Consider the following 53,890-nt stretch of genomic DNA (forward strand, 5'->3'; position numbering starts at 1 on the left):
CAGCACGGCGATCCCGCAGCCCTCGCGCTCGGCGACCTCGCGCAGGCGCTGCGAGTTCGACGAATTGGGGGCGCCGACCACGATCAGCGCGTCGACCACCGGCGCCACCTTCTTCACCGCGAGCTGGCGGTTGGTGGTGGCGTAGCAGATGTCTTCCTTGTGCGGACCGTTGATGTTCGGGAAGCGCTCCTTGAGCAGCGCAACGATCTCGGCGGTGTCGTCGATCGACAGCGTGGTCTGGGTCACGAAGGCGATGTTGTCGGGGTTCTTCGGGACGATTGTCTTGGCGTCCTCGGCGGTCTCGATCAGGGTCACGGCGCCGACCGGAAGCTGGCCGAGCGTGCCGACCACTTCGGGGTGGTGGGAGTGGCCGATCAGGAAGATCTCGCGGCCGCGCTTGAAGTGGATCGCGGCCTCGCGGTGCACCTTGGTCACCAGCGGGCAGGTCGCATCCAGCGAGAACAGGTTGCGCGACGTGGCGTCGGCCGGAACCGATTTCGGCACGCCATGGGCCGAGAACACCACCGGCGCGGTGGTGTTTTCCGGGATTTCGGCGAGCTCTTCGACGAAGATGGCGCCCTTCTTCTTCAACCCGTCGACGACGTATTTGTTGTGTACAATCTCGTGGCGAACATAGACGGGGGCGCCGTATTTATCGAGCGCCCGTTCCACGGTGTCGATCGCCCGGACCACCCCGGCGCAGAAGCCGCGGGGAGAACAAAGCACGATCTTAAGGTCTGGTTTGGCTGACATTGAGCGATCTCGGGACCGAATCACCCGTTTCGCCTTCTGGCGGGGGCGGTCAATGGATGGAATTGGGCTTAAAAGGGTCTGCTAGGACTTTACAGGCGCTTCCAAGGGAATTGGGCCCCCTTTAGGCCGCTGTCAAGGCACTATCTATAGCAGAACCATTGCGTGGTTAGCCCCTCCGGGCTTATATAGCGCGAATTCCCTGTCATCGCTGATGACCACCGGTTTCGCCTCCAGAGGGGTGGGCGAAGCACAAAGGAGATTTGCCATGAGCAACGCACCTCTGATGCCCAAGGCGACCGCCGTTTGGCTGCTCGACAACACCGCGCTGACCTTCGACCAGGTCGCCGATTTCACCAAGATGCATCCCCTCGAGGTGCGCGCGATCGCCGACGGCGACGCCGCCCAGGGCATCAAGGGCATGGATCCCCTCTCCAACGGCCAGTTGACCCGTGAGGAGATCGAGAAGGGCGAGAACAACCCGGACTACCGGCTCCGCCTCCAGGAGAGCAAGGTCGTGCTGCCGCCGCAGCCGAAGCGCAAGGGCCCGCGCTACACGCCGGTCTCCCGCCGCCACGAGCGCCCGAGCGCCATCCTCTGGCTGCTGCGCAGCCATCCGGAGCTCAAGGACGCCCAGATCATGCGCCTGGTCGGCACCACCAAGAGCACCATCGCCAGCGTTCGCGACCGCACCCACTGGAACACCTCCCAGCTGACCCCGATCGACCCGGTGACCCTCGGCCTCTGCTCGCAGATCGAGCTCGATTTCGAAGTGGCGCGCGCGGCGAAGGAAAAGCCGATCGATGCAGCCTATGGCGGCGCCACGCTGCTGCCGGCCTCCGAAACCACCAAGAAGGACGAGTACGAACCCGCGGAGCGATCGAGCGACGACCTCAACGTCGACGCCGTGTTCGCCAAGCTGAAGACGCTCGGCGGCAAGAAGCAGGACGAGGAGGAGGAGTAAGTCCCTCCTCTCAACTCTTCATCGAATGCAAACGCGGCGGGATGACCCGCCGCGTTTTTGTTTGCGGCTTACGATGAAGATCGCACCCATCGTCGGCGCGGGAGCCGTCAACGTGCGGCTCGCGCGATCGGCAAGTCAGCCCAGCGCGATCGTGTCGTTGACCTCATGGACGAGTCCGACGCTATCGATCGTCAGCACCATCTTCGCGGTGAGCTTCTCATGGCCCTTGATCTGGCCCGCCGCGATCGCGTCGCGCACGGCCTTCTCGATCTCGCGCTGCGAGGTGACACCGACTTGCTTCAGGAATTTGCGCAGGCTGGTGTTAAACTGGTCTTCGTCCATGACGGCCTCCGTAGACGACGGCGGCTTACGGCCGCTCGGGATGGTTCAGCATGTATTCGCCGAGATCGCGCTGGCGGCGGTCGGAACGGGCGATCGCGGCATTGCGCTGGACGTCGCGGTCCTTGCGGCAGGCAACGTATTCCGGCGAGCCCTGCGCATAGCCGCGGCTCTGGCACACCGCGTCGTCATCGTCACCGCCCATCGCCACCGGCGTCTGGTAGCGCGCGGAGCAGGCAGAGAGCATGAGGCCCGCAAACACAATCGCAAGAAACGGCTTCGAATTCATAACAGCTCTCTCATCTTCATGGTGAGGAACGCGCGCAAGGGGCGCTCCTCAGAATGAGGGTTGAGCCGAAAAATACGGCCTATTCAAGCCCCATCTGACCCTCACACCCTCCCCTTCAGCGCCTCGCCGATCTCGTCCAGCACCTTGGGGTCCTCGATCGTGGCCGGCATGGTCCAGGCTTCGCCGTCGGCGATCTTCTTGATGGTGCCGCGCAGGATCTTTCCCGAGCGCGTCTTGGGCAGGCGGCCGACGGTGATGGCGAGCTTGAAGGCGGCGACGGGGCCGAGCCGGTCGCGCACCAGCGCGACGATCTCCTTCTCGATCTCCGCGGGCGGCCGCTTCACGCCGGCCTTGAGCACCAGGAAGCCGCAGGGCACCTCGCCCTTGATCGCATCCTTGACGCCGAGCACCGCGCATTCGGCGACGTCGGGATGCGAGGCCAGGATCTCCTCCATGCCGCCGGTGGAGAGACGATGGCCGGCGACGTTGATGATGTCGTCGGTGCGGCCCATGACGAAGACATAGCCGTCCTCGTCCTTGTAGCCGGCATCCGAGGTTTTGTAGTAGCCGGGGAATTCGGTGAGATAGGCTTCCTTGAACCGGTCGTCCTGATTCCACAGCGTCGGCAGGCAGCCCGGCGGCATCGGCAGCTTGATGACGATCGAGCCCATGGTGTTCGGGCCGACGGGCTTGGCGGCTTCGTCCACGACATCGACCTGGTAGCCAGGCATCGGCACCGTCGGCGAGCCATGCTTCACCGGCAGCATGCCGAGACCGACGGGATTGCCGGCGATGCACCAGCCCGTCTCAGTCTGCCACCAATGATCGATCACCGGCACCTTCAACTGCTGCTCGGCCCATTCCACCGTCGGCGGGTCGGCGCGCTCGCCGGCGAGAAACAGTGTGCGGAATTTGGAGAGATCGTATTGCCGGATGAACTTGCCTTCCGGATCCTCCTTGCGGATCGCGCGGAATGCGGTCGGCGCGGTGAAGAAGGCGACCGCCTTGTGCTCGCTGATGACGCGCCAGAACGCGCCGGCATCGGGCGTGCCGATCGGCTTGCCCTCATACATGATCGAGGTCGCGCCGTGCAGCAGCGGGCCGTAGATGATGTAGCTGTGGCCGACCACCCAGCCGATGTCGGAGCCGCACCACCAGACCTCGCCCGGCTTGACGCCATAGAGGTTGAACATCGACCATTTCACCGCGACCAGATGGCCGCCATTGTCGCGCACGACGCCCTTGGGAATGCCGGTCGTTCCTGACGTGTAGAGGATGTAGAGCGGATCGGTGGCGGCGACAGGCACGCAAGGAGCTTTCTTGCCGTCGTTGATCGCCTTGCGGCGCAGGCTCGCCCAATCGTAGTCCCGGCCGGGCGCGAGGTCGCAGACGAGCTGAGGACGCTGCAGCACGATGCAGGCCTTGGGCTTCGTGCCGGCAAGCTTGATCGCCTCGTCGAGCAGCGGCTTGTACTGCACGATGCGGCCGGGCTCGATGCCGCAGCTGGCGGAGAGAATGAGCTTCGGCTGCGCATCATCGATGCGGGTGGCGAGCTCCTTGGCGGCGAAACCTCCGAACACCACCGAGTGCACCGCACCGATGCGCGCGCAGGCCAGCATCGCGACCACCGCCTCCGGCACCATCGGCATATAGAGGATGACGCGATCGCCCTTGGCGACGCCAAAATCCTGCATGACGGCGCCGAGCGCCTGCACCTCGGCCAAGAGCTCGGCATAGGTGAATTTGGTGACCGCGCTCGTCAGCGGCGAATCATGGATCAGCGCGACCTGGTCGGCGCGGCCGCGTTCGACATGGCGGTCGAGCGCGTTGTAGCAGGTGTTGACGACGCCGCCCGTGAACCAACGGCCATAGACGCCCTGCGCGCCGTCGAAGATCGTCTTCGGCGGCTCGATCCAGTCGATCTCCGTGGCCGCCTCGGCCCAAAAGCCCTGGGGATCAGCCAGCGAGCGCGCGTGGACCTCGTGATAGAGACTTTTCCCCTGGGCATTCATTCCCGCGCTCCCGTTCCCTTTATCCGCCTGGCCTCGACCTTGCGGCAGGACAGACGTCCCGCCATGACAGGGATCAAACACTGGCGTTGTTTGAGGGCTATTTTCCCGGGAACGGGCCGCGGTTCAAGCTGAAAAGAACTGGAAATGGCGTCCCTCTCCCCGTTCTTACGGAGCCGCGACGAGCTTCGCTCGCGCGGAGAGGGTTGCGGTGACGGCTAGCTCTCCATCGCATTCAGCCGCTGCAGGCGATCCTGCATGACCTTCCGCAGATCATAGCCGGGCCGACCGAAGCTGGCGTTGCGCATGCTGAGAAAATCGCGCTGGGTCTTGCGCAGGTCGCCAGCCGAGCGCTTGCTCGCGGACTTGAGCACGCGCTCATAGGTCTCGGCAATCTGGCGGTCGAGCACGCCCAGTTGCGGATCGGCGCAGATCACCTTCTCGACCTCGCGCCTGGCCGTGGCGCAGTCGAACGACGGACCATTGCCGGAATTCGCTGCGAGAGGGCGCGGCGGCTCGGCACCGAATTTGGCGATCTCGGAGATCATGGTGCGGCGGCCGGCGGCGGCATTCTCGTTGCCGGGATCGAGCTTCAGCGCGGTCTCGTAATCGGCCAGCGCCTTCTTGCGCTCGCCCATCTTCTTGTAGAGCACCGCGCGGTTGTTATAGGTCTGCGCAAAATTCGGATCGATCTTCAGCGCGGCCTCGTAGTCGCTCAGCGCCGTGCCAAGCTCGCCCTTGAGCTGGTAGGAATCGCCGCGATTGGTGAAGAAGTTCGGCCGCGGCGCCAGCCGCAGCGCCTGGTCGTAATCGGCGATCGCCTTGTCGTATTCCTTCATTGCAGCATAGGTGAGCCCGCGGTTGTCAAAATATTCGGGCACCTTTGGATCGAGCCTGATCGCCTCGCCGTCGTCCGCGACCGCCTTGTCGAGCTGGCCGAGCTTCTTGTAGGCCGCGCCGCGGTTGGTGTAGCTGCGCGGCCGGTTCGGATCGAGCCGCAGCGCCTCGCTGAGATCCTTGATCGCTTTCTCATTGTCGCCGCCGAGATAATAGTTCACGCCGCGATCGGACCAGGCCTGCGCATCATCCGGCTTCAGCTTGATCGCCTGGTCGTAATCGGCGAGCGCGCGGTCGAGCCTGCGCTGGGTGGTGTAGACCACGCCGCGCAGCTCATAGGCCTCCGCATCCTGCGGATCGAGCTCGATCGCCTTGCTGAGGTCCGAAGCGGCGCGATTGAGATCGCCGCCGGCCTCGCGCAGGAGATCGCCGCGCAGGCGCCAGGCTTTTGCATTCTTGCCGTCGAGCGCGATGGCGCGGTCGATATCCCGCAGCGCCTGCGTGAGGCCGCCCGAGGTCCGCGCATGGGCGTCAGCGCGAACCAGCAGAGCCGTGGCGCGCTCGGAGGATGAATTTGAAGCCTGGTCGATGATGGCGCTGCAAGCCGGAACAAGTTCGGCCGGCGCGGCCTTGCTGCCCGTCACGCAATCGGTGCCGGCCGAGGCCGGGGCTGCCAGGATCAGGCTCACCGCAGCGCCGAGGAGGAAGGTGCGCAGCGAGATTTTGGCAAACGGCGACGTTTGCGCGGAAGGGGGCATGCCGCACATCGGAAGGCTCCGTGACATCAGGTTTTCACCATTGTCGCGGCGGGGAAGCGATGGGTTCAATTCGGGGCGGGTCTGGGGCGCGCCGGCGCCCGCGCTCCCTCTCCCCACACGCGGGGAGAGGCGAAGATTCCCTCAATACCCGTCGACCCCGTTGATCCGTTGCAGCCGCTCCTGCATCGCCTTCTTCAAATCGTATCCCGGCCGGCCGAACCCCGCATTGCGGCGGGCAATGAAATCGTCCTGCTCGCGCTGGAGCGCCTTGGCTTCCGCGGGACTGCGCGCCTCCCGGATCACCCGCGCATTCGATCCAAAAATCTCCCGATCGAGGTCGGCGAGCTCGCGATTTCCACAGATCGCCTTTTCCACCGCACGGCGCGCGCTCCGGCAATTGAAGCTGGGCTTGCCGGCGACGGCCATCTGAGCACCGATCCGCTCGAGCTCGCGCGCCATCGCCTTGTGATTGGCCTTGGCCTTCTCGTGGTTCGGATCGATCTTCAGCGCCGCGCCGAAATCCTGCACCGCCTTGGGCTTGTCGCCCTTCTTCAGCCAGAGCTCGCCACGGGCGTTGAAGAGGTCAGCGAGGGTGGGATCGAGCAGCAGCGCGCGGCTGTCGTCGGCGATCGCACGGTCGATCTGGTCGTGCCGCGCCAGAATCGCGCCGCGTGCGATCAGCGCCTTGACCAGGTCCGCCTTCGCCGTCTTCTCGTTGTCGATGACCGCCGCGCAGGCGGGACCGGCCTTGTCCATGTCGTCGGCCGCGGCCGCGGCAAGGCACGGGGCGATATCGACCTGCGTGACGGCAGCCGGCTCGCCGCCGGTCGCGGCGTGGGACGCGCTGAGCGACAGCACTGAGAGCGCGACGGCCCCTGACAGTTGAACAAGTTTTTGAAAACGCATGCTTGTTGCAGTCGGAAAGTCTTGCCTTGGGGCCGTACTATCCACCATACGGCCGGATTGGTGCTAGCTTGTAGCGCCGCTCAAATCGGTTTCGGGGACGATCGTGTCGACATTCGAATGGGTCATCGCGCTTCTGCTCGGCGCCGTTGCATTATCGGCGCTGGCGCGGCGGATCAAGGTCCCCTACCCGACCTTTCTCGCCATCGGCGGCGCGCTAATCGCCTTCGTGCCGAACAGCCCGTCCTGGACGCTCGAACCCGACCTCGCCTTGGCACTTTTTGTCGCACCGGTGCTGATGGACGCCGCCTTCGACACCTCGCTGCGGGACTTGCGCAACAACTGGGTTCCGGTCTCCACCCTGGTGGTGGCCGCGGTCGGCCTGACCACAATCGGCGTGGCCTTCGTCGCGCACCGGCTGATGCCTGACATGCCCTGGGCCGCCGCCGTTGCGCTCGGCGCCATCGTCGCGCCGCCGGACGCCGCGGCCGCGGTTGCGATCCTGAGCCAGGTCAAGCTGCCCTATCGTATGGTGAAGGTGCTGGAGGGCGAGAGCCTGCTCAACGACGCCAGCGCGCTGCTGATCTATCGCATCGCAGTCGGCGCAGTCGTCATGGAGCACCTGAAATGGAGCGAGGTCGCGCCGACGATTGCGCTCGGGCTGGTCGGCAGCGTCCTGGCCGGTCTTCTGGCGGGGCGCATCATCCCGCTGTTCCTGGAACGCGTGACGGAAGCACCGAGCGCGATCATCGTGCAGTTCGCCACCACCTTCATGGTCTGGATCGCGGCCGAGCATCTCGGCCTCTCCGGCATCCTCACCATCGTCGTCTATGCCATCACCGTCGCGCGCACGGCGGGGGCACGCATGCCGGCACGGCTGCGGGTGCCGTCCTATGCCGTGTGGGAGACGATCGTGTTCGTCCTCAACGTGCTCGCCTTCATGCTGATCGGCATGCAGATGCGCCCGATCTGGACACGGCTGGACGCGGAAGTGCGCTGGGAATATTGCGTGGCCGCCGCCTGGATCCTGCTCACGGTGGTGCTGGTGCGGCTTGCCTGGATCACGTTCTACCGCACGACGCTGCGCGTGCTGATCGCACGCGGGCTCTATCATCCGAAGGATCCCAAGCAGGTCGCCTCGCCGAAGGGCGGCCTCATCATCTCCTGGTGCGGCATGCGCGGCCTCGTCACGCTCGCCACCGCTTTTGCTTTGCCGGAGAATTTTCCCTATCGCGACTTCATCGTCTTCATCGCCTTTGCGGTTGTGCTGGGCTCGCTGATCATCCAGGGCCTGACGCTGCGGCCGCTGATCCTGGCCTTCGGCCTCAAGGACGACGATCCCGTCGGCATCGAGGTCGCGCGCGCCCGCGCGGTCGCCTATCGCGCCGCGCTCGATGCGATCGAGGACGATCCGTCGGAGGAAGCGGAAATCCTGCGGCTCGAATACCGCGCCATCCTGATGCAGGCAGACGACGATCCGCACGGCGGCATCGCCAGCGGCGAATTGCCCGCCGATCCCCTGCGCCGCCGCGCCATCGAAGCCGCGCGCAAATCGATCTTCGACCTCCGCGCCACTGAAGTGATCGGCGACGACGCGTTTCACAAGATCGAGGAAGAGCTCGATCGCGCAGAATTGAGCGCGGGGGGATAAAGCTTGTTTACCTCGCCCCGCTTGCGGGGAGAGGTCGACGCGCGCAGCGCGGCGGGTGAGGGGGTACAGGTCAGTCGGCAGACTCGCATGCGGAGAGAGCCCCTCACCCCGACCCTCTCCCCGTAAGGACGGGGAGAGGGAGAGCATTGAACCAAACACCGCCGCTCCAGACTCACTCCTGATGACGACCCTGATCGACGACCGTCGTGTACGCGCGCGTGATGCGTCGCCTGCACGATATTTTTATCTCAATATGGCACTGGCCTGCGCCGCCACCGCGTTTCTCGGCTTCGCACCGACCTATTTCGTTCCGCTCGCGCAGCGGACGTTTTCCGCGAGCCCGGTGATTCATTTTCACGCGCTCCTGTTCTTCACCTGGTCTCTCTATTTCGTGATCCAGACCTGGCTCGCGGCGTCGGGCCGCGTGGTCAATCACCGCGCGCTCGGGATTGCCGGCGTGTCGCTTGCGACCGCGATGACGATCTTCGGCTTCCTCGCCTCCGTGCACGTGATGCAGCACGCAGCCGCGCTCGGGCAGAAAGACGCCGGCATCGGCTTCTCGATCGTGCCGATGAGCGGCATCGCGTTCTTCGCGGTGGTGTTCATGCTCGCGATCGTGAACACGCGCAAACCCGAGATTCACAAGCGCCTGATGCTGCTGGCCGCGGTCTCGATCCTCGATGCCGCGATCGCGCGCTGGTTCCTGACGTTTCTCGCGCCTCCCGGACCGCCCGGCCCGCCGCCGGTGCCCGTGACGATCGCCCCGGCTGTGGTCGCCTCGCTCCTGCTCGTCGTCGCCATGGTGCGCGACTGGCGCAGCGATGGCCGCGTCCATCCGGTCTACATCTACGGCACGCTCGCGCTGCTGGCGGTGAAGGTTTTGAACTGGCCGATCAGCGAGACCGCCGCGTGGCATTCATTTGCCGGCGGGATTCTGGCGCTGGCGCAGTAAATCACCACTGTCGTCCCGGACAAGCGCAGCGAAGATCCGGGACGACAGCGGAGATTGGAATTACGCCCCCGCCTTGCACGTGATGCCGCCGTCCACCACGAGCTCGATCCCCGTCACATATTTGGATTCGTCCGACGCCAGAAACAGCGCGGCATTCGCGACGTCCCAGGCCTCGCCCATGTGGCCCATCGGCACCTGCGCATCGCGGGCGCGCCACATCGCCTCGACATCGCCCTTGGCGTAGCTGTTGGCGAGACCTGCCGAATGCTCCACCATCGGCGTCTTCATCAGGCCGGGCAGGATCGCATTCACCCGCACATGGTTCTTCGCGAACTCGATCGCGGTGGAGCGCGTCAACTGGTTCATCGCCGCCTTGCTGGCGTTGTAGCTGACATAGGAAATCCCGACATGGCGGATCGAGGCGATCGAGGAGATGTTGATGATGGAGCCGCCGCCCTGCTTCACCATGACCGGAATGACGTGCTTCATGGCGAGATAGGCGCTCTTGAGGTTGACGGTGAAGACGCGGTCCCAGCTCTCCTCGGCCACCTCGACCACACTGCCCATCTCGGCGATGCCGACATTGTTGTCGAGTACGTCGATGCGGCCATAGGCCTTCAGGCACGCCGCAACCATCGCCTCAATCTCGCTCGCGCGGGAGACGTCCGCGGTGAAGGCGGTCGCATTGCCGCCTTCGCCCGTGATGATCTTCGCGGTCTCCTCGGCGGCGGCGCCGTTGCGATCGACGCAAAACACCTGCGCGCCCTCGCGCGCAAAGGTCACCGCAGTGGCCTTGCCGTTGCCCCAGCCGGGTCCGATCGAGCCGGCCCCCACCACCATCGCAACCTTGCCCTTGAGCCGATCCATCGCGTGTCTCCCGTGTTGTTGTTCTTGTAGCCCGGATGAGCGAAGCGATATCCGGGGCCACCGTTCCCGGATATCGCTTCGCTCATCCGGGCTACGGATCGTTACAGATCTTCATCGTGGTGACGTTAGCACCGATGGGATGCCCGACAATCTCCGATAGCGTCCGGCACTTCCCATCATGGCATAACCGCCATTCGCCGGCCGCACCGGAATTGCCGAGCACGACCTCCGGCATCGGCGCGCGCTCAGGCCTCCATTGAAACCAGCCGTCCACGAGCCGCGCCTCGGGCGGCGGCTCCATGCCGGGGCCGGTGCCCTTGACGCGGGCCTGCACCAGCTCGAGGCCGGCGGGCGTGACGCGCCAATCCTCCTGCCAGTCGACCTTGGCGATCGAATGCGTCCACACCAGCGTGAAGGCGGAGAGCGCGAGCGCCTTCACGCCTCCGGCTGTTGCGAAGCAGAGGCTCACGCGGCTTCGGCGACGGTTGGCGGACGCTGCCGCCACTGCCACAGCACGAGCGCAGCGGAGAGCACGAAGCCCGCGGTGTCACTGAACGCGAAGTCGCCGAGCAGGCACATCGCGGCGCCGAGCGCGACGACACGTTCAAGCAGTGTCAGCCGCGTGAACAGGAAGCCGATCGCGACCATGCCGAACAGCGCGATCGCCACCAGCGCCTTGAAGCTCGCCAGCGCCACCGCCCCGTAGAAACCGAGTTTTGCGGCCATGGGATCGCCGGCCTGCAACATCAAGGCGGGCGAATAGACGAAGATGAACGGGATGACGTAGCCCGCGAGCGCGATGCGCATCGCCTCCCAGCCGATCTTGTCCGGATTCTCCTTCGCGATCGGCGCCGCCGCGAGCGCCGCCAGCGCCACCGGCGGCGAGAGGTCGGCCATGATGCCGTAATAGAACGCGAACATGTGGCTCGCGATCAGGGGCACGCCGAGTTTCGCCAGCGCCGGCGCGGCGAGCGCGGCGGTGATGATGTAGGTCGGGATGGTCGGGATGCCGGTGCCGAGCAGGATCGACAGCAGCATGGTCATGATCAGCGCCAGGAACAGGCTCTTCTCGCCGAGCCCGATCACCCAGCCACCGAAGATGGTGCCGACGCCGGTCTGCGACATCATGCCGATGATGACGCCGACGATGGCGCAGGCCATGCCGACGGTGATGGCGGACTTGGCACTCTCCGCCAGCGCGTCGCGGCAGTCGCGCAGCGCCTTGAACCCGCCACGGACGAACGCGGTGATCACGATCAATCCGACCACGACGCTCGCGACCGGCACGATCTGGAGGCCGTCGCGCGACAGCGCGGCGACGACGAGCGCAAGCCCGATCCAGAAGATGTAGCGGATCGCCATCGAGGACGCGCCCGTCGTGATGGCGGTGCCAAGGATCAGTCCCACCGTCAGCGCAAGGCCCATGCTGCCGGCATAGAGCGGCGTAAAGCCTTCGAACAGCATGTAGACCAGTGCGGCGAGCGGCAGCACGAGGTACCAGCGCGTCACCAGCGCCTTCCAGGCGCTCGGGATTTCCGAGCGCTTCATGCCGACGAGGCCGTGCTTGCCGGCTTCGAGATGCACCATCCAGAACGCGGAGGCGAAATAGAGGATGGCGGGAATTGCGGCGGCCTTGACGATTTCCGAGTACTGAACGCCCAGCGTCTCCGCCATGATGAAGGCGACCGCGCCCATCACCGGCGGCATGATCTGTCCGCCCATCGAGGCCGTGGCCTCGACGCCAGCGGCAAACGCGCGGCGATAGCCGAACCTGATCATCAGCGGAATCGTGAACTGGCCGACGGTGACGACGTTGGCGACGCCCGAGCCGGAGATCGTGCCCATCATGCCCGAGGCGAACACCGCGACCTTGGCAGGACCGCCGCGGGTGCGACCGAACAGGCCGAGCGAAACGTCGGTGAAGAGCTGGATCATGCCGGCCCGTTCCAGGAACGAGCCGAACAGGATGAACAGGAAGATGTAGGTCGCCGAGACGTAGATCGGCACGCCGTAGAAGCCTTCGGTGCCGAACGACAGATGCGTGACGATCTGGTCGAAATCATAGCCGCGATGGTTGAGCGGAGACGGCAAATATTGCCCGAAGAACCAGTAGACGAGACACGCGCCGCACATCAGCGGCAGCGCCGCGCCCATCAGGCGCCGCGTGCCCTCGAAGATCAGCACCGCGAGCAGCGTGCCGACCACAAGGTCAAGCCGGGTCGGATCACCGTCGCGCGCGATCAAATCGGCGTAGAAGATCCATTGATAGAGCCCGCAGAAGAAGCCGGCGCCGCCGATCGCCCAGCCCAGCGCGCGGCCGAACGCGCTCTTCGCGGTGAAGTTGGCGATCAGGCCGAAGGTGAGCAGCACCAGGAAGCCGACATGGACGCCGCGCACCACCTGGCTCGGCAGATAGTTGAAGGCGGCGACATAGAGCTGGAAGGTCGCAAAGGCGATGCCGATCCAGTAGGCGAGCGTGCCCCACCAGCCCGGACCAAAGCCTTCCGGAAAACCGTGCTCGAAATTGTCGAACTCAACCTTGATGGGCGCCGCATCGGTGCCCTCTGCCTTTTCCAGCATATTGCTCGTCCCCAGCCTGCCCGTGCCGGATAGCATTGGCACAGGGTCCCAAAAACGTCATGCCCGGGGTTATCCCGGGCATTCACGAAAGTCCCCCGTCGTCATTCCGGGGCGGCTCGCAAGAGCCGAACCCGGAATCTCGAGATTCCGGGTTCGATGCTGCGCATCGCCCCGGAATGACTGGAGAGTTACTTGATCAGCCCTTTTTCCTTGTAATAGCGGATCGCGCCGGGATGCAGCGGAACCGGGCTGCCATTGGCGGCCGCCTCGAGCTTGATCTCCTTGCCGGCCGCATGCGCATTGGCGAGCTCGGGCAGCGATTCGAACACCAGCTTGGTCATCTGATAGGCGAGATCGTCCGACACCGCCGAGCTGGTGACGAGATAGTTGACCACGGCCGCGGTCGGCACGTCCTTGTCCTGGCCGGTATAGGTGTTGGCGGGGATGATCGCCGAGATGAAGGGCGGGCCGATCTTGTCGACGGTCTCCTTCGGCACCGACACCACGGTGATCGCGCTGGACGTCGACAGGTCCTTCAGCGAGGCGACGCCGAGGCCGGCCGATTGCAGGGTCGCGCCGAGCTGGCGGTTCTTCATGAGGTCGACGGATTCGGCGAACGGCAGGTATTCGACCTTGCCGAGGTCCTTGTAGCTCATGCCGGCAGCACTGAGGATCGCGCGGGAATTGAGCTCGGTGCCCGACTTCGGCGCGCCGACCGACAGGCTCTTGCCCTTGAGGTCCGCCAGCGTCTTGATGCCGCTTTCGGCGGTCGCGACGATCTGGATGTAGTTTGGATAGATCGCGCCGATGGTGCGCAGCTTGTCCAGCTTGTTCTTGAAGCCGGCTTCCTCGTCGCCGTCCCAGGCGGCCTTGAGCGAGTCACCCAGCGTGAACGCCAGTTCGCCGCGGCCCTGCTGGAGCAGGATCAGGTTCTCGACCGACGCCTTGGTGGCCTGCACCTGCGTCTTCACGTTCGGGATCTTGTCGCCGTAGATCTTCCCGATCGCGACCCCGAGCGGATAGTAGACGCCGGAGGTGCCCCCGGTCAGCACGTTGATGAAGGATTGCGCATGCGCGCAAGGTGCCGACGCCGCCAGGGCAAGAGCCGCGGCCGCGCCGAGAATCGTCCGTTTCATGGTTTTTGTACTCCCCAAACCGGCGGCGAAATTGGCCGGATGAGGGGAGCGGGTCAACCCATCCAAAAGACAAAACAGGACTGCGCTAAATGGCCGATCCGGCTCGACTTTTGGGGAACCCGGCAGGTGCGGCGACGTGGCGCAGCCAGGCTTTGGGAGCGCGCCTCGCCGTCGCGGCAAGCTCTATTGGCAAGCTTTCACTGGAACGTCATGTCCAGGCACTTGGAGATGTCGGAGCCGAGGCCGGAGGAGATGATGATGCAGCCGCGCACCTTCTGCGCGCTGACGTCGGCGGCCCAGACCGAGTAGCCGCCGGGGCCGAAGAACGAATTGGTGTTCGGCGGCTCGGTCTCGGTGGCGTCGAAATCGTAATGGCCGTCGGTCTCGAAGATGCGCGGCTTCTTGGTGCAGCCGCCGTCGGTCTGGACGTTGATGACTTCCTTGTTGTCGCGGGTCAGCGCCAGCGAGACCTGGCAGCGGAAATATTCCGAGGTCTTGGTATTGAACAGGTAGGTGTAGGACTTGCAGGTCGCAGTGTTCAGCTTGCCCGGGGCGAGGCCACGGCTGCACGAAATCCGCTGGTTGTGGCTGAGCTGGTAATCGTCGGCCCGGGCAGCCGGCGCCAGCGCCGTCAGCAACAGCGCGGCGGCCCAGCAGGCATTAATGACATGGTTCATCCGAATCATCCCTACCAATATTTTTGTCGAATTGCGTTCTAGACGGAAAGCGGAACATAGTCGCGCGGGGACGAAGGGAAAATCACAAACTGCTGGGCGAGGCGTGATGCAATGCGGCGCTTTCGCAAATTGACCCGGAAGCATCGTTCGTGATTTGTTCAAGCCGGGTGCCTCGATGGGGAGGATAGGATGATGGCATTTTCAACGAAGACATTATTGATTGCCGCCGTGCTCGGCGCGTTCACTGCACCTGCATTGGCGCAGACCGCTGCAACGCCCTGGGAGCTCAAGCCCGACACCGGCTATGCCTATGACAAGGAAGGCAAGACCTTCTCCTACAAGATGGGCACCAGCAATGCCGGCGAACTGCTGAAGGGCGCCAAGAAGGTGCCGCGGGGCACGCTGTTCTTCATCGGACACAACGGCCAGCTCTACATGCGCAGCGGCCCGTATCTGGAAGGCGACGGCAAGTTCAAGTTCGGGTCGGATCAGTAAGGGGCGGCAAGACCGGCGCCAAATTTGCGGCTCCGTAGGGTGGGCAAAGGCGCGTCAGCGCCGTGCCCACCGTCTATCAGCGCATTCCGGTTGAAAGCGGTGGGCACGCTGCGCTTTGCCCACCCTACGGCGGCGCGACTAAAACGCGCCTGCCAGCTCCCGCGCGCCGGCGTTGTTGCTGTTGCTGTCCATCCGCGTGTCGGTCACCGCCAGCAGCTTGGCCACCGTGTTGTGGCGGATCGCGACCGGGTTGCGTTCGTAGCCGCCGCGCTGGAAGAAGTTCGAGGTCGGCACCTGCTCGCGCATCGCCTGCGGCATCGTCACCATGTCGAGGCCGGTGCCGTCGCCGGTGAGGTTCATCATCTCGAGCTCGGCGGCGCTGAGCGGGCGACTGTAACCCTTTGCGCGGGCGAACAGCACCGACGTCAAAAGCTTATGGGTTTGCAGCATCGGGCCGATATCGATGTCCAGCACCATGGCATGCATGGCCCAGCCCTGCGCGGTGTTGCCGATCTTCTCGTGCTCCGACCAGGTGTCCGGCACCGACTTCGCATGCGCCACCATCTTCTTCAGGACAGTGAGCTTGTGCTCGAGCGACTGTCGCGCCGGCCCCGAGGTCCGCGCCACCTTGTCGGAGAGCGCGCGAATGAATTCATGGCCCTGCTCGGCCAGCAGCTCGACGCTGTTGGTCGTCAACAGCTGATTGTAACCCATCGCGGTCGAGATCGCGCGCTTGCCGCCATGCTCGATGCCCGCTTGCACATCGTAGCTGCCGGTGCCGCCGGTCTCGAACGAATAGACCCGCACGGCCTGCTCGCGCGTCAGCCCCGAGGCGAGCGCATAGCGCGCATAGGCGCGCTTGAACTCGACCTCGCTGGACGGGCGCTGCGGCGTGAACTGGTAAAGCTCCTGCGCCGCGCGCAGGAGATCGGCGACCACGGGGATGGGCTTTCTGGTCGGACGATCCGGCGTCTCTTCCGGCTCGGGGTTCACCGGCCGCTTCGGCCCGTTATAGAGCGGCGGGTGCTCCAGCACGTAATCGTCTAACGTGACCTGCTGTCCGCTGCGCCGCTTGGCGTTGCGGCCGCGGCGCTTCTCGGAGATCTGGCTCCAATAGGCGCCCGCCTCCTCGTCGAAGGCCGCGCGGGCCGCCTGATATTCCCCGAGCTTGCGGCGATATTCGAGCGCGGCGGGCGATGCCCCGCCTTGCGCGAAAAATTGCGACAGGAGCTGCGCGTTGGCATCGCGGACGGTCGGCGGCAGCGCGTCAGAAGTGCCGCCGCGCGCGGCGGGCGCGAGCAGGACGAGCGCGAATGGAACCAACGCAAGGCGATTTCGAATCGAATGATGCATGCTGCCCTCTTAGCAGGCATCCGGTAACCGTCACGTTAACGCGCTGTTTACCATCGTCACTTCCAGGCGAACACCGGCTGCTCCAGCTCGGTGACGCGGGTGTGCCGCCCCGCCAGCACTTCACGGAACTGGTAGATCAGCGCCGCCGTCGGCGCGTGGATCAGGCTCATCTGGTGATGGAAGCGGATCACGCGGCGGGAGCTTTCGGGGATTGCGATGAAGTCGAACGCGTCTTCGCGCTCGATCGTGGCGAGCGCGATGCGGTGGACGGAGGCGACCTCATCCGGGTTCGGCCGGATCGCGGCACTGTCCGCCGCCCAGACCACCACCGGCGTAATCAGATAGCCGGAGCGGGTCGGATAAGCATCGAGCGTGCCGAGCACATCCGCGCTGGTGAGGCGAAGGCCAAGCTCCTCATCGAGCTCGCGCAGCGCCGCCTCGACCGGCGTCTCGCCGGCATCGCAGCGACCGCCCGGCAAGGCCCATTGGCCGCGATGGGCGCGCAGATGTGAGGCGCGCAGCGTGAGCAGGAATGCGGTGTCATCACCGCCGGTCGTGCCGGTCAGCGCGACCACAACCGCGGCGCGCTTCAATGCCGCCGCCGCATCGTCCTCGGGCAGGCGCGTGAAGGCCGCGCAGGCAGCCGCGATATTCCGCCGTGTGGCATCGTCGAACGGTCTCATCATGCTTGACTACACCACGTCGGGCCCCGATGAAATGAGATCGCAAGACCCGCGCAGCAATGGACGACCACATGACCAACAAGGCCGCCGCAAGGCTCAAATCGGACGGCTGGAGCATCCTCGAGACCACGGGCTTCATGCACCTGATCGGCCCCTTGTGGGAACGCAAGATCGACGGCCATTACGAATTCGCACTCGCGACCGAGGACAAGCACCACAACCGCCGCGGCATGGTCCAGGGCGGCGTGATGATGACGTTTGCCGACCGCACCTGCGGCATGACCGCCCGCTACGTCTCTGGCAAGGAATTCATGGCAACGGTGCAGCTCGACACCCATTTCGTCGAGGCCGGCCAGATCGGCGACGTCCTGATCTCCCGCCCGCGCGTGGTACGCTCGACGCGCAGCCTCATCTTCATGAGCACCGAAGTCACCGTCGACGGCCGCTGCATCGTGATGGCGAATGGCGTGTTCAAGATTTTGAAGGGCCCGGCATAGCGTTACGCGGTCAGGCCGCCACCGAAGCCGGTCACACCCACCGCTGTCATTCCCCGCGAAGGCGGGGAATCCAGTACGCCGCGGCTTCTCCGTATCCCAACACTGTCTCTGGAATACTGGATCGCCCGCCCCAGTGCGCAATTGCGCACAAGGCGGGCGATGACACCGAGTGTGGGGCATGGGCGTACCCGACGCATTTCTGGATTGCTTCGCTGCGCTCGCAATGACGGGCGGAGCTGGCTATGCTGCGCCCACAAAAAGCAAAGGACCCGCCCATGCAATACCGCCAACTCGGCCGCAGCGGCCTCAAAGTGTCGCCGATCTGCCTGGGCACCATGATGTTCGGCGGGCCGACGGATGAAGCCGCATCCAAACGGATCATCGCGAAGGCGCACGAGGCGGGCATCAACTTCATCGACACCGCCGACGCCTATTCGAAAGGCGCGTCCGAAGAGGTCGTCGGCCGTGCCATCGCGGGCAATCGCCAGGCCTGGGTGCTCGCGACCAAGCTCGCCAACCCCATGAACAATGATACGGGCAACGATCCCAACCGTGTCGGCCTGTCACGGCGCTGGGTGTTGCAGGCCGCCGACGAGAGCCTGAAGCGGCTCGGCACCGACCACATCGACATCTACTATCTGCACAAGGAAGACCATGCGACGCCGCTGGAGGAGACGGTGCGCGCGATGGGCGACCTGATCCGCGCCGGCAAGGTGCACTATTTCGGCGTCTCGAACTATCGCGCCTGGCGCGTCGCCGAGATCTGCAACATCTGCGACCGGCTCGGCATCGACCGGCCCGTGGTGAGCCAGCCTTATTACAACGCCATGAACCGCATGCCCGAGGTCGAGCATTTTCCGGCCTGCTCCTATTACGGCCTCGGCATCGTGCCCTACAGCCCGCTGGCGCGCGGCGTGCTCACCGGCAAGTACAAGCCCGACGCAGCCCCGGACAAGGAGACGCGCGCCGGCCGCAACGACACCCGCATGATGCAGACGGAATGGCGGCCGGAATCGCTCCAGCTCGCGCAGGAGATCAAGACCCACGCCGAGAAGAAAGGCATCACCGCCGGCCAGTTCGCGGTCGCCTGGGTGCTCAACTCCGCCTTCGTCTCATCGATCGTCGCGGGCCCGCGCACCGAGGAGCAGTGGGACGGCTACATGAGCGCGCTCGACTACCGCTTCACGGCGGATGACGAGGCGCTGATCGACCGGCTGGTCGTGCCGGGCCATCCCTCGACGCCGGGCTACAACGACCCGGCCTATCCGATCGAGGGACGCCGCGCGCGAACGGCTTGAGACGGAGACGGGGATGGCGCACGAAGACCGCTACGGCCTGCCGCTCTCCACCTCGTCAGACGAGGCGGCAAGCACCTATCGCGAAGGCGTCGACCTCATGCTCGCGGGGTGGACCGGCACGACGGAGACGCTGGAGCGCGCGATTGCGACCGATCCGGATTTCGCGCTGGCCCTTATCGCCCGCGCCCGCGTGCATGGCTTCTATCAGCAGGGCGATCTCGCGCGAAGCAAGGCGGCACGCGCGCGCGAGCTCGTGGCGAAGCGCGGCACGGAACGCGAGCGCTCGCATGTCGAGACGCTGGCGCTCGCGATCGAGGGCCGGCTGATCGAAGCCATCGCGGCAATGCGAAGGCACATCGAGAGCTGGCCGCGCGATGCCGTGGTGCTGTCGCTGCCGCTCGGCGCGTTCGGCCTGTTCGCGTTCTCCGGCATGGCGGATCACGACCGCGCACGGCATGAGCTGTGCGAGCGCGTGGCGCAGCACTATGGCGAGGACTGGTGGTTTCTCACTATGGCCGGCTGGGCCATGACCGAGAACGGCGACGTCGCGCGCGGCCGCGCCGTCACCGAGCGCGGCTTCGACCTGCGCCGTCACAACGCCCACGCCGCGCACGCCGTGCTGCATGCGATGTTCGAGGACGGCTCGATTGAGGCTGCCGACCGTCTCGTCGACGAGTGGATCCCCTTTTACGACCGCACCGGCATCCTGCACGGCCACATCCTCTGGCATCAGGCGCTCGGCGCGCTCGAGCATGGTGATGCGGCGCGCGCGCTTGCGATCTATGCCGACGTGCTTCAGCCCTCCGCCACGCAGGCGCCGCCGCTCAACGTCGTCACCGACGGCGCCTCGCTGCTCTGGCGCCTGTCGGCTTACGGCCACGCCGTGCCGGAGGCGCTCTGGCTCGATGCCGATGCCACCGCGCAAAAACTGTTTCCGAAATCGAGCCTGCCCTTTGCCGACGTCCACATGGCGCTGTTCGCGGCGGCGACGCAGAACCAGGCGGCGCTCGCCGCGCGCCTTACGGCAATCGAGCAGCGGCTCGGCGACGGCAAGCTGCCGGCCGGTCCCGTGGTGCCGGCGATCTGCCGCGCGCTCGTGGCCTTTGCCGATGAGGACTACACTTCATGCGTGCAAACGCTCGCGCCCGTCCTCGGCGAGGTCGTGCGCATCGGCGGCAGCCATGCCCAGCGCGAGCTGATCGAGGACACCTACATCGTCGCGCTCATGCGCAGCGGCGAGCTGCCCCGCGCCCGTGCGCTGCTCGACGCCCGGCTGCATCGCCGTCCCTCATTGCGCGACACCCGCTGGCAGGCGGCGATGGGCTAGCTCTGCCACGAAAAAAACATCGGCCTGGCAGCAAGTGCCTGCTAGGACGGAGGCGGGGCAAGCCGGCGAATCGTCGAGGGGTGGCGCGGTGGTATTCCAGGCGGGATCGGCTGAACAAACGGGATCGCAACCAATTTGCGGTTCGCTCGTTGTTGGGCGGAACTTTTCCGCCGCCGTGGCCCCCTGGCATACGAGGCTGACGATGCGCCTGCGCCGACCGGTCCTCGCCGTGGCCCTCGCGGCTCTCGCAAGCCCTTGTTTGGCCGAGTCTTCTGCGCCTATCCCGGTCAACAACCCTCCAGCGCAAAACGCCTTCATCGACCTCCTGGCGCTGATGTCAGGCCACTGCAAGACGCTGAAGGTCGCCGGGCGCACCTTCGCGTGCAAGACGGTGGCCTACGCCCACGGTGACAAGGGCCGGGTCAATTTCGCGGTCGCCGTCGACGATCCCTCCGACTCCAACCACGTCGTGTCGTTCTCCGGCGAGAACGGCAAGCGCGCGGACGACAATTCCTACGAGCTGCGAATCGACCGCATGCTGCTCAATTCCAAGGACCGACCCAAGGTCGACGGCCTGCCGGTGCCGGCCGAGCAGATCTCGACCGGCGTCTGCCGCCAGACCGGCAATTTTGCCGCCAAGCAGGTTTCTGACGTCACCTGCACGGCGACCGACAGCGAAGGCCGCCGATACGAGTTGCTGTTCGTCTCCGACGGCAAGCCCGTGAGCGTACGCCGCATCCGGCAATCGTCGCCGTCGATCCAGGATCCGTTCAAATAGTCTCACCATCATTGTGTATGATCGCGGCCATGCTTCGGAGCGACTCATGACGCGCGACCGCCTGTTTCTGCTGCGCCCAGGTTTCGAGGACCCGGCCTTTCCAGGTCGCCTGTTCTATTGCTGGCATTGCGCGCTGATCGAGGGGGTGCTCGCCTCGTTTCCGGCGTTGGCCGCAAAGCTCGACGTCGAGCGCATCGCATGGCCGCAGCCACGGCAGCCGGTGATCGCGCTGGTCGGCGAGGAGAACCAGTCGCTTCCGCTGCTCGTGCTGGCGGATGGGACGACGTCGCCGCACCAGACCGGCAGCCGCCACGGCCGCGCCTTCATCGCCGACAAGGACGCGATCCTCGCCGCGCTCTCCGAACGCCACGGCTTTCCCGATCCGCATCCGTGATCGTGGGAGGACCTTCGTCGCGAAACGAGGGAAGATTGGCATTGTGCGGTTTCCCAAAGGCCTCGCATAGTTGGTGCAGCAAGCAAGCCTGAAAGCGTCTCCTCCATGCCCAGCCCCCTCCCCGCCCTTATCATCGTCGACGTTCAGCGCGCGTTCGATGAGTGGGAGGCGGCCGGCAAGCGGCGCAACAATCCGGATGCGGTGGCGCGCATCGCCGATCTCCTCAAGGCGTTCCGGACGCGCGGCGCGCCGATCTTCCACGTCCGCCACGAAGGCACCAAGCCGAATTCGACGTTTCTGCCATCGTGCTCCGGCTACGCCGTCAAGGACGAAGCGCGCGAACAGCCGGGCGAGCCGGTCATCGTCAAGCGCGTCAACAGCGCCTTCATCGGCACCGATCTCGAGCAGCGCCTGCGTGCGCGCAATATCACCGCACTCGTGATCTGCGGCGCGACCACCAATCACTGTGTCGAAACGACGACGCGGATGGCCGGCAATCTCGGCTTCGACACAAGCCTCGTGCGCGACGCGAGCTGGACGTTCGACCGCATCGGGCCCGACGGCGACAAGCATTCCGCCGAGGAAATCCATGCGATGACGCTGTCGAATCTCGACGGCGAATTCGCGCGCATCGTCACCACGGATGACGTCGTCGCTTCACTCGAATCGATGCGACAATAGACCGCGCGACATCGACTCACTCACACGCGTTGACCGGAACTGATCTGCGTCGTTTCGACGCCCGCGCTTTTCGGAACGCATCGGACTCCCATCTGTTGTCACACGACGTCTCAACTGGAGTGAAGACATGAAGTATCTCTTTGTCGCGATGGCTGTCGGTGCTGCGGCGCTCGCCGGCGGATCCACGGCCAACGCGGCGGGCAAGGCCAGCGCGAAGCAGAACGCGCAGACCAGCCAGTCCACTGACATCAGCGCGCAGCACAGGCACCACCACCATGGCTATCGCCATCACCACTGGCGCCATCACCACCACGGCTACTATCGCCCGCACTACCGCAGCTACGGCTATTATCCGCGCCACCACGGCTACTACGGCGGCGGACCGTACGGCTACTATGGCGGCGGTGGTCCCGGCGTGACCTTCAGCTTCGGCGGTGGCCGCTGGTAAGTCAAAAAGGCCCGCAGAGATGCGGGCCTTTTTCCTATCCCCGCAAGATCATCTCCGCCGTCTCCCGTCCGCTCGCCAGCGCCGCCTCGACCGTGCCCATGTCGCGGCCGCGATAGAGCGCTTCGCCTGAGAACAGCACCGGGCCGTCGGCGCGCGCGAGCAGCGCCTGCGCCTCGCGCGTCCGCGGCGTTGCCCAGGAATAGGCGCCGCGGGCAAAGGGATCGTGCAGCCAGTTGGTCGCCGCGCTCGCCACGAGATCGCGCGCGATGTCGTCCCGCGGCACGCCGAAGATCGCCGCAAGCGAATCGACCCCGGCATCGATCAGTCCTTGCCGATCGAGCTTCGCCAGCGCGACCGTGCGCGGGCCGCCGAACCAGCCGGTGAGCAGGGGATGCTGGTCCGGGTGCCGCGTCCACCACACCGGGATCGTCTGGTCCGACAGCAGGAAGGTCATGTCCGCGAGCTCTTGCTTGCGCTCGCGCCACCATGGCCGCGTGAAACGCAGCAGGATCTTGACGACGTTGCCGAAGCCGATGTCGTCGGCGGCCGCCGCCTTCGCGCGCGCGCTCGCCGGCAGCGCCATCTCGCGCAGCAGCGGCAGCGGCACGGTGAGGATCACGCGATCACAGCCATGCACGGCGCCGTCCGCGCAGTGGACAAGGATCGCGCCGCCCTCCTCGGCGACGGCCGACACCACACGACCGAACTGGATCGCAACCCCGTGCCTGCGGCACTCGGCCGCCAGGAAGTCGATCAGCGCACCATAGCCGCCATTGATGCGCGCTTGCGGAGAGTGGCCGCCATCCATCCATTCCTCGCGCAGCGCCAGCGTCGAGGCGCGCTCGGGGTCGGCCGCGTCATAGCCCTCGACCATTCGCTCGATCGAATGGCGCATCGGCGCGTAGTCATTCCCGGCGAAATGCCGGCGCAGGAAATCGGCAACGGTGAGATCGTCCGTCAATTCACGAAGCACGGTTTGCAGCTCGGCCTTGTGCCGATCGTGGCGATCCTCGCGCGAGATGTCTACGCCGTCGAAACTCCACTGCTCGCCTTCGATCTCCTGAAGCGACAGCCCGGCCTCGCGCAGGAGGCCGCGCGTGACCGGCGCCTCGCCATGGACGAATTCGGCGCCGCCATCGGCGGGGTAGCCGAACTCCGCCGCCGGCAGCGGATGGATGCGCCCGCCGCAGCGCTCGCGCGCCTCCAGGATCGTCACGCGTCTGCCCGCGCGCGCCAATTCGCGCGCCGCCATCAGCCCGGCCGCGCCGGCACCGACGATGACGATATGCTCCGATTGTCCCGACATGCCGGTGCTTACTTGCCGACGGCTTGCGGGTCGTTCTGAATGAGATAGCGCAGCAGCAAGACGCCGCCGCCGAGATCCCGCGTGCTCTCCAGCGTCATCGCGGTCAGCGGCGCGCGCTGGTCGCTGTCGGCATCCGTCGAGTCGAACGCGAAGGGTGCGCCCCTGGCGCCATCGATTGCAGCGCTGAGGATCAGATTGAATTCGTCGATCAGACCGGCGCGCAGGAATGCGCCATTGGCGACGCCGCCGCCCTCCACCAGCAGGCGCTTCACGCCAAGCTCGCGATTGAGGATGTCGAGCGCCAGCGCGAGGTCGATTTCGGACTTGCCGGCGAAGATATAGGACACGCCCTCGCCACGGAGCCCGGCCAGATGCGAATCCGGCACGCCCTCGGTCAGCACCACGACAACAGGATCGCCGCCGATGTCGGACCGGCCCCAGCCGATCTTGCCCTGCGCGTCGAGCACGACGCCGTAGGTTTTCGCATCGCGCCGCGCGAACCAGTTTTCGCGGGGAAATGTCTCGCGCGTCTCGGACGGGTACGGCTTGCCCTTGGCGAACTCCGAGCCGGTGACGCGGCCGATCACCCAGGCATCGCCACCGAACTCGTCATGGATCTTCTCGAACCAGTCCGTGCCCGCGCCCTTTGGCCGCCAGCGGCTGGGATGCGTGCGGCCGTCGAGGCTCGAATGCATCAGACAGATGACGTAAGGCTTCATGCAAATTCTCCGGACTTCCTCTCACGCCGGCTCATTGCCCTTGGCGCGATCGTTCACGATCACCGCGAGCGGATTGAGCGTTGGCGGGGCGACGAGCTTGAGCGTGTTGGTGTCGCGATGATTGAACGGCGCGCCGCGCACGAACAACTCGGTCTGGATCAGATAGGTCCAGCTTCCGTCGTCGTTGAAGGTGATGTCGCAGCGATAGGAGTCGGTACGGAAAGCCTGCTCCAGGAAATCGGTCGAGCAGATTCCATAAGCGGTATCGCCGCGCTTCGCCGTGACGGAGATCGTCTTGTCATCCGGCCCGGCCTTGCCCGAGGCGAGCAGCACCTGCCCGCGCGGGATCGCAAGCGTCTGCATGATCAGCCCGGTCGCGGGCTCCCACAGCCAATAGCCGACCTGGTCGTGGAAGGTGATGTCCTCCTCGGGCGTGTTGATGTGAATGTGGTAGCGCAGCCCGTAAAGCAGTTGCGGCCCGTTGGCCTGCGGATCGATCGGGTCCATCCGGATGCGCTCGATGAAGGTCCGCCGCTCCGGTCCCTCCGCCTTCGGATTGATGTCGATGCCCTTGTCGGCCTGCCAAGCGCCCGCGAGCCGGCGGAGCGGGCCGAGATTGGCAAGGCCGTCGGGCGAGACGTCCTCAGGTTCGGTGAAGATGTCGGCGGGAATGGGGAGCATGGGTGTCCTCGCGTCGTTGCGGGACGCAGCAATAGCACAAGGACGGCACAAATCGACTGCGCTGGAACCAGGGTGCGGGCCGGGTGTTATCAGGTCTTGAGCCTCCCAAATCGGGGCTCGAATGGGCAAGGACGCCCATGTCACGCGTCGCAGGGGAGTCCAGTGCTGTCTGAGACAAACGCTCGGCAGTCAGCTGAAATGGGCTTCCTCGCTGACGGAGGCGAGCTGGGCGCCATGATGAGCGCCCGCGACTGGTCGGATTCACCGCTCGGTCATCCCCGCGACTGGTCCCGGGCGCTGAAGTCGACGGTCGGCATGCTGCTGGCTGCGCAAGCCCAGATTGTCCTGTTCTGGGGTCCTGATTTCGTCGCGCTCTATAACGACGCCTATTCCCCAGGCATCGGCGCCAATCACCCCCGCGCCCTCGGCCGCCCGGCGATCGAGAACTGGGGCGAGCTGTGGGACGATCTCGAACCGCTCCTTGCCGGAGTCCGCCGGACGCGGAAGACATTCGCCGCCAAGGATCGTCCCTTCTACGTCGAGCGTCATGGTTACGGCGAAACCAGCTACTGGGATGTCTCCTACTCGGCCGTACCTGACGACGATGGCTCGGTCGGCGGCGTCCTCTGCATCGTGTCGGAGACGACCGAACGTATTCTTGGCGAGGCGCGGCTGCGGAATAGCGAGGCGCGCTACCGGGAGCTGACCACGACGCTCGAGCAGCGCGTCGCCGAACGCACGGCGGAACGTCATCTGCTTGCCACCATCGTGGAAACCACCGACGGGCAGATCCAGGCGCTCGATCTCGACTATCGCTGGCTCGCCATCAACACGTCCTGCGCCGATGCCTATCAGCGGATCTACGGCAAGCGGCCGAAGGTCGGCGATTCCCTGCACGAATTCCTCGCCGACCGGCCCGAGCATCTCGCGGCGGCAACGGCGATCTGGGCCCGCGCGCTGGATGGCGAGGCCTTCACCAACATCGACGAGTTCGGCGATCCGCAATTCGACCGCCGCGTCTTTGAAATGAAGTTCGAGGCGCTGCGCGCTCCTGACGGCACGCGGATCGGTGCGTTCCTGACCGGGATCGACGTGACGGATCGCCTGGAGGAGCAGGCGCGGCTTGCGCAAGCCGAGGAAGCGCTGCGTCAGGCCCAGAAGATGGAGGCGATGGGCCAGCTCACGGGCGGCGTCGCGCACGACTTCAACAATCTGCTCACGCCGATCGTCGGCCTGCTCGACATGTTCCAGCGCAAGGGCATCGGCGGCGAGCGCGAGCATCGCCTGATCGCCGGTGCGGCGCAGGCGGCCGAGCGCGCCAAGACGCTGGTTCAGCGTCTTCTCGCCTTTGCGCGCCGGCAACCGCTTCAGGCCGTTCCGGTCGACATCGGCCGCCTCGTCGCCGACATGGGCGATCTGATCTCCAGCACGACGGGACCCAAGATCCAGGTGACGGTGGATACGCCGGAAGGGCTTCCTGAGGCCATGGCCGATCCCAACCAGGTCGAGATGGCGATCCTGAACCTCAGTGTGAACGCCCGTGACGCCATGCCCGACGGCGGCAAGCTGCGCATCTCGGCCAAGGCCAGGACGGTCGTCCGCGGACATCATTCGGATTTGGCGCCGGGCGCCTATGTCTGCATCTCGGTCGCGGACACCGGCATCGGTATGGACGAAGCCACACTCGCCCACGCCGTCGAACCGTTCTTCTCGACCAAGGGGATCGGGCAAGGCACCGGTCTCGGCCTCTCGATGGTCCACGGCCTTGCGTCGCAGCTCGGCGGCGCGCTGACGATCAGGAGCGCGGTGGGGTTGGGCACGACAGTTGAGCTGTGGCTGCCGGTCAGCCAGGCGTCCACAGCGCAGAGCCACACCGTCCCGCAACCAAAGCTGCGGCCGCTTCCCGTCGGCACGGCCCTTTTGGTGGACGACGAACCACTGGTGCGCATGAGCACCGCCGAGATGCTGGGCGAGCTCGGCTACAGCGTCGTCGAAGCCGGCTCCGCGGAGGACGCGCTCCAGCGCGTCAGGGAAGGCCTGCGGCCGAACCTGCTCGTCACCGACCATCTGATGCCCGGCATGAGCGGAACGGATCTCGGTCTCGCCCTGCGCAACCAATATCCCGAGCTTCAGATCCTCGTCGTGTCAGGCTACGCCAACAACGAAGGCATCACGCCGGACTTGTCGCGGCTGACGAAGCCGTTCCGAAGCGACGAGCTGGCGGCTAGCCTGGCGAGCCTGGCGAAGGTGGGACGGTAGAGGGCGAAGCGGGAATTCTGCTGGGACTACGCGGCGGCGTGCGTGGCAGCAAAGTGCTCCCCAACTTCACTTCATTGGATCCACCGTGCATTATCCGACTGATAGGCACGGGGGAAGAAAATGCTGACCGATATTATTTCTTCGGCTAAGCCGCCGGAAGACGCGCGGGCAACAATGGAATTCGAGAAGATGCGCTTCGAGCTTGCTTGGCGCTATTTCGATTTTCACGCCAAGCAGCGCACGCAACTGTTCCATTTCTTCATTATCCTCGCCCCCTTCCTTTTTGGCGGCTGCTTCTACTTATTCAGGGAGCGGGAGATGGTGGGCTACACGCCAGGTATGATCGCATCACTTGCGGGAGCGCTGCTCGCGATCTTCTTTTTCGGATTAGACCGCCGCAACCGACAGATCATTCATTTGAGCGAACGTGCAATCCGGTTGATTGAAGCCCAACTTCTCTTTGCGCACGGCTTTCGGGAAATCAACGACGCTGGCGCCCTGTTCAAGGGCGTGCTCACGACCGAAAAGGCGGAGAATGACGGGCGACGTCTCAAGTCGATGCGCGGCCATTCCTGCTTGGTAGGCGCCGTCTACTGGATGGCGTTCCTCGCCTTCGCAGCTCTGCTCTCCTACTTCGTCGCTGTCCAGAGGGGCAATTTTATCCTGCCGTCGAGCAGGCCACCCGCAATCCACCTTCCCTCAGCCCCATAGACCGATGGTTGCAGCAAAAGCCCGCATGAGCGAAGCGACATGCGGGGAGCAGCGTCAACCCAACCCCGGATGTCGCTTCGCTCATCCGGGCTACCTGAGTTGATGCTCGCCGAGTCGTCCCCTACTTCAACGCCAGCCCAACTTGGTGCGGGACGTGGGCAACGGCACTGGCCTCTTGTGGCTCGATATTCTCTTCTTGCCGCGAAGCCCGCCCTCACGGCGTTCGGCGACTATCTACGGTCCCGGCAAACGGCGCGGGCCGGCTGATCAAAACTGGCGCTGAGGTGAAATGGTGCCCAGGGGCGGAATCGAACCACCGACACTGCGATTTTCAGTCGCATGCTCTACCAACTGAGCTACCTGGGCGTGCTGAGCGAAGGACCCAAGGCCCATCGAGCGGGCGGTTTATAGTGGGCTGGAAGCGGCCTGTCCACCCACGCTTCGCCTTTGGCTTCGCCGGGCGCGGCCCGGCTGTGCACAAGGTGGGGCCGCCCCGCCGCGGCTGGCGCGCGGCGCATCGTTAAATCAAGTAACGACTTGATATTACCAAGTTATTCAACGTCTTCGACATCGTCGTCGCGGCCGGGGATGAGGTAGGAGCCTTTCAGCCAGCGGTTCAGGTCGACGTCGCGGCAGCGCGAGGAGCAGAACGGACGGGTGGCCTGCGCCTGCGGCTTGCCGCAGATCGGGCAGGTTTTGAGCGGCCCGGAGGGCTTTTTGACCTGGTCGTCCATGATGTCGGCGGCTTACGGGAGGTGACAGAGTTCAAGAGCCTGTCGGCAAACGGGTTCCTCGGGCGGCGGCGTATGCGGTCCCGCCGGGCTCCGATGGGCCCATTCTACTGTGCATGGGGTTGTTTTCGAGAATTTAGTTGGAGCTCACACCGCCGTGGCGTTGAGCCAGCCGAAGCGGATCGGGAAACCCTCGCCGCCGAGCAGCGTCGTGGTCTCGTAGAGCGGCAGGCCGACGACGTTGGTGTAGGAGCCGACCATCTTGACCACGAAGGAGCCGGCGATGCCCTGCACGGCGTAACCGCCGGCTTTGCCGCGCCATTCGCCGGAGCCGATATAGGCCTGGATGTCGTCTTCCGAGAGGCGCTTGAAGCGGACGCGGGTCTCGACCAGGCGCTGGCGGAAGGCCTCGCGCGGCGTCACCAGGGTAATCGCGGTGTAGACCCGGTGATTGCGGCCCGACAGCAGCCGCAGGCACTGCGCCGCCTCGTCCACGAGATTGGCCTTGGGCAGGATGCGGCGGCCAACCGCCACAACCGTGTCGGCGGAGAGGATGAAGGCGCCGCGCAGCTCGTCGTCGAGCTGCACCGATTTGAGCGCTGCATCGGCCTTGGCTCGCGCGAGGCGATTGGCACAGGCGCGCGGCAGCTCGCCCCGCTTCGGCGTCTCGTCGACGTCGGCCGGCCGGAGCGCGTCCGGCTCGATGCCGGCCTGGTTGAGCAGCGACAGGCGTCGCGGCGAACCGGAGGCAAGTACGAATTTGGGGCGGCCGAGCATCAGGTGATTTTGGGAGATGAAGCAGGGGGTGAATTGCGCGCGGAACCTATCGGACGGGGGCTGATTTCACAACCCGGGAACCCGGACTTTGGTGATTCGAGGCTTCCGACATGCGTGTGCCCTCAGTCTGTGACGCGGGTGTTACGCCCGCCCGATGCTACCCGCTCGCCGCGCCGACCTTCGCAAAGCGCCGGCGGATGCGCATCAGGAGCTGGTCGCAGACCTCGCGGTAGGCAGCGAGCTTCTGGTCGCGGCTGCCTTCGATGGTGGTGGGATCCTGCGTCGGCCAGTATTCGACGTCGGCGGCGAGCGTGCGGGTCAGCTCCAGCGCCTTGTGGTGCGCTTCGGGCGAGAGCGTGATGATGAGGTCGAAATTCAGCCCCTCCCAGTCCTCCAGCTCCTCGAAGGTCTGCGGCTTGTGGACGGAGATGTCCTGGCCGAGCTCGGCCATCACGCTGACCGCGAACGGATCGAGCTCGCCGCGCCTGGCGCCGGCCGACTTCACGTAGAGGCCTTGCGGAAACATGTGCCGCAGCAGGCTCTCCGCCATCGGCGAGCGCACGCTGTTCATCGCACAGGCGAACAGCACCGATTGCGGATCGCGTGCGCGTGTGGGCGCAGCCATCCGCGTTTAACCCTTCCAATGAAGGACAGTAATGAGCGTGAACAGCCGGCGCGAGGTCTCGAAGTCGACCCGCACCTTGCCCTTCAGCCGCTCCTGGAGCGTGCGCGATCCCTCGTCATGGATGCCGCGGCGCCCCATGTCGATGGCCTCGATCTTGTCCGGCGTCGCAGTCCGGATCGCCTGATAGTAGCTGTCGCAGATCATGAAATAGTCCTTCACGATCCGCCGGAACGGCGTCAGCGACAACAGATGCGCGACCACGGGCGCGCCGTCCTCGCGGCGAATGTCGAACATGAGCCGGCTGCCGGTGATGCCGATATGCAGCGTGAACGGCCCCTTCCCGTCGGCACCGTCAGGCGCGAACAGGTTCTGTTCGATCAGATCGTAGATCGCGATCGCGCGCTCATGCTCGATGTCGGGCCCGGAACGGCCGATCGAGTCCTCGTCGAGCGTGACCGCGACGATGCGATTGGTCGAGTCGTCCTGTTCGGGCGGCTGGGTCATGACAGATTGAGGCGCAATCCAATCGAGCGCGAATGGGCGTCGAGCCCCTCCGCTTGTCCGAGCGTCATCGCGGCAGGTCCCAACGCACGCAGCTGGTCCGGGCCGCATTTCAGGATCGAGGTGCGCTTCATGAAGTCGGCGACCCCGAGCCCTGAGGAGAACCGCGCCGAGCGCGCCGTCGGCAGCACGTGGTTGGAGCCGCCGACATAGTCGCCGATCGCCTCGGGCGTATGCGCCCCGAGGAACACTGCGCCGGCGTTGCGGATCTTTGCGGCAAGCGCGTCGGGATCATCAGTCATGATCTCGAGATGCTCGGCCGCGATCGCATCCGCGAGCGGAATGGCGTCGGCAAGATTCTTCACCATGATGATGGCGCCAAAATCGGCCCAGGAGGCGCCGGCAATTGCGGTACGCGGCAGTGTCTTCAACTGCGCTTCGACAGAATTTTCGACATCGGTTGCCAGGCGCGCGGAGTCGGTGATCAGGATCGATTGCGCGCTGGCATCGTGCTCGGCCTGCGCCAACAGATCGGCGGCGATCCAGTCGGCATTGCCGGTGTCGTCGGCGATGACCAGCACCTCGGAGGGACCCGCGATCATGTCGATGCCGACCTTGCCGAATACCAGCCGTTTTGCGGCAGCGACATAGGCGTTGCCGGGGCCGACGATTTTTGCGACCGACGCGATCGTCGCGGTGCCGTGCGCGAGCGCGGCCACGGCCTGCGCGCCGCCGACGCGGTAGATCTCGGTGACGCCGCCGAGATGGGCTGCCGCCAGCACCAGCGGGTTGAGCTTGCCGTCCGGCGAAGGCACCACCATCACGAGGCGCGCGACGCCAGCGACCTTCGCGGGCACCGCGTTCATCAGCACCGAGGACGGATAGGCCGCAGTGCCGCCGGGCACGTAGAGGCCGGCGGATTCGATCGCGGTGTAGCGCCAGCCGAGCTCGACGCCGAGCGGATCGGTGAAGCGCTCGTCCTTCGGCAGCTGGCGCCGGTGGTAGGTCTCGATGCGGTCGCGCGCGAGGCTCAAGGCATCCAGCGTCGCGGCATCGCAGGCCTTTACCGCGGCGTCGATCTCGGCGGCGGTGATGCGCAGGCCGGATGCATCGAGCGTCAAGCGGTCGAACTTTGCCGTGGCCTCGAGCAGGGCGGCATCGCCCCGCTTGGCCACGTCGTCGACGATCGTGCGCGCGGCAGCCTCGACATCGGCCGAGACCTCGCGCTTGGCGGCAAGGAAGGCAGCGAATCGCTGGTCAAAATCGGCGCTGCTGCGGTCGAGACGAACGGGCATTTTTGGCTTGGCTTCCGGCTGGTCTTTGGGGCGGATTGGCTCGCCTGCCCCCCTGCTCAATGGCGCGGCGGGGAAGCTGCGTCAACCCTCGCAAGGCGCCGTTCCGGCGAAGCCCAGAGCCGGTTCGACTGGTATACAGGCCATCTCACCCCTCCCCCTCGATCCCCAGTGCCGTCCCCAGCTCATCCGCGCCAAGGTCCGTCAGCTCACATTCCAGGCACTCGACGTCGAGGCGGATGGCGCCGCCCTGGGCGAACAGCAGGAGGGCGCTGCCGCCGGGCTCCTCGTTGCGGCCGTCCTGGGAGTGAAACTCGATGCCGACGAGGTCCAGGACCTCGTCCGGGGCCCCGAGGTCGATGTTGCGCGATTTGCAGGCGAGCACGCGATCGAAGCGGAGCGCGGCGACCAGCCGGCGGGGTTCGGCCTCGCCGTCCAGCGTCTGCTCCCAGTCCAGCCGGCTCATCCCGACCACCAGCCGCTTCTCGCTCTGCCGCCAGATGATGTCGGCGGCCTGGACGCGGGCGTCCTGCACATGGGTCGAGATCACGGCGAGATCGTCGGCGTCGAGCGCGATCAATTTGAGCTGTGGAGACATCGCCGGCATTTCTCCTCGGGGGGTCGATAGGGCCCAACGCACGCGGACGCGGAAATTTCCTCAGAACTAACGGGCCAGCGGACTAGAGGCTATTGATATCCTCCATTTCCAGCACCTTCCGCGGATACCCCTCCCGGGCGACGCGAATCATGGCCCGGCCCATCTGCTCGGTCGATGTGACGAGCCGCGGCGAGATCCGGCGCAGCACCGACCAGAGCGGCCAGGTTGCGGCATACACCGCCTGCACCCATGCCGTCTTGGAACGGATACCGTGCAAAGGCTGAATCGCGCCGGGCCGGAACATGTAGGCCGCCTTGAACGGCAGCTTGAGCAGGTCGTTTTCGGTCTTGCCCTTGATCCGCGCCCACATCCGCGATCCCTGCTCGGTGGAATCGGTGCCGGCGCCAGTGACGTAGACGAATGTCATCTGCGGATTGAGTTTCGCCAGCGTCGTCGCCGCCGCGAGCGTGAGATCATAGGTGAGTTGACGGTAGCGCTCCTCGCTCATGCCGATCGATGAGACGCCGAGGCAGAAGAAACAGGCATCGAAGCCGGTGAGCTGCGGCTCGATCGCGGAATAGTCCGTGAAATCGCCGTGTGTGATCTCGGTGAGCTTGGCACTGCGCACGCCGGTCGGGCTACGCCCCACCGCAACCACCCGGTCGATGCCTGCATCGATCAGGCATTCGCGCAATACGCCCTGCCCGACCATGCCGGTGGCACCGAAGATGATGACCTGCATCGGGACGCCCCCAACGGACCCGCGGCTCATGCCGCGACCGCGATCTCGTCGAAAGATACACCGGTCAACGTCGCCGAGACATCCCACAGCATCGCGGCCGTGGCGAAATCCTTCGCCTGCGGCATGATTTTCGCCGGCACTGGCGGTCCCTTCAATTCGTAGAACCAGTTCGGGCCGTAATAACCACCGGGCTCGGCGGCCGGAGAGGTCGCCGCGAACAGGGTGGGCAGCGCGCCTTCGGCTGCGGACTGGCTGATCAAGGGCTGCAGCCACCGGCTCACACGCGATTGGAACGAGCTGGTGCCCGGCCCGTTCGGGATGAGATCGGTTCGCGCGTAGCCGGGATGGGCGGCAAGGCTCGTCAGGCCCCAGCCGGCAGCGAGGCTGCGGCGCTGCAACTCCAGCGCAAACATCAGCATCGCCAGCTTGGACTGACAGTAGGCGCGCCAGGGGCGATAGGAATGCTTGCTTTGCAGATCGTCGAAATTGATCGCGCCGGGGCGGTGCGCAAGGCTCGAGAGGTTGACGATCCGAGCCGCCCTGGCGCGGCGAAGCTGCGGCAGCAGCCGCGCCGTCAGCGCGTAGTGACCGAGATAGTTGGTGCCGAGCTGCATCTCGAAACCATCCTCCGTCTGCTGCCGCTTCGGCAGCGCCATCACGCCGGCATTGTTGACGAGGAGATCGAGCTGCTCGTTGCTGGCAGCGAAACGTTTGGCAAAATCGGCGACCGAGGCGAGGCTGGCGAGATCGAGATGCTCATAGGCGATCAATGCGTTGGGAAACCGCTCGCAAATGCCCTCGATGGCGCGCAGGCCCTTTGCGTCGTTGCGCCCGGTGAGTATGACAATGGCACCGGCGCCCGCCAGCGCCATCGCCGTCTCGTAGCCGAGGCCGCCGGTCGCCCCGGTCACGACGGCGGTCTTGCCACTGAGAGAGGGGATGTCTGCCGTCGTCCAGTCGGTCATGCCATGTCTCCAGGCGCTATCAGGGGGTGGAAAAGGCCCGCGACCGGTCTAAATGTGCACTGGGTGCAAGTTTGCAAGAGGTGAAATAATTTGAAGGCTTCGAAGCCAGCTGCGAAATCGGCCAGGACAAGCGCCAAGCCATTGCCGGCAGGAGCGAAATCCCCTGACGGCCCCGGCCTGCGCCAGCGTAAATTGCAGGAGACCCGCGAACGGCTGACCCGCGGGGCGATGGCGCTGTTCCTGGAGCGCGGCTTCGAGGCCACGACCATCGACGACATCGCAGCCGCAGCGGACGTGTCGCGCCGCAGCTTCTTCCACTATTTCGCGTCGAAAGAGGACGTGGTCGCCGCCTGGCAGGAGGGCGCGGCAAGCGCACTGGTCGCAGAGGTCGTGGCGCGGCCTGCGGACGAATCCATGCTGACCGCGGCGGAGAATGCGATCGCGGCGGCGGTCCGGCGGATCGATCCTGCGGAAGCGGCGGCGATGTCGCGGCTCAAGCGCGACAATCCGGCGCTTCAGGCCCGCGACCAGCTCAAATACGAGAAGCTCGAGCGCGCGCTGGCCGAAGGGCTTTCACAGCGCGCCCGAAACAAATCGGACCGGCTGAAGGCCCGGCTCGTCGCCATGATCGCCACCGGCGCGATGCGCGTCGGCGGCGAGAGCTGGATCGGCGAAGGTGTGCGCGAGAAGCCGGAGGCTTCCGTGAAGCGCACCTTCGATGCGATCCGGGGGATATTGAAGTGAAGGCCGCTTCCTTCTCCCCTTGTGGGAGAAGGTGGCGCGAAGCGCCGGATGAGGGGTCTCTATCAGCGCATGACAATGTGAGAGAGGGATTTGCGGAGACAACCCCTCACCCGTCTCGCCGCTATCGCGGCGAGCCACCCTCTCCCACAAGGGGGAGAGGGGAAGCGCCTCACCCCCTGAAGAACGCCAGGAGGTCCGCGTTGATGGTCTCGGCGTGCGTGGTCGGCATGCCATGCGGAAAACCCTTGTAGGTCTTCAGCGTGCCGTTCTTCAGCAGCTTGGCCGATAGCGGCGCGGAATCGGCATACGGCACGATCTGGTCGTCGTCACCGTGCATCACTAGCACGGGCACGTTGATCTTCTTGAGGTCCTCGGTGAAGTCGGTCTGCGAGAACGCGACGATGCCGTCGTAATGCGCCTTGGCGCCGCCCATCATGCCCTGGCGCCACCAGTTCTGGATCACCGCTTCCGACGGTTTTGCGCCGGGGCGGTTGTAGCCGTAGAACGGACCCGCCGGGAGGTCGCGATAGAATTGCGTGCGGCTGGCGGCGAGTTGCGCCTGGAGACCGTCGAACACGCTCTTCGGCAGGCCGCCCGGATTGGCCGCGGTCTGCACCATCAGCGGCGGCACCGCGGAGAGGATCGCCGCCTTCGCCACCCGGCTCTCGCCGTGACGCGCGATGTAGTGCACGACTTCGCCGCCGCCGGTGGAATGGCCGACATGGATGGCGTTCTTCAGGTCGAGATGCGCCGTCACGGCCGCGAGGTCGTCGGCGTAGTGATCCATGTCGTGACCGTCGGCGACCTGCGACGAGCGGCCGTGGCCGCGGCGGTCATGGGCGATGACGCGGTAGCCGTGCGCGACGAAGAACAACATCTGCGCGTCCCAGTCGTCGGCCGAGAGCGGCCAGCCATGGCTGAACACGATCGGCTGGCCCGAGCCCCAATCCTTGTAAAAGATCTCGACGCCGTCTTTGGTGGTGATCGTGGGCATGAATGGCTCCTTCAGCGAGACGTCGTTCCGCGCCACCGCTGCGCGGTGCCCGGGAATGACGAAGTATCAATCATCAGGCGAACGTCATCGGCCTGAAACGGCGCCAGGCACCGATGGTGAGCACGACGAAGAACACCAGCACGAGGCCCTGCACCACGGCGAACACGGGGCCGGACGGCGGCGCCGGCGGCACGGCGGGTGCGAGCGCGGCGAGTGCCGGCACCTTCAGGAACGACTGGATCACCAGCACGAAGACGTTGAAATAGAGCGAGATCATCGCGGTCACGATGTAGACCGGACGCCAGACGCCTGCGAGCTTCTGGCCGTACAGCGCGAAGCAGGCGATCGCGAGCAGCACCAGCGAGATGATGCCGATGATGTGCGAGGGCAGCAGCTCCTTGAACGGAAACAGGAAGCCGGTGGCGCTGGTGAGGATCGTGAACAACAGGAAGATCGCGGTGAGGCCCGGCATCGACTTCGAGCCGAGCAGGCCGAACATCACGACGAGGCCGGCGGCAATCGCGATCAGGCTGATGATGACATGGATCAGCGTCAGTGCGGGCAGGCTCAATCCAAGCATCATCTCGCTCTCTCCGTCGGGAAACGGCCAGATGGTATTACGGCCCTCATCGAATGGCTACACGCAGCAATGTCACAGGCGCGTGCGCAGCCATGCGTCGTCGTGCGAATCGACAAACGCATGGCTGATTTTTTTGCACCGATGTCACAAAGGACAGCAGACTTTCGACGAAAGTTGAACCGAAAACTCACACTTCCTTGGTGTCGAAGATCAGGAGGTCCGCACCGCCACTGGCGAATTTCGGCACGTCGCCTGCGGCGGCCTTGCCCGCTTCGCTGCCGAATGCCTTCTGGATGTCGCCCACGCTGTCGAAGGAGAGAATGGCAACGAGATGAACTCCGGATGGTCCGGCGGGCGAGCCGACCGCGCCCGTGCTGACGGCGTATTTCTTCAGACCCGGAAGTTTCTTGGCGAGCGGAATGTGGGTCTCGGCATAATGCTTGTCGAAGGCGGCAGCGTCCTTGGGCGTTTTGTAGAGCACGACGAGTTCGGCCATTTAGTCCTCCCGTAAGCGTTTTGTTTGTCGATCCTCATAGTGAGGAGCGTGCGAAGCACGCGTCTCGAACCATGCAGGCCCGGCTTTGGCAGCGTGGCCTCGATCCTGCGAGACGCCGCTCTCGCGGCTCCTCAGGATGAGGGGATAGTCTGTAGTTGCAGACGCAATGGCAAGCCACATTCGACTTGCCATCCGCTTGTCTTCTGCTTGCCTAAAGCGCCGGTTTTGCGGCGTCGCCGAGATAGCCGTGCAGGGAGGCCACGACCTGCGCGCCTTCGCCGATGGCGCCGCCGACGCGCTTGACCGAACCGGAGCGAACGTCGCCGACGGCGTAGACGCCGGGCACGGAGGTCTCGAGCGGCGCAACGAGCCGGCCCTGGTTCTGCTCGGACTGCGCCCCGGTGACGACGAAGCCGCCGCGATCGAGCGTCACGCCGCAGCCGTCGAGCCAGTTGGTGGCGGGATCGGCGCCGACGAACAAAAAGAGATTGCGGATGTCGGCAGAGTCTTCGTCATCAGACAGCCGGCTTTTCCAGCGGATGCGCCGCAGCAGCGAGGCCTCGTCGCCCTCGAGCGCGGTGATCTCGGTGTTGAACAGCAATTCGATGTTCGGCGTCGCTTCGATGCGCTCGATGAGATAGCGCGACATGCTGGCGCCGAGGCCGCCGCCGCGGATGATCATCAGCACCTTCTTGGCGTGGCCCGACAGGAACACGGCCGCCTGTCCTGCCGAATTGCCGGCACCGACAAGCGCGACCTCCTCGCCGGCGCAGAGCTTCGCCTCGACCGGGGAGGCCCAGTACCAGACGCCGCGTCCCTCGAATGTGTCGAGGTTCTCGATCTCAGGCCGGCGATAGCGCGCGCCGCTCGCGACCACCACCGCGCGCGAGCGCAGGGAATCCCCGCAATCCAGCGCCAGGGCGAAGGTGCCGCCGGCGCGCGAGCAATCGAGCGACTTCACCGACATCGGAATCATGATTTCGGCGCCGAACTTCTGCGCCTGGGTGAAGGCGCGGCCGGCGAGCGCCTGACCGGAGATGCCGGTCGGAAAGCCGAGATAGTTCTCGATCCGCGCACTGGCGCCGGCCTGGCCGCCGAAGGCGCGGGTGTCGACCACCGCGACCGAGAGACCTTCGGAGGCGGCGTAGACCGCGGTCGCAAGTCCCGCCGGTCCGCAGCCGACGATCGCGACGTCGTAGATGCGGTTGTCCTTGGCACCACCGATCATGCCGATGGCGCGCCCGAGCTGGGTCTCGCTGGGATTGCGCAGCACGGTGCCGTCGGCAGTGACGACCAGCGGCCAATCCTCCGGCTTCGGCGAATAGCGCGCGATCATCTCGGCCGCATCGTGCTCGCTATCGGGGTCGAGCAGATGATGCGGCTGGCCGTTGCGGGTCAGAAAGCCTTGCAGGCGCACCACGCCTGCGGAGTTCGACGGCCCGATCAGCACGGGGCCACCGATGCCGGCCTGGATCAGGCTGACCCGGCGCAGGATCAGCGCGCGCATGATGCGCTCGCCGAGATCGGCTTCGGCCACCAGCAGCGCGCGCAGCCGGTCCGGCGGCACCAGGAGCACCTCGACATCGCCTTCGGCGCGGCCATCGACCAGCGCCGGCCGGCCCGAGAGCTGGCCGAGCTCGGCCAGGAACTGCCCCGGCCCTTGATCAATCACCGGCGTGACATGGCCGAGCCCGTCGCGCTGGGTGATGGCGACGTGGCCCGATAGCACCACGAACATGCCCGGTCCCTGCTTGCCGGTTTCGAACAGCAGTTCGCCGTCTTTATATGGCCTGAGCTCGCCGAAATGGCGCAGGCGCTCGATCTCGACAGGGCTCAGCGTCGGAAAGGTCTGCTCGGGACGCGAGAACTGCGCCATCAGCTCATCCCTGCCGGTTCGTTGCTGTCCGTCCTGCCCCATCGTCATACTCGCTCATTGCAAAATTCTAGCCGCCGGCCTTGCCGGCGGTCCCCTCATCTAGGGAACCATTTTCGTTCTGCGAGGGCTCGGTGCTTGCGGCGCGTTCGCGCGCCTGCACCTTCCGCCGCTTCAGGTTTTCGCGCAGCGCCGATTTCAGCCGGTCGTCGCGGGACGATCGGTCCTGTCTCGTGCTCTTGTCGTTCTCGTCAACCATGGCAGGTCCATACAGCGATCGGCGATAACATGCCCAAGGAATACGGCGGCTCAAGAGGCCCGCGCGAACGGATCGTGCGAAACTCGAAATGGACCGAATCCGATCGCTTGGCCAACTGGCCAGTTGGCCGGGGATATCGGAGCCCAAATCGGCGGAAAGTCGGTCGTTTCACGCCAAATCGGGCATTTTGGGCCTGATATCGCCCGGATTTTCTCGTTTTGTCGGGTCCTGCAAGCTTGCACAGGAGGGGGGCTTGTGGCAGATATCGGCCCGCTTGGTAGGCCCCTCGTGGCGGCCGATTCTTATCCCAGCACATGCTGCCGTAGCTCAGTGGTAGAGCACTCCATTGGTAATGGAGAGGTCGACAGTTCAATCCTGTCTGGCAGCACCATTTTCTGGGTTCAATCACGCACAGATCAGCATTCTCGCGGCTCGAAACGCCCACGTTTTGCTGTTTCCGTCGCCCTCTTCCGTGAAGAGGACGACGGTTCGCGCGAGATCAAGCTCGGCTAGAAGCCGAAGCCGACGCCGCCGGCTGCGAGATGGTGGGACGTCCCGCCGAAGCTGGCCGTCCACGGGCTGGTCGACGCATGAGCGGGATCGACGGTCGAGCCGAAAACCTGATTGACGCTACCGACGTACAAATAGCGGTACTCGCCGAACAGATAGGCGCCGCTGTTGCCGAGGGCGAAGCGCGCACCGGCCTTGGCCTGTGCGGCAAAGGTCCAGGCCGAGGAGTCCGCGCGCGCATTGAAGTGGTTGATGCCAGGCTCGGCCGGGTCGGTCTGGGTGGACGAGGCGCCGTTGATGGAGACATTGGCGGCCCCGATGCCGCCGCCGATATAGGGCGTGATGCCTTGATAGGGCGTGTTGAAGCCGACAACCATGTTCGCCAGAAGCACCGTGGTGCGGGTGGGGAATGTATCGTCGAAGGAGCGCTCGATAAGCCGCACGGTGGGGTTCGCCAGCGTCGCGCGCGGCTGGTTACCCGCCAAATAAAAGCCTTCGATCTCGAGGGCGGGCCGCAGATGCGCGCCATACGACCACTCGTAACCGAGCTGCGCACCGCCGAACCCAACGCCACCACTGCTGGTTCGTCCCGTGGCGTCGACAGCCAGAGGACCGCCGGCGGCCTCGGGGATAAAGACGGTACCGAACTGGCTGACATCAGTGCCGCCGCGGCTGCCGCCGCCGCCGAAAACGCCGACATAGGCACCGCCACTACGCGTCGGCACGACTGCAGGCCCCTTGTTGTACATCGCATAGGCTTGCGCGGGCGGCGTGGCCGCCACCGTCGCGACGTCACCTCCGGCTGGCCTGACGGTCGGTGCAGCCGTCTCGCGCGGAGTGGCAGCGCGCCGCTCCTGTTTCGCCTGCTTCAATTCGGCCCGCAGCTCGGAGATCGTCTGCTGCTGCGCCTTGAGCATGCGAAACAGTTCGGCGTTGGATGGAATGTCCTCGGCATGGGCAGCGCCCGCCGTCATCAAGCCCGCAGCCACGATAAAACACTTACGCGCTGTCATTTGATACCCCGCCCCTCGGTTGCAAATCATCGGCGGACACTATGAATCCTGATCGGGAAAGCGCAAAGAGACCGCGTCCGCGCGTGCGACCGTTTGCGACACGCAAGCTGGAGATTTCCAGCGCGGTGTGGACTCTGGGCGACACGCGCCAGCGTCTCCATCAATCCTCTCTGACAGAACCATTCTCAAATCACGCACGACGCGGCATTCTCGCGGCACCAGATGCCCGAGTTTTGCGTCATTCCGGCCCCTCTTGAAGTGAAGAGGGCGCAGGGAAGGCCGGGTGCCGGCTGGCACCCGTAGGTCCGCTGCGCCAAGAATTTGCACACGCAAATGCGCAGGCGGAAAACAGGTGGGCCGGAAAACACCCGGCCTTCCCTGCGCGATGGGTTGACGGCTTATGCGCGCTCTCCCCGGAGCCGAGTTCCTTCTGGCCTCCGTCACCTCGCGAATTGGCGATGCCCCGCGACCCGGTCGAGTCCCGATCCATCTCCGCAAGGCTTGACCGTAGCAACGACGGTCAAGACCACACGGTTTTGCCGTACGCGGCTCGCCCCGCATCGCCCCGAAGGACTTCGCAAGGCGTTGGCGCCGTCCGTCTGCACGCAGACAAGACCTCACGAGGTTCATCTCGCCCTGGTCCCGCCTTCGCGCGCCCGGCGCTGCCGCGTCCACCGCACCCCGGTCCACGTTCGTTACGACGTACGATCGCCCCTCTCCGCGGACCGGGACGGTGGAGAGAATGCCGTAATTCCGAATTTCGGTAAAGCGGAATATTTTTACAGAGGAGGCTTGACGGGTTTGTACGAGAGGCAGGTGTTTTGCCCGACGGGCAATGCACGCGCGGCGTGTCAGCTTCTCGGTCAACGTCGCATGCGCCACGCTCGCCAGGTTCCATCAGGTCATGCTGCTGACGCATTCTCTGTCTTAGTCAGTGACAACCTAAAACACTGCGTGGGAACCACTCTGGTTCGCACAACGGTTCCGTAGCCAGGGGTTGGCTCGAACTCCGCACAGGATTGGCGCAAGTCCACGAACGCTTCCGCGTTCGCTTGCCCATGCTTGCGGTATCGGAACCGACGATCGAAAAAATCACAGGAGTTATGATGTTGTTCCGCTCGAGCGCCGCAATTTGCGGCGCCCTGGTTGCGCTTGCCGTTTCCGTTACCGTTGCTCGAAGTGAAGCGGGTGGAGTTCACTCAATCGCCGTCGTCGATGCCGCCTCTGGGGATGCGGTCGTTGGCGCTGCATCCATGTACAATCCGTTCAAGCCCGGTAAGGAAGAGGGCGGTCCGAGCACAGCCTCCGGCGAGCGCTATGATCCCTCTGTCTGGGCGGCTGCCATCAAGACGAGTTTGCGCAGGAAATTTGGTGGGGTCCAATTTGGCGCAAGGCCGAAGTTTGCCCTCGTCGAGGCCGTCGGCAAGAAGGTCATCGTCAAGATCAATGACGTGGGGCCGTTAAGGCCTGGCCGCATCATTGACTTCAACGAGCGGACGATGCGCCATTTCGATCCAAGCCTGGAGCTGGGAGTCATTCGTGAAGTAAGAGTTATCCCGCTTTCAGGAGACGATTGGACCCCGGGACCGCTGGGCTGAACATCCCACGCGAAATGGCGTAGCCCGGATGGCAAGCGTAATCCGTCCCGGATTGCGCGCCGCTCGATCCGGGCTACGAGCTCTCGCCGCGCAACGTCCTTCGCTTTCGCCACAGCTGCAGGTCAACCATGGCTTTGACGGTTGCTGCGAGAACGAGCGCGCAGAGCGCCACCTTGGAAATTGTCTCCATCGTCCCCTCGATCAGCAGGCAATGGGCGACGCTCCCTGCAACGATGACGATCGCGAGGGGAATATGGATGATGCGCCAGGTGCGCAGCCGCAGACCCAATCGCCGACGCAAGAGAGCCAGAAGCGCGACCGCGAAGATGGCCCACATGGCGGTCACACCGAAGGGAGAGAACGGCGTCGGCGATGAAAAGGTCAGGGCATCGATCATGTCGGGCGGGCTGGTGATCCAGAGGCCGGCGACATGGATCACCACCGCCAGCACCAGCGCGCCGCCGATCCAGTGATGGGCACGCCGTCCACGATAAGCCGACAGTCCCGGCAAATATCCGCCGATCAGCAACGGCTGAACGAGCACAAGCCCGAGGGCGATGATCCCGGCGAAGCCAGCCAGGATGTAGACCGGACCGCGCCATGCGAGCTGCTCGCTCCCCGCTGCTGCGGCGATCGGCACGCCAACGGCCAAAGCAAGGGCGACCCAGATCAGGGTCGCCCGGGCCGATCTCCTCCCCTTCTCTTGCAACGCTGTCAGGCCGGCTGAAGGACGAAGTGCGCCTCGAGGCTGGTTTCCTTTGCGCTCCGCATCACCGGCCGCAGGAAGACGGTTTTGAATTCACCGCTGTCATAGGCGAGGTGGCCATGCGGCTGGCCGAAGATGGGAATGATCTGCGGCATCTCGAGCCGGAATTTTCCGTCCTTGTCGGTGAGCGTGGCGCCGTGACTCTGCGGCTCGTGCTCCTGACCTTCGGTCGTGTGCGCCCAGATCTGAATGCGCTGCCCGGCAAGTGGAGCCCCGTCGCCGGCGCGGCGCACGGTGCCGCTCATCCAGAAACCGCCCTTGCCGATCCGATCCACGATCGCCGCGCCCTTGCGGTAGTTGTTCGCCCCGCCCGACATCGTCTCGGTCGGCGCGAGGCCTTCCGCGCGGGCCGGCAACAGCAGCCCCGAAACCGCATTTGTCAAAACACCCGTTGCCAGGACGGAGCCGCCGGCAGCAAGGAGGCGGCGGCGATTGAAGACGATCAGGGTCATGTCGGTTCCTCCTGAACAACCGTGCAGTGGCTGCGCCGAGGGTACAACAACAAGCGCAAAACGCCCAGTTGAGACGAAGGCCGTCGTGGCCCGCAATAACAGGGTTGTGAACGGAGTTGCGGTGCAATCATTCCATATGAAGTTCCAACAAAGCCGGCAGGTCGCTCATCCGACGAACGACGTCGTCGCAAATAGCTGCCGACTCCAGCTCGACTCCCGGATCACCTCCAGTGAAGCCCAGGACTCTCATTCCTGCGGCCTTTGCCGCGCGAACTCCGGACAACGAGTCCTCAACAACGACGCAACGTGAGGGGTGCGCGCCCAACGTTTGAGCGGCATGCAGGAACAGGCCGGGATCCGGCTTCCACGAGCCAACCTCGTACGCGCTGAAGATGCGTCCTTCGAAGCGCCCCAGCAGTTTCGTCAATCCAAGCGCATGTGTGAGCTTCGACATGGGCCCGTTGGACGCTACGCAAACAGGAACGGTAATTTCAGCCAACGCGGCATGGATCCCTTCGACGGGCTTCAATTCGGCATCAAAAGCCAGCGCGGTTGCACGTCGAACGTCGGCGATGAAAGTGTCTCGGACGCTGCGGCCTGACCGGCGTTCAATTTCGCGCACGCAATCCGCCATCTTTACCCCTCGGAAAGAGCGTATGGCGTCGTCCACGCTGATTGCCACGCCTTCCTCCGCTGCAATTCGGGCAAAGACGGTCAGCGCGATAACCTCACTATCGACCAGAACCCCGTCCGAATCGAAGATAATGAGCTCGGGACTTGCAAACGTCATCCTTGCGATGCTCCAGGCGCGCAGTTGATCAGAGTGTCCCGCTATATCCGGGACTGTGGGCGGGGGCCATACCGGTCCGGATGACAGCACTGGCGTTTTTGATAGCAGGCACTACGTATCGGCAGGCATGCTCCGCGCCCCTCACCGGTATCCCCAATGATCCCCTTCTCCGTGCTCGACCTCGCGCCCATCCGCCAAGGTGGCGATGCGGCGCAGGCGTTTCGCAATTCGCTCGATCTCGCCCAGCATGCCGAGGCCTGGGGCTTCAAGCGGTTCTGGCTCGCCGAGCATCACAACATGACGGGGATTGCGAGCGCCGCGACGTCAGTGGTGATCGGGCATGTCGCGGGCGGGACCAAAACCATCCGTGTCGGCTCCGGCGGGATTATGCTGCCGAACCATTCGCCGCTGGTCATCGCCGAGCAGTTCGGCACGCTGGCCTCGCTTTATCCGGGCCGCATCGATCTCGGGCTGGGGCGCGCGCCGGGCACCGACCAGTTCACCGCGCGGGCGCTGCGGCGCGACCTCGCCACCAGTTCCGAGAACTTTCCGCATGACGTGCTGGAGTTGCAGGCGCTGCTCGGCGACGTGCAGCCGAACCAGGCGATCCGCGCCGTGCCCGGCATGGGAACGAAGGTGCCGCTGTGGATCCTGGGATCGAGCACCTTCGGCGCGCAGCTTGCGGCGATGCTCGGCCTGCCGTTCGCGTTCGCCTCGCATTTCGCGCCGCAGATGATGATGCCGGCGCTGCGCGAATACCGCGCGCGGTTCGAGCCATCGCCGCAGTTGGAAGAACCCTATGCGATGGTCGGCGTCAACGTGTTCGCCTCGGACAGCGACGCCGAGGCGCGGCGGATGTTCTCCTCGCTGCAGCAGCAGTTCATCAATCTGCGCCGCGGCACCCCCGGCCCGCTGCCGCCGCCGGCCGACGACATGGACGCGCTGTGGTCGCCGGCGGAGAAGGCCGGCGTCGGCCAGTCGCTGTCCTGCTCCGCGGTCGGCTCGCCTGCCGTCGTTGAAGCGAAGCTCAAGGCGCTGATCGCCGAGACCGGCGCGGACGAGCTGATGACCACGGGGCAGATCTACGACCACGCCGCGCGGCTGCGCTCGTTCGAGATCGCGGCCGAGGTGCGGGACAGGCTGGCGGCGCAGCCGGTGACGTAAGAATCGGTTTCCCTGTGGCCCATCCTTCGAGACGCCCGCTTTCGGCGGGCTCCTCAGGATGAGGGCAGAGCGCGCGGCAGCAGTTCAGTAGGCACCGGTGCCGCTTAGCCTCATCCTGAGGAGACCGCAGAGCGGTCGTCTCGAAGGACGAGGCGCGCGCAGAGCTTCAGTCCGGAAACCCGAACAGCTTCGCCGGATTGTGCACGAGGATCTTTTCAAGCTCCGCCTGGTCCGCGACATAGCGGAACATCAGCTCGAGCAGATCGGCGTCGTTCGGCGGCTGCTTGACGGAGACCGGATGCGGCCAGTCGCTGGCCCAGACGCAGCGGTCGATGGCGGCCTCGATATAGGTGCGCGCGATCGGGATCACGTCGTCATAGGGAGGGCCAACCTGCGAGGTCTTCTCGCCGAGCGAGAGCATGACCCAGAAATTACCCTTCTTGAGCAGCTCCAGCATCTTGCGCAAATTCGGATCGTCCTTGCCATTCGCGGGCACCGGCCGCGCCATGTGGTCGATCAGCACGGGCACGTCGAGGTTCTCGTACTTGGCGACGCTGGAGATGATGCCGTCCTTCTCCGGCTGGATTTTCACGTACCAGCCGAGCTCGCGGATGCGTGCGATCGCACGCGCAAAGTCCTGGTCCGACAGCACCGCGCCCAATTCCTGTCGAAAACTGAAGCGCGCGCCGCGCACGCCGGCGTCATGCAGCTTGGAAAGATAAGAGTCGCTCGCCTCCGCGAACACCAGCGCGTTGGCACAGCCGCGATAGTTCGGGCCCATCGCGGCGAGGCCGTCGAGCACGACGGAATGATCCGCGCCGTAGGTCGTGGTCTGCACGATGATGCCGCGCTCGATGCCGAGCGTCTTGTGCACGCGCAGCGCCGCTTCCCAGGTTGCCGTGGGCATCCGATAGGCCGCACCGGGACGCTCCGGATATTTATCGATCGGACCCAGCACGTGAAACTGGCTGTCGACGGTCTTCGGCGGCGGTGCTTTGACCGGGCGGCGCGGATTGGGATCGAACGGCAGATAGGTCGGCATGCGCTATTGCTCCTTCAGTCGATCACGGCGGTGAAGTCGCACTGCACCAGCGCGCCGCCGTCCATGTTGTCCATCGGCAACGCGTGGCGGGCGGGGCGCGAATGCTCGTCCGGAAACATCTTCAGCCACTCGACATTAACAGGGCCGCGCTGCGTGCGATCCTTCAGCCACACCGTCATCTTGATGATGTCGTCGGTGGTGCCGCCCGCCGCCTCAACCGTCGCCTTCATATGCGCGAACATGTTGGCGCATTGCGCGTCGAGGCTCTCGGGCATCGCGCCGGCCGCATCACGGCCGAGGATGACGCCGGACATCACGAGATTGCCGATGCGGCAGGCGTTCGGGATCGGGTTGGCGTGCTTGAAGCCGCCGATATGGATGCTCTTGCGCCGCGTTTGGCCTGTCATGGTGCGCTCCCTTTTATTGTTGGTTCAGACGAACTGGCACGACACCGAGCCGAAGGCGCCGTAGTCGGCGTGAAACGTGTCGCCGCGGCGGATGTCGACCGGACGCGTGAACGATCCCGCCAGCACCACCTCGCCGGCCGCGAGGTGTTCGTCATGCGGCGCGAGGCGGTTGGCGAGCCAGGCGATGCCATTGGCGGGATGATTGAGCACGCCGGCGGCAAGCCCGGTCTCCTCGACCTCGCCGTTGCGGAACAAGAGCGCGCCGATCCAGCGCAGGTCCGCATCCATCGGGCGGAACGGCCGGCCGCCGAGCACCAGCGCCGCATTGGCGGCGTTGTCCGAGATCGTGTCCATGACTTTTCGCGTTTTGCCGGTCTCGGGATCGACGCGATGCATGCGCGTCTCCAGGATTTCGAGCGCGGGCGTGACGTAGTCGGTGGCGTTGAGCACGTCGAAGATGGTGCAGTCGGGACCGCGCAGCGGCGCTTTCAGCACGAAGGCGAGCTCGACCTCGATCCGCGGCGCGTGAAAGCGGTCGAACGGAATGGGCGTGGCGTCGGCATAGAACATGTCGGCGAACAGCACGCCGTAATCGGGCTCGGAGATGCCGACCGCATTCTGCATCGCCTTCGAGGTCAGGCCGATCTTGTGGCCCTTGATGACGCGGCCGCGGCCGAGCTGAAGCCTGGTCCAGGCGCGCTGGACGGCGTAAGCGTCCTCGATGCTGAAATCGGGATATTCCTTCGTGAACATCGGGATCAGCGCCTTGGTGCGCTCGGCCTCATCGAGGCGCGCGGCAAGGCGTTCGATCGTGGCGGCGTCCAGCATGGCTCAACTCTCCGCGGCGACGACGTTGCGCAGCACGCCGATGCCGCTCGACTCGACTTCGACGACATCGCCAACTTTCAGCCAACGCGGCGGATCGAAGCGGACGCCCGCGCCTGTCGGCGTGCCCGTCACGATCATGTCGCCGGGCTTCAGGGTCGCGAAGGTCGAGAGATAGGAGATCAGGAAATCGAACGGGAACATCAGCCGTTCGGTCGTGTCCTGCTGCCGCACCTCGCCGTTGACGCGCGTGACGATGTCGTGCGGCCCGCGCGGATCGAGCTCGTCCGCCGTGACGAGCCACGGCCCGATGCTGCCGGAGCGATCGAAGTTCTTGCCTTGCGTGACGTTGAACTTGCCGTGGCGCAGCCAGTCGCGGATCGTGCCCTCGTTGCACAGCGTCATGCCGAAGATGTGCGCGAAGGCTTTTTCGCGCGGGATGTGACGGCCGCCCTGCCCGATCACGATGACGAGCTCGCCCTCATAGTCGAGCTGCTCGGACACCTTGGGCTTCTCGAGCGGCTGGCCGGAGCCCGTCATCGACGACATGCTGCGCACGAACAGGCTCGGATATTTGGGCAGGTCCGAATTGTCTTTATATTCCGCGTTGCGCTCGGCGTAGTTGACGCCGATGCACCAGAGCTTTTCCGGCGCCAGCACCGGCGGCAGCAGGACGAGATTTTCCAGTTCGTAATCGGGCGTCGCGCCGGCCACCGCTTCCTGCGCGTCGGCGAGCGCATTGGCGGCGATCAGCGCCTTCACGTCGGAGAAGTCGCGGCCAATCCGCTTCGTCAGATCGACCACGCCGCCCGCGACGGCCGCGCCGTAGCGCGGCTCTCCATCCACCAGATAGCTCACGAGTCGCATGGTCGTTCTCCAATGGTCTTCAGGCGCGGCCCAAGGCTGCGCGCTCAGTCTTTCGATTTGGGAGTCTGGAAGACGGTGTTCAGCGTCACGATCTCGCCGAGCCGGGCGTAGCGCGGTCCGCCGATGCGCGCGATCGGGTCGAGCGCCTTGGTCTCGACCTTGCCGTCGTTCACGAGGCCGTCGCGGATGTGGAACATCACGACCTCGCCGACGATGAGCCGGCTGCGCGCCTCGCCGAATTCGAGGCATTGCCGGAAGCGGCACTCCATCGCGACCGGCGCAGCGCCAAGCCGTGGCACCTTGATGCGCTCGCTCGCGAGCGTTTCCAGGCCGAGCTCCGCGACCTCGCTGATTTCAGGGGGATGCTCGACGGAGCTGTCGTGCACCGCTGACATCAGCGGCGTATCGGCGATGTGGATCACATATTCCTCGGTGTCGAGGATGTTGTGCGCGGTGTCCTTGTAGTCGGCTCCCTTGCGGCCGACGCTGATGGCCAGCATCGGCGGCTTCTGCGAGACGAAGGTGAAGGCGCTGAACGGCGCGAGGTTGAGCACGCCGCTGCGCGACAGGCTCGTCACCCACGCGATCGGGCGCGGCACCACGATGCCGGTCATCAGCCGGTAGATGCGCTCCGCGCCAAGCTCGGTGGGGTCGATCCGCATCGATCAGTCAGCCTTGATGTTGGCCTTGCGCACGACCGGAATCCACTTGGCGTCCTCGCGCTCGAGATAGGCCTTGAACTCGTCCGGCGTCATCGGCGTGGCTTCGCCGCCGAGCTTCTCGAACTTGTCGACCACGCCGGGGTCCTTCAGGATTGCGACCAGCGTCTCGTGCAGCTTGTCGACGACAGGCGCCGGCGTGCCTGCGGGCGCGAACAGGCCCGTAAAGGTCTGGCCGTCGAAGTCCTTGTAGCCAAGTTCGGCGAAGGTCGGGACGTCAGGCAGCGACTTCAGGCGATGCGGGCTCGTCACCGCGAGCGCGCGGAACAGGCCGGCCTTGATGTGCTGGAGGCTGACCGTGAGCTGGTCGAACGCGAACTGCACCTGGCCGCCGAGCAGATCGTTGATCGCCGGCGCGTTGCCGCGGTAATGCGCGGTGACCCATTGCAGGTCCAGGTTCGACTGCATCAGCTCGCTGAGGAGGTGGTTGGTGGTGCCGGGACCGGGCGAGGCCATGGTCAGCTTGCCGGGCTCGCGCTTGGCGAGGTCGATGAATTCCTTGAAATTGTTTGCCTGCACCGACGGATGGACCTCGAGCACCAGCGGCGTCATCGAGATCGTCGAAATGGGAAGAAAGTCCTTCTTCCAGCTATAGGCCTCGCGCTTGTTGATTTCGGTCGCGAACAGAACCGGACCGTTGGCGCCGACGAACAGCGTGTAGCCGTCCGGCGCAGACTTCGCGAAGGCTTCGCCCGCGATCATGCCGCCGGCGCCGGCCTTGTTCTCGATGATGAAGGGCTGGCCGAGCTTTTCCTGGAGCTTGTCGGCGATGATGCGGGCGGCGCTGTCGACGTTGCCGCCGGCCGGATAGGGTACGATCAGCTTGACGTTGCGCGCCGGCCATTGCTGGCCCAAGGCGGGTCCCGCCAGCATCGCGGCAGCGGCTGCTATGGCAATCCAGATTAATCTCATGTTAACCTCCCGGCGGCGCTTCCAATTCACTTCGAGTGCCGTTGCCTGTCGTGCATGGCGCCCGATCGCGGCGCAATCTCCAGATGCGCGCTTTACCTGTCGAGCGAATTGTGGCGTTCTTGTCCATATTATGGACAAGACACGCAAGCCCGCCAACAGTTCCGCAGAGCCGCGACAAGGTGCGCAGGCGATCCGGCGCGCGCTGGCCGTGCTGCGCATTCTTGCCGCAGGCCGCGAGGATGGTGTGCCATTGGCCGAGGTCGTGCGGGCAACCGGCCTCACCCGTCCGACCGTGCATCGCATCGTCCACGTGCTGATCGAGGAAGGCATCGTCGAACGGCATGGCAAGACTGGCCGCTACGCGATCGGCAACCAGGTGCCGGAGCTGGCGCTCGCACGGGCGCGGCCCTCGCGGCTGCTGGTCGCCGCAACTCCGTCGCTGCGGCGCGCCTCCGCGGAGATCGGCGACACGCTGTTCCTGACGGTGCGGACCGGCAACGACACGCTGTGCGTCGATCGCAGGATCGGCATCTATCCGATTCAGGTACTGTCGATCGAGGTCGGCGCGCGCCGGCCGCTCGGCGTCTCCAGTGCAGGCGTTGCCATCCTCGCGGCGATGCCGGCGCAGGACGCGCGAAAAATCGTCGCAGCCAACGAGAAGAGATTTGAGTCCTACCGGACCGACGTTGCGACGGTGCTCGGCGAGGTCACCGCGGCGAGACGGCTGGGATACGGCATGAGGGAGATCGGTCTCGTGCAGGGCACGAAATCGATCTCAACCTGGATCAAGACCCCGGACGGCCGCCCCGCCGCGGCGATGACGGTGTCCGCCGTCCGAACGAGGCTCGGCCCGCGCCGCGAGCAGGAAGTCGTGGAGATACTCCTGCGCGAGACAGGGATCATCGAGCAGGCGATCGGCGGCTAGCGCTGCGCGGCATCACGCGACGCTGTCAATGGGCTGACTTGGCGCGCGTTTTTGTGGCACAACGACCGCCTCCGCCGACCGACCAACGAGGCCACGCATGCCCGCGCCGAAACCGCCTGCCTTCGAGACCCTGAGCCTGCATGCGGGCCAGCATCCTGATCCCGCGACCGGCGCCCGCGCGGTGCCGATCTACCAGACCACGTCCTACGTGTTCCAGGATTCCGACCACGCCGCCGCGCTGTTCAATCTCGAACGCGCCGGCCACATCTACACGCGCATCTCCAATCCGACCACCGGCGTGCTGGAGGAGCGGCTCGCGGCGCTGGAGGGCGGCGTCGGCGCGATCTGCACCGCGAGCGGCATGGCCGCGATGCATCTGGCCATCGCGACGTTGCTGAGCGCCGGCGACCACATCGTGGCGTCGAGCTCGCTCTATGGCGGCACCATCAATCTGCTGGCGCACACGCTGCCGCGCTTCGGCATCACCACCAGCTTCGTCAAACCGCGCGATCTCGACGCATTCCGTGCGGCGATCAAGCCGAACACGAAGCTCGTGATCGGCGAGACCATCGGCAATCCCGGGCTCGAGGTGCTCGATATTCCGGAGGTCGCGGCGATCGCGCATCAGGCGAAGATTCCGCTGCTGATCGACAACACCTTTGCCACGCCCTATCTCAGCCGCCCCATCGAGCTCGGCGCCGACATCGTCATGCAGTCGGCGACCAAATGGATCGGCGGCCACGGCATCGCGATCGGCGGCGCCATCGTCGACGGCGGCCGCTTCGACTGGCGCGGCTCCGGCAAGTTCGGCGTGCTGACCGAACCCTATGGCGGCTATCACGGCATCGTCTTCGACGAGCAGTTCGGCACGAGCGCCTTCATCATGCGCGCACGCACCGAGGGCCTGCGCGATTTCGGCGCCTGCCTGTCGCCAACCAACGCCTTCCAGCTCTTGCAGGGCGTCGAGACGCTCGGCGTGCGCATGGACCGGCACATGCAGAACACGCACCTGGTGCTGGAAGCATTGAAGGCCAACAAGGCCGTCGACTGGGTGCTGCATCCCTCGCTGGAGACCCATCCCGACTATCAACTCGCAAAAACGCTGCTGCCGCGCGGCGCGGGCTCGATCGTCTCCTTCGGCATCAAGGGAGGCCGGCCCGCGGGCCGCAAGTTCATCGAAAGCTTGCGCATGATCAGCCATCTCGCCAATGTCGGCGACGCCAAGACGCTGGTGATCCATCCGGCCTCGACCACGCATCAGCAGATGGATGCCGAGCAGCTCAAGGCCGCCGGCATCGGCGAGGAGCTGGTGCGGCTGTCCGTCGGCATCGAGACGGCGTCCGACATCATCGACGATCTCGCCCAAGCGCTACGCATCTCGCAAAAGGTCTGACGCCATGAAGCTTTCCGTCAACGGCACTGATGTGTTTGTCGCGACCGGCGGCTGCGACTTCGACAAGTCCCTGCCCACGGTCGTCTTCCTCCATGGTGCCGGTTTCGATCGTTCGACCTGGGCGCTGCATACGCGCTGGTTCGCCCATCACGGGTTTGGCGTGCTGGCGCCTGATCTCCCCGGCCATGGCCGCTCGGCCGGACCTTCACTGGGAAGCATTGCCGAGATGGCCGACTGGACGGCCGCGCTGCTTGATGCGGCCGGCGTGGCCAAGGCGCATCTGATCGGCCACTCCATGGGATCGCTGATCTCGCTGGAGACCGCGGCGCGTCACCCCGACAAGGTCTCGGCGCTGAGCCTGATCGGCACCGCCGCGACCATGACGGTCGGCCCGGATCTGCTCAAGGCCGCCGAAGCCAACTCGCAGGATGCAAACGATATGGTGTCGATCTGGGGTCTGGGCTTCAACGCCGAGCTCGGCGGCAGCCTCGCACCGGGCCTGTGGATGCATGGCGGCGCGCAGGCGGTGCTTCAGGCTTGCGAGCCGGGCGTGCTGTTCAGGGATCTGTCCGCCTGCAATGCCTACGCGAACGCACTTGCCGCTGCCGCGAGTGTGAAGGTGCCTGCGACCCTCATCCTCGGCGAGCGAGACATGATGACGCCGGTGAAAGCCGGCAAGGCGCTCGCCGCGGCGATCCCGCATGCGAAGACCGTCGTGGTGCCGGGCGCGGGCCACATGATCATGGCCGAGCGTCCGGATGAGTTACTGGCAGCGCTGAAGGGCTGAGTCCTCTCAGGAGCCCGGCGTCCACTTCCAGACGATGTCGGAGACGTTGACCGGCTTCGGAATCAGGCCGAGCTTTGCAAAGCGGTCGGCGACGGCTTGCTGGCCCTTGATCACCTCGGCGTCGAGCGGCACCACGCTGTAAGTCGAGCGATTCACGAAACGTCTGACCGCCTCGATGTCCACACCGGTCGCCTCGGATTG

Annotated in this window: 59 protein-coding genes and 2 tRNA genes (2 of these 61 only partly in view); 20 read left to right on the top strand and 41 right to left on the bottom strand. The window is 65.2% G+C overall.

Features of this window, described 5'->3' with window-relative positions; translation table 11 throughout:
• Positions 1-753 carry the 5' portion of a 4-hydroxy-3-methylbut-2-enyl diphosphate reductase gene (gene ispH, locus NLM15_RS40995; protein ID WP_254123654.1) on the bottom strand. Its footprint begins 216 nt before the window's first position, so the window shows 753 of its 969 coding nt (coding positions 1-753); its start codon is at positions 751-753; its stop codon lies beyond the left edge, outside the window.
• A 265-nt stretch (positions 754-1,018) separates the two neighbouring features.
• Between ispH and NLM15_RS41000 the strand changes: the two genes are divergently transcribed.
• Positions 1,019-1,714, top strand: coding sequence for a DUF1013 domain-containing protein (locus NLM15_RS41000; protein ID WP_254123656.1), 696 nt, complete (start codon positions 1,019-1,021; stop codon positions 1,712-1,714).
• A gap of 135 nt (positions 1,715-1,849) precedes the next feature.
• Here NLM15_RS41000 and NLM15_RS41005 read toward each other — a convergent pair whose 3' ends face one another.
• The 5 genes from NLM15_RS41005 to NLM15_RS41025 all read right to left on the bottom strand — a co-directional run bounded on the left by NLM15_RS41005 (position 1,850) and on the right by NLM15_RS41025 (position 6,852).
• Positions 1,850-2,056: a DUF6494 family protein gene (locus NLM15_RS41005; protein WP_254123658.1), complete on the bottom strand. Its 207-nt coding sequence runs from the start codon at positions 2,054-2,056 to the stop codon at positions 1,850-1,852.
• Between the two features lie 25 nt (positions 2,057-2,081).
• Entirely contained in the window at positions 2,082-2,342 is a 261-nt protein-coding gene (locus NLM15_RS41010) for a hypothetical protein (protein WP_254123660.1), read from the bottom strand.
• A 101-nt stretch (positions 2,343-2,443) separates the two neighbouring features.
• Positions 2,444-4,354: a propionyl-CoA synthetase gene (locus tag NLM15_RS41015; RefSeq protein WP_254123662.1), complete on the bottom strand. Its 1,911-nt coding sequence runs from the start codon at positions 4,352-4,354 to the stop codon at positions 2,444-2,446.
• Positions 4,355-4,569: 215 nt separating this feature from the next.
• On the bottom strand, positions 4,570-5,955 hold the full coding sequence (locus tag NLM15_RS41020) for a tetratricopeptide repeat protein (RefSeq protein ID WP_254124685.1): 1,386 nt from the start codon (positions 5,953-5,955) through the stop codon (positions 4,570-4,572).
• A 132-nt stretch (positions 5,956-6,087) separates the two neighbouring features.
• Positions 6,088-6,852, bottom strand: a complete 765-nt coding sequence (locus tag NLM15_RS41025) for a tetratricopeptide repeat protein (RefSeq protein WP_254123663.1) — start codon at positions 6,850-6,852, stop codon at positions 6,088-6,090.
• A gap of 103 nt (positions 6,853-6,955) precedes the next feature.
• On the opposite strand from NLM15_RS41025, the gene NLM15_RS41030 reads away from it, so the two are divergent.
• Both NLM15_RS41030 and NLM15_RS41035 read left to right on the top strand, forming a co-directional pair.
• Positions 6,956-8,500, top strand: coding sequence for a sodium:proton antiporter (locus tag NLM15_RS41030; RefSeq protein ID WP_254123664.1), 1,545 nt, complete (start codon positions 6,956-6,958; stop codon positions 8,498-8,500).
• A 181-nt stretch (positions 8,501-8,681) separates the two neighbouring features.
• On the top strand, positions 8,682-9,452 hold the full coding sequence (locus NLM15_RS41035; protein ID WP_254123666.1) for a hypothetical protein: 771 nt from the start codon (positions 8,682-8,684) through the stop codon (positions 9,450-9,452).
• Positions 9,453-9,512: 60 nt separating this feature from the next.
• Here NLM15_RS41035 and NLM15_RS41040 read toward each other — a convergent pair whose 3' ends face one another.
• From NLM15_RS41040 to NLM15_RS41060, 5 genes are all read right to left on the bottom strand, one after another.
• The gene (locus NLM15_RS41040; protein ID WP_254123668.1) at positions 9,513-10,319 is read right to left on the bottom strand and encodes an SDR family NAD(P)-dependent oxidoreductase; all 807 of its coding nucleotides are present in this window, start codon (positions 10,317-10,319) and stop codon (positions 9,513-9,515) included.
• 91 nt (positions 10,320-10,410) lie between these two features.
• The gene (locus NLM15_RS41045; RefSeq protein ID WP_254123669.1) at positions 10,411-10,788 is read right to left on the bottom strand and encodes a DUF1850 domain-containing protein; all 378 of its coding nucleotides are present in this window, start codon (positions 10,786-10,788) and stop codon (positions 10,411-10,413) included.
• Positions 10,785-12,899: a TRAP transporter permease gene (locus NLM15_RS41050; protein WP_254123670.1), complete on the bottom strand. Its 2,115-nt coding sequence runs from the start codon at positions 12,897-12,899 to the stop codon at positions 10,785-10,787. The genes NLM15_RS41045 and NLM15_RS41050 overlap by 4 nt, the downstream gene beginning before the upstream one ends.
• A 188-nt stretch (positions 12,900-13,087) precedes the next feature.
• Positions 13,088-14,035 carry a TAXI family TRAP transporter solute-binding subunit gene (locus NLM15_RS41055; RefSeq protein ID WP_254123672.1) on the bottom strand — a complete coding sequence of 316 codons (948 nt, stop codon included), beginning with the start codon at positions 14,033-14,035 and terminating at the stop codon, positions 13,088-13,090.
• A 197-nt stretch (positions 14,036-14,232) separates the two neighbouring features.
• The gene (locus NLM15_RS41060; protein ID WP_254123674.1) at positions 14,233-14,712 is read right to left on the bottom strand and encodes a hypothetical protein; all 480 of its coding nucleotides are present in this window, start codon (positions 14,710-14,712) and stop codon (positions 14,233-14,235) included.
• Positions 14,713-14,904: 192 nt separating this feature from the next.
• Here NLM15_RS41060 and NLM15_RS41065 point away from each other — a divergent pair, with 192 nt between their 5' ends.
• A complete protein-coding gene (locus NLM15_RS41065) occupies positions 14,905-15,207 on the top strand; it encodes a hypothetical protein (RefSeq protein ID WP_254124688.1) in 303 nt (100 codons plus the stop codon).
• A gap of 138 nt (positions 15,208-15,345) precedes the next feature.
• Here the strand turns inward: NLM15_RS41065 and NLM15_RS41070 are convergent, their stop codons facing one another.
• Together NLM15_RS41070 and NLM15_RS41075 are read right to left on the bottom strand one after the other, a co-directional pair.
• Complete coding sequence (locus NLM15_RS41070; protein ID WP_254123675.1) at positions 15,346-16,560, bottom strand: hypothetical protein; 1,215 nt, start codon at positions 16,558-16,560, stop codon at positions 15,346-15,348.
• A gap of 56 nt (positions 16,561-16,616) precedes the next feature.
• Complete coding sequence (locus tag NLM15_RS41075; RefSeq protein ID WP_254123677.1) at positions 16,617-17,246, bottom strand: CoA pyrophosphatase; 630 nt, start codon at positions 17,244-17,246, stop codon at positions 16,617-16,619.
• Between the two features lie 68 nt (positions 17,247-17,314).
• Here NLM15_RS41075 and NLM15_RS41080 point away from each other — a divergent pair, with 68 nt between their 5' ends.
• The 7 genes from NLM15_RS41080 to NLM15_RS41110 all read left to right on the top strand — a co-directional run bounded on the left by NLM15_RS41080 (position 17,315) and on the right by NLM15_RS41110 (position 22,666).
• On the top strand, positions 17,315-17,740 hold the full coding sequence (locus NLM15_RS41080) for a PaaI family thioesterase (protein ID WP_254123678.1): 426 nt from the start codon (positions 17,315-17,317) through the stop codon (positions 17,738-17,740).
• Positions 17,741-18,015: 275 nt separating this feature from the next.
• Positions 18,016-19,038, top strand: a complete 1,023-nt coding sequence (locus NLM15_RS41085; protein ID WP_254123680.1) for an aldo/keto reductase — start codon at positions 18,016-18,018, stop codon at positions 19,036-19,038.
• Positions 19,039-19,051: 13 nt separating this feature from the next.
• On the top strand, positions 19,052-20,365 hold the full coding sequence (locus tag NLM15_RS41090; RefSeq protein ID WP_254123682.1) for a tetratricopeptide repeat protein: 1,314 nt from the start codon (positions 19,052-19,054) through the stop codon (positions 20,363-20,365).
• Between the two features lie 202 nt (positions 20,366-20,567).
• On the top strand, positions 20,568-21,143 hold the full coding sequence (locus NLM15_RS41095) for a hypothetical protein (RefSeq protein WP_254123684.1): 576 nt from the start codon (positions 20,568-20,570) through the stop codon (positions 21,141-21,143).
• A 46-nt stretch (positions 21,144-21,189) separates the two neighbouring features.
• Positions 21,190-21,537, top strand: coding sequence for a DUF3088 domain-containing protein (locus NLM15_RS41100; RefSeq protein WP_254123686.1), 348 nt, complete (start codon positions 21,190-21,192; stop codon positions 21,535-21,537).
• A 105-nt stretch (positions 21,538-21,642) separates the two neighbouring features.
• On the top strand, positions 21,643-22,218 hold the full coding sequence (locus NLM15_RS41105; RefSeq protein ID WP_254123687.1) for a cysteine hydrolase family protein: 576 nt from the start codon (positions 21,643-21,645) through the stop codon (positions 22,216-22,218).
• Between the two features lie 127 nt (positions 22,219-22,345).
• Complete coding sequence (locus NLM15_RS41110; RefSeq protein WP_254123688.1) at positions 22,346-22,666, top strand: hypothetical protein; 321 nt, start codon at positions 22,346-22,348, stop codon at positions 22,664-22,666.
• Positions 22,667-22,700: 34 nt separating this feature from the next.
• Here NLM15_RS41110 and NLM15_RS41115 read toward each other — a convergent pair whose 3' ends face one another.
• From NLM15_RS41115 to NLM15_RS41125, 3 genes are read right to left on the bottom strand one after another with little or no spacing between them, the layout of a single operon-like run.
• The gene (locus tag NLM15_RS41115) at positions 22,701-23,972 is read right to left on the bottom strand and encodes an NAD(P)/FAD-dependent oxidoreductase (RefSeq protein ID WP_254123690.1); all 1,272 of its coding nucleotides are present in this window, start codon (positions 23,970-23,972) and stop codon (positions 22,701-22,703) included.
• A gap of 8 nt (positions 23,973-23,980) precedes the next feature.
• Positions 23,981-24,691, bottom strand: coding sequence for a dihydrofolate reductase family protein (locus NLM15_RS41120; RefSeq protein ID WP_254123693.1), 711 nt, complete (start codon positions 24,689-24,691; stop codon positions 23,981-23,983).
• Between the two features lie 21 nt (positions 24,692-24,712).
• Positions 24,713-25,372 (bottom strand): FABP family protein, encoded by a 660-nt coding sequence (locus NLM15_RS41125; protein WP_254123694.1) that lies wholly within the window; start codon positions 25,370-25,372, stop codon positions 24,713-24,715.
• A 198-nt stretch (positions 25,373-25,570) separates the two neighbouring features.
• Between NLM15_RS41125 and NLM15_RS41130 the strand changes: the two genes are divergently transcribed.
• The gene (locus NLM15_RS41130) at positions 25,571-27,631 is read left to right on the top strand and encodes a PAS domain-containing sensor histidine kinase (protein WP_254123696.1); all 2,061 of its coding nucleotides are present in this window, start codon (positions 25,571-25,573) and stop codon (positions 27,629-27,631) included.
• A gap of 120 nt (positions 27,632-27,751) precedes the next feature.
• On the top strand, positions 27,752-28,342 hold the full coding sequence (locus NLM15_RS41135; protein WP_254123697.1) for a hypothetical protein: 591 nt from the start codon (positions 27,752-27,754) through the stop codon (positions 28,340-28,342).
• Positions 28,343-28,632: 290 nt separating this feature from the next.
• Here NLM15_RS41135 and NLM15_RS41140 read toward each other — a convergent pair.
• The 9 genes from NLM15_RS41140 to NLM15_RS41180 form a co-directional block, all read right to left on the bottom strand.
• A tRNA-Phe gene (locus NLM15_RS41140) sits at positions 28,633-28,708 on the bottom strand.
• Between the two features lie 185 nt (positions 28,709-28,893).
• On the bottom strand, positions 28,894-29,076 hold the full coding sequence (gene yacG / locus NLM15_RS41145) for a DNA gyrase inhibitor YacG (RefSeq protein WP_254123698.1): 183 nt from the start codon (positions 29,074-29,076) through the stop codon (positions 28,894-28,896).
• Between the two features lie 144 nt (positions 29,077-29,220).
• A complete protein-coding gene (locus tag NLM15_RS41150) occupies positions 29,221-29,850 on the bottom strand; it encodes a Maf-like protein (protein WP_007597557.1) in 630 nt (209 codons plus the stop codon).
• 157 nt (positions 29,851-30,007) lie between these two features.
• On the bottom strand, positions 30,008-30,475 hold the full coding sequence (locus NLM15_RS41155) for a low molecular weight phosphatase family protein (protein ID WP_254123699.1): 468 nt from the start codon (positions 30,473-30,475) through the stop codon (positions 30,008-30,010).
• A 6-nt stretch (positions 30,476-30,481) separates the two neighbouring features.
• Positions 30,482-30,979: a UPF0262 family protein gene (locus NLM15_RS41160; RefSeq protein ID WP_254123700.1), complete on the bottom strand. Its 498-nt coding sequence runs from the start codon at positions 30,977-30,979 to the stop codon at positions 30,482-30,484.
• Entirely contained in the window at positions 30,976-32,271 is a 1,296-nt protein-coding gene (gene hisD, locus NLM15_RS41165; protein ID WP_254123701.1) for a histidinol dehydrogenase, read from the bottom strand. Before hisD ends, NLM15_RS41160 begins: the two co-directional genes overlap by 4 nt.
• A 145-nt stretch (positions 32,272-32,416) precedes the next feature.
• Entirely contained in the window at positions 32,417-32,866 is a 450-nt protein-coding gene (locus NLM15_RS41170; protein ID WP_254123702.1) for a DUF2948 family protein, read from the bottom strand.
• A gap of 82 nt (positions 32,867-32,948) precedes the next feature.
• Positions 32,949-33,608: an NAD(P)H-binding protein gene (locus NLM15_RS41175; protein WP_254123704.1), complete on the bottom strand. Its 660-nt coding sequence runs from the start codon at positions 33,606-33,608 to the stop codon at positions 32,949-32,951.
• 26 nt (positions 33,609-33,634) lie between these two features.
• On the bottom strand, positions 33,635-34,573 hold the full coding sequence (locus NLM15_RS41180) for an SDR family oxidoreductase (protein WP_254123706.1): 939 nt from the start codon (positions 34,571-34,573) through the stop codon (positions 33,635-33,637).
• Positions 34,574-34,663: 90 nt separating this feature from the next.
• Between NLM15_RS41180 and NLM15_RS41185 the strand changes: the two genes are divergently transcribed.
• Positions 34,664-35,317 carry a TetR/AcrR family transcriptional regulator gene (locus tag NLM15_RS41185; RefSeq protein WP_254123707.1) on the top strand — a complete coding sequence of 218 codons (654 nt, stop codon included), beginning with the start codon at positions 34,664-34,666 and terminating at the stop codon, positions 35,315-35,317.
• A gap of 169 nt (positions 35,318-35,486) precedes the next feature.
• Here the strand turns inward: NLM15_RS41185 and NLM15_RS41190 are convergent, their stop codons facing one another.
• The 5 genes from NLM15_RS41190 to NLM15_RS41210 form a co-directional block, all read right to left on the bottom strand.
• Positions 35,487-36,311 (bottom strand): alpha/beta fold hydrolase, encoded by an 825-nt coding sequence (locus tag NLM15_RS41190; RefSeq protein ID WP_254123708.1) that lies wholly within the window; start codon positions 36,309-36,311, stop codon positions 35,487-35,489.
• 73 nt (positions 36,312-36,384) lie between these two features.
• A complete protein-coding gene (locus NLM15_RS41195) occupies positions 36,385-36,894 on the bottom strand; it encodes a hypothetical protein (protein WP_254123710.1) in 510 nt (169 codons plus the stop codon).
• Between the two features lie 184 nt (positions 36,895-37,078).
• Positions 37,079-37,387 carry an EthD family reductase gene (locus tag NLM15_RS41200; RefSeq protein ID WP_063985878.1) on the bottom strand — a complete coding sequence of 103 codons (309 nt, stop codon included), beginning with the start codon at positions 37,385-37,387 and terminating at the stop codon, positions 37,079-37,081.
• 211 nt (positions 37,388-37,598) lie between these two features.
• Positions 37,599-39,305: an FAD-dependent oxidoreductase gene (locus NLM15_RS41205; protein WP_254124690.1), complete on the bottom strand. Its 1,707-nt coding sequence runs from the start codon at positions 39,303-39,305 to the stop codon at positions 37,599-37,601.
• Positions 39,306-39,330: 25 nt separating this feature from the next.
• Positions 39,331-39,519, bottom strand: a complete 189-nt coding sequence (locus NLM15_RS41210; protein WP_254123711.1) for a hypothetical protein — start codon at positions 39,517-39,519, stop codon at positions 39,331-39,333.
• Between the two features lie 316 nt (positions 39,520-39,835).
• Here NLM15_RS41210 and NLM15_RS41215 point away from each other — a divergent pair.
• A tRNA-Thr gene (locus tag NLM15_RS41215) sits at positions 39,836-39,910 on the top strand.
• A gap of 118 nt (positions 39,911-40,028) precedes the next feature.
• Here the strand turns inward: NLM15_RS41215 and NLM15_RS41220 are convergent.
• The gene (locus NLM15_RS41220; protein ID WP_254123712.1) at positions 40,029-41,042 is read right to left on the bottom strand and encodes an outer membrane protein; all 1,014 of its coding nucleotides are present in this window, start codon (positions 41,040-41,042) and stop codon (positions 40,029-40,031) included.
• 1,103 nt (positions 41,043-42,145) lie between these two features.
• Here NLM15_RS41220 and NLM15_RS41225 point away from each other — a divergent pair.
• Positions 42,146-42,640: a septal ring lytic transglycosylase RlpA family protein gene (locus NLM15_RS41225; RefSeq protein WP_309144973.1), complete on the top strand. Its 495-nt coding sequence runs from the start codon at positions 42,146-42,148 to the stop codon at positions 42,638-42,640.
• A gap of 73 nt (positions 42,641-42,713) precedes the next feature.
• Here NLM15_RS41225 and NLM15_RS41230 read toward each other — a convergent pair whose 3' ends face one another.
• The 3 genes from NLM15_RS41230 to NLM15_RS41240 form a co-directional block, all read right to left on the bottom strand.
• Positions 42,714-43,280 carry a ferric reductase-like transmembrane domain-containing protein gene (locus NLM15_RS41230; protein ID WP_254123714.1) on the bottom strand — a complete coding sequence of 189 codons (567 nt, stop codon included), beginning with the start codon at positions 43,278-43,280 and terminating at the stop codon, positions 42,714-42,716.
• Between the two features lie 74 nt (positions 43,281-43,354).
• Positions 43,355-43,858, bottom strand: a complete 504-nt coding sequence (locus NLM15_RS41235) for a Twin-arginine translocation pathway signal (protein ID WP_254123715.1) — start codon at positions 43,856-43,858, stop codon at positions 43,355-43,357.
• Positions 43,859-43,985: 127 nt separating this feature from the next.
• Positions 43,986-44,648 carry an HAD family hydrolase gene (locus NLM15_RS41240; RefSeq protein ID WP_254123716.1) on the bottom strand — a complete coding sequence of 221 codons (663 nt, stop codon included), beginning with the start codon at positions 44,646-44,648 and terminating at the stop codon, positions 43,986-43,988.
• A 156-nt stretch (positions 44,649-44,804) separates the two neighbouring features.
• On the opposite strand from NLM15_RS41240, the gene NLM15_RS41245 reads away from it, so the two are divergent.
• The gene (locus NLM15_RS41245) at positions 44,805-45,812 is read left to right on the top strand and encodes an LLM class flavin-dependent oxidoreductase (protein WP_254123717.1); all 1,008 of its coding nucleotides are present in this window, start codon (positions 44,805-44,807) and stop codon (positions 45,810-45,812) included.
• Positions 45,813-45,978: 166 nt separating this feature from the next.
• On the opposite strand, the gene NLM15_RS41250 is transcribed toward NLM15_RS41245, so the two are convergent.
• Genes NLM15_RS41250 through NLM15_RS41275 form a run of 6 tightly spaced genes read right to left on the bottom strand, consistent with a single transcriptional unit; the run spans position 45,979 to position 50,584 of the window.
• Positions 45,979-46,854, bottom strand: a complete 876-nt coding sequence (locus NLM15_RS41250) for an amidohydrolase (RefSeq protein WP_254123718.1) — start codon at positions 46,852-46,854, stop codon at positions 45,979-45,981.
• Between the two features lie 14 nt (positions 46,855-46,868).
• The gene (locus NLM15_RS41255) at positions 46,869-47,261 is read right to left on the bottom strand and encodes a RidA family protein (protein WP_254123719.1); all 393 of its coding nucleotides are present in this window, start codon (positions 47,259-47,261) and stop codon (positions 46,869-46,871) included.
• Between the two features lie 24 nt (positions 47,262-47,285).
• On the bottom strand, positions 47,286-48,089 hold the full coding sequence (gene hpaH, locus NLM15_RS41260; protein ID WP_254123720.1) for a 2-oxo-hept-4-ene-1,7-dioate hydratase: 804 nt from the start codon (positions 48,087-48,089) through the stop codon (positions 47,286-47,288).
• A gap of 3 nt (positions 48,090-48,092) precedes the next feature.
• On the bottom strand, positions 48,093-48,953 hold the full coding sequence (locus NLM15_RS41265; protein WP_254123721.1) for a fumarylacetoacetate hydrolase family protein: 861 nt from the start codon (positions 48,951-48,953) through the stop codon (positions 48,093-48,095).
• Positions 48,954-48,997: 44 nt separating this feature from the next.
• A complete protein-coding gene (locus NLM15_RS41270; RefSeq protein WP_254123722.1) occupies positions 48,998-49,615 on the bottom strand; it encodes a flavin reductase family protein in 618 nt (205 codons plus the stop codon).
• A gap of 3 nt (positions 49,616-49,618) precedes the next feature.
• Positions 49,619-50,584: a tripartite tricarboxylate transporter substrate binding protein gene (locus tag NLM15_RS41275; protein WP_254123723.1), complete on the bottom strand. Its 966-nt coding sequence runs from the start codon at positions 50,582-50,584 to the stop codon at positions 49,619-49,621.
• A 130-nt stretch (positions 50,585-50,714) separates the two neighbouring features.
• On the opposite strand from NLM15_RS41275, the gene NLM15_RS41280 reads away from it, so the two are divergent.
• The 3 genes from NLM15_RS41280 to NLM15_RS41290 all read left to right on the top strand — a co-directional run bounded on the left by NLM15_RS41280 (position 50,715) and on the right by NLM15_RS41290 (position 53,689).
• Positions 50,715-51,509 carry an IclR family transcriptional regulator gene (locus NLM15_RS41280; protein WP_254123724.1) on the top strand — a complete coding sequence of 265 codons (795 nt, stop codon included), beginning with the start codon at positions 50,715-50,717 and terminating at the stop codon, positions 51,507-51,509.
• A gap of 97 nt (positions 51,510-51,606) precedes the next feature.
• Positions 51,607-52,902 carry an O-acetylhomoserine aminocarboxypropyltransferase gene (locus NLM15_RS41285; RefSeq protein ID WP_254123725.1) on the top strand — a complete coding sequence of 432 codons (1,296 nt, stop codon included), beginning with the start codon at positions 51,607-51,609 and terminating at the stop codon, positions 52,900-52,902.
• Between the two features lie 4 nt (positions 52,903-52,906).
• Positions 52,907-53,689 carry an alpha/beta fold hydrolase gene (locus tag NLM15_RS41290; RefSeq protein WP_254123726.1) on the top strand — a complete coding sequence of 261 codons (783 nt, stop codon included), beginning with the start codon at positions 52,907-52,909 and terminating at the stop codon, positions 53,687-53,689.
• Between the two features lie 6 nt (positions 53,690-53,695).
• On the opposite strand, the gene NLM15_RS41295 is transcribed toward NLM15_RS41290, so the two are convergent.
• Positions 53,696-53,890, bottom strand: the end of a protein-coding gene (locus NLM15_RS41295; RefSeq protein WP_254123727.1) for an aliphatic sulfonate ABC transporter substrate-binding protein. It continues 759 nt past the right edge of the window; the window shows 195 of its 954 coding nt (coding positions 760-954); the start codon falls outside the window, past its right edge — the gene reads right to left on this strand; its stop codon occupies positions 53,696-53,698.

Origin of the sequence: Bradyrhizobium sp. CCGB20, from assembly GCF_024199855.1 — a bacterium.
Taxonomy (GTDB): domain Bacteria; phylum Pseudomonadota; class Alphaproteobacteria; order Rhizobiales; family Xanthobacteraceae; genus Bradyrhizobium.

Excerpts from the sequence above, each read along its gene's own strand:
- NLM15_RS41055 (WP_254123672.1), bottom strand. The coding sequence starts at position 14,035 with ATGAAACGGACGATTCTCGGCGCGGCCGCGGCTCTTGCCCTGGCGGCG.
- NLM15_RS41190 (WP_254123708.1), bottom strand. The coding sequence starts at position 36,311 with ATGCCCACGATCACCACCAAAGACGGCGTCGAGATCTTTTACAAGGAT.
- yacG (WP_254123698.1), bottom strand. The coding sequence starts at position 29,076 with ATGGACGACCAGGTCAAAAAGCCCTCCGGGCCGCTCAAAACCTGCCCG.
- NLM15_RS41210 (WP_254123711.1), bottom strand. The coding sequence starts at position 39,519 with ATGGTTGACGAGAACGACAAGAGCACGAGACAGGACCGATCGTCCCGC.
- NLM15_RS41010 (WP_254123660.1), bottom strand. The coding sequence starts at position 2,342 with ATGAATTCGAAGCCGTTTCTTGCGATTGTGTTTGCGGGCCTCATGCTC.
- NLM15_RS41265 (WP_254123721.1), bottom strand. The coding sequence starts at position 48,953 with ATGCGACTCGTGAGCTATCTGGTGGATGGAGAGCCGCGCTACGGCGCG.
- NLM15_RS41075 (WP_254123677.1), bottom strand. The coding sequence starts at position 17,246 with ATGATGAGACCGTTCGACGATGCCACACGGCGGAATATCGCGGCTGCC.
- NLM15_RS41225 (WP_309144973.1), top strand. The coding sequence starts at position 42,146 with ATGATGTTGTTCCGCTCGAGCGCCGCAATTTGCGGCGCCCTGGTTGCG.
- NLM15_RS41110 (WP_254123688.1), top strand. The coding sequence starts at position 22,346 with ATGAAGTATCTCTTTGTCGCGATGGCTGTCGGTGCTGCGGCGCTCGCC.
- NLM15_RS41245 (WP_254123717.1), top strand. The coding sequence starts at position 44,805 with ATGATCCCCTTCTCCGTGCTCGACCTCGCGCCCATCCGCCAAGGTGGC.
- NLM15_RS41100 (WP_254123686.1), top strand. The coding sequence starts at position 21,190 with ATGACGCGCGACCGCCTGTTTCTGCTGCGCCCAGGTTTCGAGGACCCG.
- NLM15_RS41205 (WP_254124690.1), bottom strand. The coding sequence starts at position 39,305 with ATGGGGCAGGACGGACAGCAACGAACCGGCAGGGATGAGCTGATGGCG.
- NLM15_RS41015 (WP_254123662.1), bottom strand. The coding sequence starts at position 4,354 with ATGAATGCCCAGGGGAAAAGTCTCTATCACGAGGTCCACGCGCGCTCG.
- NLM15_RS41090 (WP_254123682.1), top strand. The coding sequence starts at position 19,052 with ATGGCGCACGAAGACCGCTACGGCCTGCCGCTCTCCACCTCGTCAGAC.
- NLM15_RS41150 (WP_007597557.1), bottom strand. The coding sequence starts at position 29,850 with ATGCTCGGCCGCCCCAAATTCGTACTTGCCTCCGGTTCGCCGCGACGC.
- NLM15_RS41040 (WP_254123668.1), bottom strand. The coding sequence starts at position 10,319 with ATGGATCGGCTCAAGGGCAAGGTTGCGATGGTGGTGGGGGCCGGCTCG.
- NLM15_RS41035 (WP_254123666.1), top strand. The coding sequence starts at position 8,682 with ATGACGACCCTGATCGACGACCGTCGTGTACGCGCGCGTGATGCGTCG.
- NLM15_RS41130 (WP_254123696.1), top strand. The coding sequence starts at position 25,571 with ATGGGCTTCCTCGCTGACGGAGGCGAGCTGGGCGCCATGATGAGCGCC.
- hpaH (WP_254123720.1), bottom strand. The coding sequence starts at position 48,089 with ATGCTGGACGCCGCCACGATCGAACGCCTTGCCGCGCGCCTCGATGAG.
- NLM15_RS41170 (WP_254123702.1), bottom strand. The coding sequence starts at position 32,866 with ATGTCTCCACAGCTCAAATTGATCGCGCTCGACGCCGACGATCTCGCC.
- NLM15_RS41160 (WP_254123700.1), bottom strand. The coding sequence starts at position 30,979 with ATGACCCAGCCGCCCGAACAGGACGACTCGACCAATCGCATCGTCGCG.
- NLM15_RS41020 (WP_254124685.1), bottom strand. The coding sequence starts at position 5,955 with ATGTGCGGCATGCCCCCTTCCGCGCAAACGTCGCCGTTTGCCAAAATC.
- NLM15_RS41240 (WP_254123716.1), bottom strand. The coding sequence starts at position 44,648 with ATGACGTTTGCAAGTCCCGAGCTCATTATCTTCGATTCGGACGGGGTT.
- NLM15_RS41095 (WP_254123684.1), top strand. The coding sequence starts at position 20,568 with ATGCGCCTGCGCCGACCGGTCCTCGCCGTGGCCCTCGCGGCTCTCGCA.
- NLM15_RS41255 (WP_254123719.1), bottom strand. The coding sequence starts at position 47,261 with ATGACAGGCCAAACGCGGCGCAAGAGCATCCATATCGGCGGCTTCAAG.
- NLM15_RS41125 (WP_254123694.1), bottom strand. The coding sequence starts at position 25,372 with ATGCTCCCCATTCCCGCCGACATCTTCACCGAACCTGAGGACGTCTCG.
- NLM15_RS41195 (WP_254123710.1), bottom strand. The coding sequence starts at position 36,894 with ATGATGCTTGGATTGAGCCTGCCCGCACTGACGCTGATCCATGTCATC.
- NLM15_RS41000 (WP_254123656.1), top strand. The coding sequence starts at position 1,019 with ATGAGCAACGCACCTCTGATGCCCAAGGCGACCGCCGTTTGGCTGCTC.
- NLM15_RS41155 (WP_254123699.1), bottom strand. The coding sequence starts at position 30,475 with ATGGCTGCGCCCACACGCGCACGCGATCCGCAATCGGTGCTGTTCGCC.
- NLM15_RS41175 (WP_254123704.1), bottom strand. The coding sequence starts at position 33,608 with ATGCAGGTCATCATCTTCGGTGCCACCGGCATGGTCGGGCAGGGCGTA.
- NLM15_RS41005 (WP_254123658.1), bottom strand. The coding sequence starts at position 2,056 with ATGGACGAAGACCAGTTTAACACCAGCCTGCGCAAATTCCTGAAGCAA.
- NLM15_RS41200 (WP_063985878.1), bottom strand. The coding sequence starts at position 37,387 with ATGGCCGAACTCGTCGTGCTCTACAAAACGCCCAAGGACGCTGCCGCC.
- NLM15_RS41065 (WP_254124688.1), top strand. The coding sequence starts at position 14,905 with ATGGCATTTTCAACGAAGACATTATTGATTGCCGCCGTGCTCGGCGCG.
- NLM15_RS41235 (WP_254123715.1), bottom strand. The coding sequence starts at position 43,858 with ATGACCCTGATCGTCTTCAATCGCCGCCGCCTCCTTGCTGCCGGCGGC.
- NLM15_RS41070 (WP_254123675.1), bottom strand. The coding sequence starts at position 16,560 with ATGCATCATTCGATTCGAAATCGCCTTGCGTTGGTTCCATTCGCGCTC.
- NLM15_RS41220 (WP_254123712.1), bottom strand. The coding sequence starts at position 41,042 with ATGACAGCGCGTAAGTGTTTTATCGTGGCTGCGGGCTTGATGACGGCG.
- NLM15_RS41270 (WP_254123722.1), bottom strand. The coding sequence starts at position 49,615 with ATGCGGATCGACCCCACCGAGCTTGGCGCGGAGCGCATCTACCGGCTG.
- NLM15_RS41105 (WP_254123687.1), top strand. The coding sequence starts at position 21,643 with ATGCCCAGCCCCCTCCCCGCCCTTATCATCGTCGACGTTCAGCGCGCG.
- NLM15_RS41250 (WP_254123718.1), bottom strand. The coding sequence starts at position 46,854 with ATGCCGACCTATCTGCCGTTCGATCCCAATCCGCGCCGCCCGGTCAAA.
- NLM15_RS41280 (WP_254123724.1), top strand. The coding sequence starts at position 50,715 with ATGGACAAGACACGCAAGCCCGCCAACAGTTCCGCAGAGCCGCGACAA.
- NLM15_RS41285 (WP_254123725.1), top strand. The coding sequence starts at position 51,607 with ATGCCCGCGCCGAAACCGCCTGCCTTCGAGACCCTGAGCCTGCATGCG.
- NLM15_RS41085 (WP_254123680.1), top strand. The coding sequence starts at position 18,016 with ATGCAATACCGCCAACTCGGCCGCAGCGGCCTCAAAGTGTCGCCGATC.
- NLM15_RS41120 (WP_254123693.1), bottom strand. The coding sequence starts at position 24,691 with ATGAAGCCTTACGTCATCTGTCTGATGCATTCGAGCCTCGACGGCCGC.
- NLM15_RS41275 (WP_254123723.1), bottom strand. The coding sequence starts at position 50,584 with ATGAGATTAATCTGGATTGCCATAGCAGCCGCTGCCGCGATGCTGGCG.
- NLM15_RS41115 (WP_254123690.1), bottom strand. The coding sequence starts at position 23,972 with ATGTCGGGACAATCGGAGCATATCGTCATCGTCGGTGCCGGCGCGGCC.
- NLM15_RS41180 (WP_254123706.1), bottom strand. The coding sequence starts at position 34,573 with ATGACCGACTGGACGACGGCAGACATCCCCTCTCTCAGTGGCAAGACC.
- NLM15_RS41060 (WP_254123674.1), bottom strand. The coding sequence starts at position 14,712 with ATGAACCATGTCATTAATGCCTGCTGGGCCGCCGCGCTGTTGCTGACG.
- NLM15_RS41290 (WP_254123726.1), top strand. The coding sequence starts at position 52,907 with ATGAAGCTTTCCGTCAACGGCACTGATGTGTTTGTCGCGACCGGCGGC.
- NLM15_RS41050 (WP_254123670.1), bottom strand. The coding sequence starts at position 12,899 with ATGCTGGAAAAGGCAGAGGGCACCGATGCGGCGCCCATCAAGGTTGAG.
- NLM15_RS41025 (WP_254123663.1), bottom strand. The coding sequence starts at position 6,852 with ATGCGTTTTCAAAAACTTGTTCAACTGTCAGGGGCCGTCGCGCTCTCA.
- NLM15_RS41080 (WP_254123678.1), top strand. The coding sequence starts at position 17,315 with ATGACCAACAAGGCCGCCGCAAGGCTCAAATCGGACGGCTGGAGCATC.
- hisD (WP_254123701.1), bottom strand. The coding sequence starts at position 32,271 with ATGCCCGTTCGTCTCGACCGCAGCAGCGCCGATTTTGACCAGCGATTC.
- NLM15_RS41135 (WP_254123697.1), top strand. The coding sequence starts at position 27,752 with ATGCTGACCGATATTATTTCTTCGGCTAAGCCGCCGGAAGACGCGCGG.